Origin of the sequence: Streptomyces sp. AK02-01A, assembly GCF_033795305.1 — a bacterium.
Lineage (GTDB): Bacteria > Actinomycetota > Actinomycetes > Streptomycetales > Streptomycetaceae > Streptomyces.
In genome coordinates, this window is record NZ_JARBAE010000027.1 from 1 (window position 1) to 56,141 (window position 56,141).

Genomic DNA, 56,141 nt, shown 5'->3' on the forward strand with positions numbered 1-56,141 from the left:
AGCGGGCCCACGCCTTCTTCACCGCCGCGGGAATCACCGTCCAGCGCGTCCTGACCGACAACGGCGCCCGCTACAAATCCCACCACTGGCGCGACACCCGTGCCGCACACGGCATTTCACACAAGCGCACCCGGCCCTACCGGCCCCAGACCAACGGGAAAGTCGAACGCTCAACCGGACCCTGCTGGACGAGTGGGCCTACGCCAAGACCTACCGCACCGAGACCGAACGACGCGACGCCTACCCCGCATGGCTCCACACCTACAATCACCACCGCGGACACACCGCGCTCAAAGGCCAACCACCCGCCAGCCGCGTCCCCAACCTCACGGGTCAATACAGCTAGTGACAGATTGAACGACCAAATGGTGACAACCACAGAGACCAGAACCGCTCAAAGCCCCAGCTCGACTACCGCTTCGAGTGACAACTATCTCGATCAATCACACCGCTTCAGGCCGGCTCAGGGCCTTCAGGGCGCGACCGGCGCCAGGTCCTCAGCCGGTGTCACGTCGTCACCGGATATCGAATCGCCGTCGCGTGCTCCGACGCCCTCGGATGCCGGAGCGCCGGCGCCGGCCGGCCGGCTGTCCCTGCGGACCAGGGCGGCATAGCGGCCGTCCTGCCGGAGCAGCTCGTCATGGGTGCCCCGCTCGGCGATCCGCCCCGCGTCAAGGACCACGATCTGGTCCGCGTCCCTGACGGTGGAGAGCCGGTGCGCGATGGTGATCGTGGTGCGCCCCTGCGAGAGCGCGTCGATGGCCTGTTGCACGGCATGCTCGGTACGGGTGTCCAGCGCGCTGGTCGCCTCGTCGAGGATCAGGACGGGCGGGTCACGCAGGATGGTCCTGGCGATGGCCAGCCGCTGCTTCTCGCCTCCGGAGAACCGGTATCCGCGCTCGCCGACCAGCGTGTCGTAGCCGTCGGGAAGTGAGGCTATGTGGTCGTGGATCTGGGCGGCGCGGGCCGCCGTCCGGATCTCCTCGTCGGTGGCTTCCGGCTTGGCGAAGCGCAGATTCTCCGCCACGGACGCATGGAAGAGATAGGTCTCCTGCGACACGACACCGACGGCGCGGGCGAGGGTGTCGAACTCCAGCTCCCGCACGTCGACGCCGTCGAGCAGGACCCGGCCGCCGGTCACGTCGTACAGCCGGGGCACGAGATAGCTGAGGGTCGACTTGCCGGAGCCGGTGGGCCCCACGACGGCGAGGCTGCCGCCTGCCGGGACGGTCAGATCGATGCCCTTGAGCGTCTGCGCGTCCTTGTCGTCGTAGCTGAAGTCGACACCTTCGAACCGCACTTCACCGCGGACCTTGCCGAGCTTGACCGGCCGCCGGGACTCGGTGATCGTGACGGGAAGATCGAGGTACTCGAAGATGCGCTGGAAGAGCGCGAGCGAGGTCTGCATCTGCACTCCGGTGGAGAGCAGGCTCACGGCGGGCCGGAAGAGGCCCTGCTGGAGCGAGACGAACGCGACGAGCGTACCGATGGAGACAGCGCTGCCACTGGCGTGCAGCGCGATGCCCGCGGCCCAGTAGATGACGGCGGGCATGGCGGCCATGACGATCCCGATCGTCGACATCCGCCACCGCCCCGCCATGTTGGAGCGCACCTCCAGGTCGACGAGCCGCTCGGACTCGTTCGAGAAGGATGTGGTGAGTGAGTCGGCCCGTCCCATCGTGCGGCCGAGGAGGATGCCGCTCACCGAGAGCGATTCCGTGACGGTGGCGGCCATCGTGGCCATCTGCCGCTGCCGGTCCGTGGTGATCTTCTTACGCTCCCGGCCGACCCTGCGGCTGATCCAGACGAACAGCGGAAGCAGGATCATCGAGACGGCGGTGAGCCGCCAGTCCAGCGCGAGCATCGCGACGACCGAGGCGACGACGGCCGTGAAGTTGGAGACCAGGGAGGTCGCGGTGGAGGTCACGGTCGCCTGCATGCCGCCGATGTCGTTGGCTATGCGGGACTGGACCTCTCCCGTCCTGGTACGGGTGAAGAAGGCGAGCGGCATGCGCTGGAGCTGGGTGTATACGCCGGTGCGCAGATCGTGCATGACCCGCTGGCCGACTGTCGTCGAGATCAGTGTCTGCAGTACGCCGAAGACACTGTTGACGACCGCGGTGAGGATCATGCCGAGGGCGAGCAGACTGAGCAGTCCGGTACGGCCCTGCGGTATCGCGGTGTCGAGGACCTCGCGCAGCATGAACGGCGAGGCGACCGAGACCAGCGACGAAGCGCCCACGAGCAGTCCGACGACGGCGAGCCGGCCGCGGTAAGGGCGGAAGAGACCGAAGATGCGCCGCAACTGGGCGGGCGGCTCCGGTTGCCCCGGACCGTCCGGCCGGGGCGACGGTGTCCAGGTGGATGGTTCGCGTTTCATGGGCTCCTTCGAGAGGTTCGAGAGGTTCGACGGATTCGGCACCGTCAACGGGTTCGACGGATGCGATGGACTCGACTGAGCGATGAACTCGGCGGAGAGAACGCATTCGGCGGAGGCGGCGGACGAGTGCCCTGGGCTGAGGTGCGGAAGGGCTGACACCCCGGAGACCTCAGAGAGCCTAGCCCATTGTTACCTATGTTCACAATGACCCTTGTCCTGATATTATTCCGGCATGGACACCCCCGACGCCGACGGTCTGCTGGCGGAGCAACTGCTCAGGCTGACCCGCAGGCTCCACCGCATCCAGAAGCGGCAGATGGAGCCGATCGGCATCACCCCGGCGCAGGCCCGGCTGCTGCGTACCGTCGCGTTCTACGACCGGCCGCCGCGCATGGCCGATCTGGCGGAGCGTCTCGAAGTGGTGCCCCGCGCCGTGACCAGCCTGGTCGACGGGCTGGAGGGAAGCGGCGCGGTGCGGCGCGTCCCCGATCCCACCAATCGCAGGGTCGTGCGGATCGAACTCACCGACACCGGCCGGGCGACTCTGCGAGCGCTGCGCGGTGCGCGCAGGTCAGCCGCTGAGGACATCCTGGCTCCCTTGACCACGGAACAGCGCGAGGTGCTGGGCGGACTACTTTCGACTCTGGTCGACGGAGGTCATGAACGCCACTGCGCACCGGGCCGGCGCCAAGAGGAGCGAGAAGGCCAGGAGGAGCGAGAGGACCGGGCCGGCCACGAGGACGCCGACGGCGACAGCGGTGCCGAGGGACGTGCCACGCCGCCGCCGGGGCCGGCGCGCGCGGCTCTCCCCGGCGACTGATCATCCACCGGCACCGAGCGGTCCGGCGCCCGCTCCACGGTCGGCGAGGTGAGGTCCGGAGTGAGGCCGTACGCGAGGCGCACGCGCCGCGCACCGTGTGAATCCTCTCTGCCGTCCGGATCATTCCGGCTGGCTCGATCTGGATCCTCGCGGAGAAAATCGATTGCCCCTGGCGGTCCGTGAAGGTGAACCTTGCACGGTTTGGGCCACTCCACGAGTCATGGGACATCATGCAGATTCGCGACCTTCCCTATCCCGATCCAGGGATCCCCGACGCTCGGTCAGGCCCACGGTTCCTGCTGTGGCTCGGACGCAACCAGCTCGGCGGCCAGCTCAAGGCACTCGCCTGGGGCCTGCTGCACTTCACCGGCATCGCGGGACTCTCGGTGGGCGCCGGGCTCGCCGTCCAGGCGGTCGTCGACCGCTCCGGCGGCCGGCTCGCGCTCTCCGGCGGCCTCATCGCGCTGTTCGGCGCCGCCATCTCCGTAGGCGACACCATGCTGCACCGCTCCGCCGTCACCAACTGGATCACCGCCGCCGCGCGTGTCCAGCAACTGCTGGCCCGCAAGACCGCCGAGCTGGGCTCGGCGCTGACCCGCCGGGTGGCCGCCGGCGAGGTCGTCGCCGTCTCCACCGGCGACGTCGAGAAGATCGGCTGGTTCGTGGAGGCGCTCTCGCGTTTCCTCGCCGCCGCCATCGCCATCGTGATGATCTGCGTCGGCCTGGTCATCTATCTGCCCGAGCTCGGGCGGCTGGTCGCTCTTGGTGTGCCGGTGCTCGCGCTCGCCGTACTGCCGCTGCTCCCGCGCGCCACCCAGCGGGCCGACATCCAGCGCGAGAAGGCCGGCAAGGCCACCGAACTCGCCTCCGACACCGTCGCCGGACTGCGGGTCCTGCGCGGCATCGGCGGCGAGGAGCTGTTCCTCGGCCGCTACCGCGCCGCCTCGCAGGAGGTACGCGAGGCCGCCGTCCGCAGCGCCCGGATGTGGTCGCTGATCTCCGCGATCCAGGTCCTGCTGCCGGGCGTCCTGCTGATCACGGTCGTCTGGTACGGCGCCACTCTGGCCCTGGACGGACGTATCGAGGTCGGCGGGCTGGTGACCGTGTACAGCGCGGTGACCCTGCTGCTCTTCCCGCTGCGGCACTTCGAGGAGATCGCCATGGCGTACTCCTTCTCACGGCCGTCGGCCAAGCGCGCCGCCCGGGTGCTGTCGCTGGAGCGGACCTCGTACGAGAGCGAGCGCGGCGGCCTCGACGACGCCCGGCCGACCGGGGATCTGTACGACCCCGCCACCGGACTGCTCGCGCCGTCCGGCCTGCTGACCGCCGTGGTGTGCGGCGATCCGGACGCGGCGGGACGGCTCGCCGAGCGTCTGGGAGGCCATGCGGCCGAGGAGGAGAAGTCTCCGTCCGTGCTGCTCGGCGGGGTCGCGCTGGACGATCTGCCACTGGACGCGGCCCGCGCGAGCGTGCTCGTCCAGGACAAGGACCCGGTGCTGCTGTCGGGCACGCTGGCGGAGCTGCTGGATGTGCCGGCCTCCGGCGCGGTCGACGCGCCGAAGGCGCTGGCCGCCGCCCAGTGCGGGGATGTCCTCGACGCGCTCGCGCAGGCGTCGGTGGACGGCACCGGTGACCCGATGCGGTCCCGGATCACGGAACGCGGCCGCTCGCTGTCCGGCGGACAGCGGCAGCGGCTGGCGCTGGCCCGTTCGCTGGTCACCGACCCGGAGGTGCTGGTCCTCGACGAGCCGACGTCCGCCGTCGACTCGCACACGGAGGCCCGGATCGCGGAGAGCGTGAAGGCGCTGCGGACCGGACGTACGACGGTGGTGTTCGCCTCCTCGCCGCTGCTGCTGGACCGCGCGGACCGCGTGGTGTTCGTGCACGAGGGCCAGGTCTCGGCGGTCGGTTCGCACCGTGAGCTGGTGCGGAGCGACGCCGGCTACCGGGCGGTCGTGACACGTGAGACCGAGCCGGAACAGACGGTGAGACAAGAGGAATTGATGGCGCCGGCCGCGGTGCGGGCACGGGAAGAGATCGAGGAATCAGCATGATCGGCGTCGCGCCACCGGCCTACGACCCGGCGGCTCCGGTGTCGGCCACGACCCTGCCCGTCGGTACTCCCGCGACCGTACGGGCCTATGTGGGCGGACTGCTGCGCCGGCACCGCAAGGCGTTCGCGCTGCTCGTCACCGTCAACGCCGTCTCGGTCGTCGCCTCGATGGCCGGCCCGTATCTGCTCGGCGGCATCGTCGAGGACCTCTCCGACGGAGCGCGCGAGCTGCATCTGGAACGCATCGCCGCGGTGTTCGCGGTCGCGCTCGTCATCCAGACGGTGTTCACACGGCTGGTACGGCTGCGCGGTGCGATGCTCGGCGAGGAGATGCTCGCGGATCTGCGCGAGGACTTCCTCGTCAGGGCCGTCGGGCTGCCGCCCGGCGTGCTGGAGCGGGCCGGCACCGGCGATCTGCTGTCCCGGATCACCACCGACATCGACCGGCTGGCGAACGCCATGCGCGAGGCGGTACCACAGCTCGCGATCGGCCTCGTATGGGCGCTGTTGCTGCTCGGCGCGCTGACCGTCACCGCGCCGCCGCTGGCGCTCGCGGTGCTGCTGGCGCTGCCGGTCCTGATCATCGGATGCCGCTGGTACTTCAAGCGGGCGTCGTCGGCGTACCGCTCGGAGGCCGCCGGATACGCGGCGGTCGCGGCCATGCTCGCCGAGACGGTCGACGCCGGACGGACCGTGGAGGCGCACCGTCTCGGCGGGCGCCGGGTCGCGCTGTCGGAGCAGCGTGTCAAGGAGTGGACCGCGTGGGAGCGGTACACGCTGTGGCTCCGTTCGGTGTTGTTCCCGACCGTCAACCTCACCCATACGACGATCTTCCTGGCCGTGCTGGTGATGGGCGGCTCCTTCGCCCTCCAGGGCTGGATCACGGTCGGTCAGCTCACCACGGGCGCGCTGTTCGCCCAGATGCTGGTGGATCCGGTCGGTCTCATCCTGCGCTGGTACGACGAGCTCCAGGTGGCCCAGGTGTCCATCGCGCGGCTGGTCGGAGTACGGGACATCGAGCCCGCCGCGGGCGACGAGTCGGTCGTCCCGGACGGCCGGGACGTCAGCGCGGACCGGGTGCGTTTCGGCTATCGCGAGGGCGTCGACGTGCTGCACCGGGTGACGCTGGACGTGAGTCCCGGTACCCGGCTCGCGCTGGTCGGTCCTTCGGGTGCCGGAAAGTCGACACTGGGCCGGCTGCTCGCGGGCATCTACGGCCCGCGACAGGGCCATGTCACTCTCGGCCGCGCGGAGCTGTCCCGGATGCCGGCGGAGCGAGTGCGGGAGCATGTCGCTCTGGTCAATCAGGAGCACCATGTGTTCGTGGGCTCGCTGCGTGACAATCTGCTGCTGGCCCGCGCGGGCGCGGCGGACGCCGAGCTGTGGGCGGCGCTGGGCGCCGTCGACGCGGAAGGCTGGGCGCGGGCCATGGACAAGGGGCTGGACACCGAGGTCGGCTCCGGCGGTGCGGCGCTGACTCCGGCGCAGGCTCAGCAGATCGCGCTGGCCCGGCTGGTTCTCGCGGATCCGCACACCCTGGTGCTGGACGAGGCGACCTCCCTGCTGGACCCGCGCGCGGCCCGGCATCTGGAGCGCTCGCTGGCCCGGGTGCTGGACGGCCGTACGGTGGTGGCGATCGCGCACCGGCTGCACACCGCGCATGACGCGGATGTGATCGCGGTGGTCGAGGACGGCAGGATCAGCGAGCTGGGCAGCCACGACGAACTGGTGGCGGCGGACGGCGCGTACGCGGCGCTGTGGCGGTCCTGGCACGACTGAGCACGACTGAGCACGACGGGGCACGGACAGAGCCCGGACGGGTACGGGGGTCTCGTCCGGGCTCATGGGGGCCGGGGCCGGTGACGCGGAAACCGTCACCGGCCCCGGCCCGTCAGGCGGCGCGGCGCCGCGTTCAGATGAAGCCGAGAGCGGCCGCTCCGCCCACTCCGCCGAGCAGCATGAACGCCGGCATCAGCACCTTCAGCTCCACCCAGGCACCGGCCCGGAAGCGCATCGCCTTCGGCGGGCCGAGCGGGTACCAGCGCTTGCGGCCCAGCGGTATGGGCCACAGGATCGGGCAGCCGGAGACGGTCAGGGCGTCGCCGATGTCATGGACCAGAGCGCCCAGGACGATCGGCAGGCCCAGCCAGAGGTACTCCTGGCCGGGGCCGGTGAACAGCCAGGCCGCGCCGTTGCCCGGCTCGTCCAGGACGCCGGCCAGGATCCAGGCGCTGGTCGCTCCGAGCAGCCAGACAAGAACATCGCTGGAGACTCGCGCGGCCCGCCACAGCAGTCCCTCCACCGCGAGCACGAGATGCACGAAGAGAATGCCGAGCACCGCCCAGCGCCCGCCGGTGATCGCCAGCAGCGACGCGCCGCCGCCGACCGCGACCGCCCAGAGCCAGGTGTGCGTCAGTGTGCGGTGGCCGCCGCTCCGGCGTGGGTCGCCGGGCTTTCTGGTCGCCTTGTAGACGGCGTACGACAGTTTGTCGACGATCTCGCACATCCGCTTCGACACCGGGCCGAACGCCCGCGAGATCGTCGCCGCCTTGTGATCGAGGTCGGGAGCGAGTGCGGCGCCCGCACAGATCAGGGCCCCGACGACCAGGACCGGCCATGGCATGGCGTGGTCGGCGGCGGCCGCCGCGGCGCCCACCCCCAGCCAGGCCGCTGCCCCAGACAGAGAGTGTGCCGGTCCCATCATGGTCGTACCCGCCCCATTGCAGTTGTGGTGAAGCCCAGTTGACGAGGCAGCGTATCGTCCGTGATCTTCGGCCGGTCGTCCGGTTCCCGGATCCATGGGGAAGACAGGCAAGATGGGGGCGTGACCCTTATCGATCAGCTGCCGCCGGACGCCGACCCCGATGCCCTCTTCGAGGCTTTCTCCTCCTGGACCGAGGGCCAGGGCATCACGCTCTATCCGGCTCAGGAGGAGGCGCTGATCGAGGTGGTCTCCGGGGCCAATGTGATTCTGTCCACGCCCACCGGCTCGGGAAAGAGCCTGGTCGCGGCGGGTGCGCACTTTACGGCGCTGGCACAGGACAAGGTCACCTTCTACACCGCTCCGATCAAGGCACTGGTCTCGGAGAAGTTCTTCGACCTGTGCAAGCTCTTCGGCACGGAGAACGTCGGCATGCTGACCGGCGACGCCTCCGTCAACGCCGACGCACCGGTGATCTGCTGCACCGCGGAGGTGCTGGCGTCCATCGCGCTGCGTGACGGCAAGTACGCCGATATCGGCCAGGTCGTGATGGACGAGTTCCATTTCTACGCGGAGCCGGACCGCGGCTGGGCCTGGCAGATCCCCATCCTGGAGCTGCCGCAGGCCCAGTTCGTGCTGATGTCGGCGACCCTCGGTGATGTCTCCCGCTTCGAAGAGGACCTGACCCGCCGCACGGGCCGGCCGACGTCCGTCGTACGGTCCGCGACGCGTCCTGTCCCGCTGTCGTACGAGTACCGCCTCACGCCGATCACCGAGACGCTGACCGAGTTGCTGGAGACGAAACAGGCGCCGGTCTACATCGTGCACTTCACTCAGGCCGCGGCCGTCGAGCGGGCGCAGTCCCTGATGAGCATCAACATGTGCACGCGCGAGGAGAAGGACCGGATCGCCGATCTGATCGGCAGCTTCCGTTTCACCACCAAGTTCGGCCGCAATCTCTCCCGTTATGTACGGCACGGTATCGGTGTGCATCACGCGGGCATGCTGCCCAAGTACCGCCGGCTGGTGGAGAAGCTCGCACAGGCCGGTCTGCTGAAGGTCATCTGCGGCACGGACACACTCGGCGTCGGCGTCAACGTGCCTATCCGTACCGTGCTGTTCACCGCGCTCACCAAGTACGACGGCAACCGGGTACGCACCCTGCGCGCGCGGGAGTTCCACCAGATCGCGGGCCGCGCGGGACGTGCCGGATTCGACACGGCCGGTCTGGTCGTCGCACAGGCGCCGGAACATGTCGTCGAGAACGAGAAGGCGCTCGCGAAGGCCGGCGACGATCCCAAGAAGCGCCGCAAGGTGGTGCGCAAGAAGGCGCCCGAAGGTTTTGTCGCCTGGTCGGACACGACCTTCGAGAAGCTCATCGCCTCCGATCCCGAGCCGCTGACCTCCCGCTTCCGGGTCACCCACACCATGCTGCTGTCGGTCATCGCGCGGCCGGGCAACGCCTTCGAGGCGATGCGCCATCTGCTGGAGGACAATCACGAGCCGCGCAGGCAGCAGCTACGGCACATCCGGCGGGCCATCGCGATCTACCGTTCGCTGCTGGACGGCGGAGTGGTGGAGCGCCTGGAGACCCCTGACGCGGAGGGCCGTATCGTCCGGCTCACCGTCGATCTCCAGCAGGACTTCGCGCTGAACCAGCCGCTGTCCACCTTCGCCCTGGCCTCCTTCGAGCTGCTGGACCCCGAATCGCCGTCGTACGCGCTGGACATGGTCTCGGTCGTGGAATCCACACTGGACGATCCACGGCAGATTCTCGCCGCGCAGCAGAACAAGGCGCGCGGCGAGGCCGTCGCGGCGATGAAGGCGGACGGTGTCGAGTACGAGGAGCGGATGGAGCGGCTCCAGGACGTCTCGTATCCGAAGCCTCTCGAAGAGCTGCTGGTGCACGCCTACAACACGTACCGCACCAGCCATCCATGGGTCGGTGACCATCCGGTCTCTCCCAAGTCGGTGATCCGCGACATGTACGAACGGGCGCTGTCCTTCACCGAGTTCACGTCCTTCTACGAGCTGGCTCGTACCGAGGGCATTGTGCTGCGCTATCTGGCGGGCGCCTACAAGGCGCTGGAACACACCATTCCGGACGACCTCAAATCCGAGGACCTGGAGGATCTCACCGCCTGGCTCGGTGAGATGGTCCGTCAGGTCGACTCCAGTCTGCTCGACGAGTGGGAGCAGCTCGCCAATCCGGAGGTGGAGACCGCCGAGCAGGCTCAGGAGAAGGCCGACCAGGTCAGGCCGGTCACGGCCAATGCCCGCGCCTTCCGGGTGCTGGTCCGCAACGCGATGTTCCGCCGGGTCGAGCTGGCCGCACTGGACAAGGTCGGCGAACTGGGCGAGATGGACGCCGAGTCGGGCTGGGACGCGGACGCCTGGGGCGAGGCGATGGACGCGTACTGGGACGAGTACGAGGACCTGGGCACCGGTCCCGATGCCCGTGGCCCGAAGCTGCTCGCCATCGAGGAGGACCCGGAGCACGGCCTGTGGCGGGTCCGGCAGACCTTCGCCGATCCTCATGGCGACCACGACTGGGGCATCGGCGCGGAGGTCGATCTCGCGGCCTCCGACGAGGAGGGCCGCGCCGTCGTGCGGGTCACGGCCGTCGGCCAGCTCTGACATCCGCCAGGACGTTCCGAGACAGGAGGACACCGAACCATGACCAACCCCGCCGAGCGGCTGGTCGATCTGCTCGACCTGGAGCGGATCGAGGTCGACATCTTCCGCGGCCGCAGTCCCGACGAGTCACTGCAACGGGTCTTCGGCGGTCAGGTGGCGGGCCAGGCCCTGGTCGCGGCCGGCCGCACCACCGACGGCGACCGCCCGGTCAACTCGCTGCACGCGTACTTCCTGCGGCCAGGACGGCCGGGTGTCCCGATCGTCTATCAGGTGGAGCGGGTCAGGGACGGACGGTCGTTCACCACTCGCCGGGTCAGCGCCGTCCAGCAGGGCCGCACGATCTTCAATCTGACGGCCTCCTTCCACCGTCCGGAGGGCGGCGGCATAGAACACCAGCTCCCGCCGCGGCTCGACTTCCCGGACCCCGAGACGCTGCCCACGGTCGCCGACGAGGTACGTGAGCATCTCGGTCTGCTGCCGCAGTCCCTGGAGCGAATGGCCAGACGCCAGCCCTTCGACATCAGATACGTGGACCGGCTGCGCTGGACCCAGGAGGAGATCAAGGACGCGGACGCGCGCAGCGCGGTGTGGATGCGCGCGGTGGGCCCGCTGGGCGACGATCCGCTGGTGCACACCTGCGCGCTGACGTACGCGAGCGACATGACGCTGCTGGACGCGGTCCGTATCCCGGTCGAACCGCTGTGGGGACCGCGGGGCTTCGACATGGCGTCGCTCGACCACGCCATGTGGTTCCACCGCCCGTTCCGTACGGACGAGTGGTTCCTGTACGACCAGGAGTCGCCGATCGCGACCGGCGGCCGTGGTCTGGCGCGTGGCCGGATCTACGACCGGGAGGGCCGGCTGCTGGTCTCGGTGGTGCAGGAGGGACTCTTCCGGCGGCACGGCGACCGGACATAGGACCTCCGACCACCTGTCGGCCGGCCGGGCCCACGGGTCCACAATGGGCCTGAGAGCGTCGTCACCGAGGAGACCTTGATGAGCCTGTACGACATTCCGCTGCGCACCCTCACCGGTGAGCCCGCCTCCCTGGCCGCGTACCGGGGCAAGGCCGTGCTACTGGTCAACGTCGCGTCCAAGTGCGGCCTCACTCCGCAGTACGCCGCTCTGGAGCGGCTTCAGCAGAAGTACGGCGACCGGGGCTTCACCGTTCTCGGCGTGCCCTGCAATCAGTTCGCGGGCCAGGAGCCCGGCAGCGCGGAAGAGATCCAGACATTCTGCTCGGCGACCTACGGCGTCAGCTTCCCGCTGCTGGAGAAGACGGATGTGAACGGGGAGAGCCGGCATCCGCTGTACACGGAGCTCGTCAAGACCGCCGACGCCGGAGGCACGGCCGGTGACGTGGAGTGGAACTTCGAGAAGTTCCTGCTCTCCCCGGAAGGCGAGGTGGTCGCCCGGATCCGGCCGCGTACGGAGCCGGAGGCGCCCGAGGTCGTCGCGGCGATCGAGGCACAGCTTCCCGGCTGACCGGGAAGCGCCAGGACCGGTACGGAGCGCGCCCGCCCCTCGACAGGGCGGGCGCGTCGATTTTCGTGGCCGGGCCCGGGTCACCCGTCGAACGTCTGAGTCTCTGTCAGTGCCGCGCCGCCGAGTGCCGCTATCGAATGGGCATGCCCGACAGGGTGCGGGCGATCACCAGCCGCTGGATCTCGCTGGTGCCCTCGAAGATCGTGTAGATCGCGGCATCCCTGTGCATGCGTTCGACCGGGTATTCACGGGTGAAGCCGTTGCCGCCGAGTATCTGCACCGCCTGAGCGGTGACCTTCTTCGCGGTCTCACTGGCGTACAGCTTGGACATGGAGCCCTCCGCCGAGGTGAACGGCTTGCCCGTCGCCGCCATCCAGGAGGCCCGCCACACCAGCAGCCGGGCCGCGTCGATCCGCGTACGCATGTCGGCGAGCTGGAAGGCGATGCCCTGGTTGTCGATGATCGGCCGGCCGAACTGGCTACGGGTCCTGGCGTAGTCGAGCGCGACCTCGTACGCCGCGCGGGCGGTGCCGACCGCCATCGCGCCGACCGCCGGCCGGGACGCCTCGAAGGTGGCCATGGCCGCGTTCTTCACTCGCTCGCCGCCGGGAGCCGCCGCGCGCTCGCGGGCGCGGGCGAGGCGTTCGTCGAGCTTCTCCTTGCCGCCGAGCAGGCAGTGGCCGGGAACACGGACGTCCTCCAGGACGACCTCGGCCGTGTGCGAGGCGCGGATGCCGTGCTTCTTGAACTTCTGGCCCTGCGCGAGACCGGGAGTGGACGGCGGGACGATGAAGGAGGCGTGGCCCTTCGAGCCCAGCGCGGCGTCGACGACGGCGACCACGACATGGACATTGGCGATACCGCCGTTGGTCGCCCAGGTCTTGGTGCCGTTGAGCACCCACTCGTCCTTCGCCTCGTCGTACACCGCGCGGGTACGCATGGCCGCCACGTCGGAGCCCGCGTCGGGTTCGGAGGAGCAGAAGGCCGCGACCAGCACATTGTCGTCGTCGCCGTACATCTGCGGTATCCAGGTGCCGATCTGCTCGTCGGTGCCGTTGGCGAGGACGCCGACGGCCGCGAGGCCCGTACCGACGATCGACAGGGCGATGCCCGCGTCACCCCAGAACAGTTCCTCCATCGCCATCGGGATTCCGAGGCCCGTCGGGTCGAAGAACTGCTGGGCGTAGAAGTCGAGGGAGTAGATGCCGACCTTCGCGGCCTCCTGGATGACCGGCCACGGGGTCTCCTCGCGCTCGTCCCATTCGGCGGCGGCCGGGCGGATGACGTCGGCGGCAAAACCGTGGAGCCAGTCACGGATCTGCTTCTGGTCGTCGTTGAGATCGAGCGTGAACTCGGTCATGTTCCCCTCCAGCACTACGTCACATACATGTGTTACTTACGGTAACGGCAGTCTGTTACTCGCAAGTAGGAGATGTCAACCGGCCACGGGCTGATCAGCATTGGCAGCGGGCAGGGTGTTACGTTGCCCAGGCGTCACGCAATCGCACGGGCGGGGAGACACTCCATGGAGACGACACAGCAGGCCGAGCAGCAGAGATCGGCGCGGCAGCGGCGGCGCCAGCTCCTGGAAGCCGCGGACCGGGTGGTCCTGCGGGACGGCCCGCACGCCTCCATGAACGCCATCGCCGCCGAGGCGGGCATCACCAAGCCGATTCTCTACCGTCACTTCGGCGACAAGGGCGGGCTGTACCGGGCGCTCGCCAAGCGCCACACCGACGCGCTGCTCGACGCGCTGCGGGCCGCGCTCGACGCGCCGGCCGAGCGGCGCGAGCGGGTCGAGGCGACGCTCGACACCTATCTCGCCGCGATCGAGGCGAGCCCACAGGTCTACCGGTTTCTGATGCATCCGGCCGAAGACACCCAACTGCCTGAACAGGGCTTCGATGTGGGCCGCCATTCGGCCCCGCTGCTGCGCCGTCTCGGAGAGGAACTCGCCAAAGTCATCGAGGAGCGGGTCGACCTCGGCCCGGGCAGTGAGCAGCTCGCCCGGGTCTGGGGCCACGGCATTGTCGGCATGATGCACGCCGCCGGTGACTGGTGGCTCGGTGAACGTCCCTGCCCACGTGAGCAGTTGGTGCGCAGCCTGGCGGATCTGCTGTGGGGCCGGCTGGCCGGAGTCAGCGACCGGGCCGGCGGGCCGGGATTCTGAACGGCCCGCCGCCGCGCCAGGGGCCGGGACGGCCCGCGCACCGGCGGTCCCGGTCCGGTCTACGGCACGGCCGCGGACCAGGGCGCCCGGCGCGCGGCCCGCAGCGCTCTGGACCGGCGCCATCCGGTCAGTCGGTCGGGATAGACCAGGCCCTCCAGGTGGTCGCACTCGTGCTGGAGGCAGCGCGCGAAGAAGCCCGAGCCGTCGACCCGTACCGGCTCTCCGTCCGCCGTGAGGCCCTCCACCGCGGCACGGTCGAACCGCTCGGTCCCGGCCTCGATGCCCGGCAGCGAGAGACAGCCCTCGGGGCCACGCAGCGTGATGCCGTCCGCCTCGGTCAGCCGCGCGTTGACGAGGTGTCCGAGATGACGGACGTCCTCGTCGTCGGGACAGTCGTATACGAAGACCCGCAGCGGCACGCCGATCTGGTTCGCGGCGAGACCCACACCCCGATTGGCGTACATGGTCGCGAACAGATCTTCGACCAGTGCGGCGAGCTCGGGACCGAAGTCCGTGACGGGCTCGGCCGGGGCGTGGAGCACCGGATCACCAAGCATTCTCATGGCTCGTACTCGCCCGGTACTGCCGGGGATCGGACGGTTTCGCATGACGGTCAGGGTACGGTCCGAGGTGACCTCCGCCTTCTGCCCGGTGCCGCGGTTCGGGCCGCTGGCCGGATCTCGATAGGCTGACCCCGGACCGATGCGAGGAGGACCAAGGACGATGTCAGGCAACACGGAGCCGCTGTCGCCGCGAGCGAAGCTGGCCGTGACGGCGGGCAAGGCCGCGGCGGCGGTGTCCCGCGCCGCCGGGCGCGGCAGCGGATCGGTGATCGGCGGCAAGGTGGCGCTCAGACTCGACCCCGATCTGCTGGGGCGGCTGGCGCAGCATCTTGACGTCATCCTGGTCTCGGCGACAAACGGCAAAACGACCACGACGCGGCTGATCGCCGAGGCCCTGCGGGCCGCCGGCCCCGTGGTGTCCAACGCTCTCGGCGCCAATATGCCGGCCGGCATCACCTCGGCCCTCGCGGGCGGTTCCGACGCCAAGTACGGCGTCATCGAGGTGGACGAGAAGTACCTCGCCGGTGTGGCACGCGACACGACACCCAAGGCGATCGCGCTCCTCAATCTCTCCCGCGACCAGCTCGACCGCGCCGCGGAGACCCGCATGCTCGCGGAGAAGTGGCGCGAGGGTCTGGCCGGCACGAAGGCCGTCGTCATCGCCAACGCCGACGACCCGCTGATCGTCTGGGCCGCCTCCTCCTCGCCCAATGTGGTCTGGGTGGCGGCGGGCCAGGAGTGGAAGGACGACGCCTGGTCCTGCCCCTCCTGCGGCGGTGTGATGCAGCGCCCCGGCGACGACTGGTTCTGCGGCGAGTGCGGCTTCCGCAGACCCGCACCGAGCTGGGCCCTGCACGGCGACCATGTCCTCGACCCGCACGGCTCGGCCTGGCCGATCCATCTCCAGCTTCCCGGCCGCGCCAACAAGGCGAACGCGGCCACCTCCGCCGCCGTCGCGGCGACCTTCGGGGTGCCACCGCAGGTGGCGCTGGAGCGGATGTACCAGGTGCAGGCCGTGGCCGGCCGGTACGACGTGGTGTCCTTCCTCGGCCGTGATCTGCGGCTGCTGCTCGCCAAGAACCCGGCGGGCTGGCTGGAGACGTTCTCGCTCATCGATCCGCCGCCGACCCCGGTCATCCTCGCGGTCAACGCCCGAGGCGCGGACGGCACGGACACCTCATGGCTGTGGGACGTCGACTACACCCGGCTGGCCGGCCATCCGATCTTCGTCATCGGCGACCGCAAGCTGGACCTCGCCGTGCGTCTCGAAGTCGCCGGGCTGGACTTCCGGGTCTGCGAGACGCCCGACGAAGCGGTTCAGATGGCGCCGCCCGGACGGATCGAGGCGATCGCCAACTACACGTCATTCCAGGACCTGCGCCGTCGCGTGGGCAACTGAGAGCGCACGGACCCATGACGAACACCTCTGAAAGACGAGCGAGCATGAGCGACAACGGTCTGCGTCTGGTGTGGATCTATCCGGACCTGCTGAGCACTTACGGAGACCAGGGCAACGCTCTGGTGGTGGAGCGCCGGGCCCGGCAGCGCGGCCTGAACGTCACCCGGGTGGATGTGCGCAGCGACCAGCCGGTGCCGACCTCCGGCGACATCTATCTGATCGGCGGCGGCGAGGACCGGCCGCAGCGGCTGGCCGCGGAGCGGCTGCGCCGTGACGGCGGGCTCAGCCGGGCCGTCTCCAACGGCGCGATCGTGTTCTCGGTCTGCGCCGGATACCAGATCCTCGGCCACGAGTTCATCAATGACCTGGGCGAGCGCGAGGCGGGCCTCGGACTGCTCGATGTGGTCTCCACGCGCGGCGAGGGCGAGCGGTGCGTCGGTGACGTACTGGCCGACATCGACCCGCGGCTGAACCTGCCGCAGCTCACCGGCTTCGAGAACCACCAGGGCATCACTCATCTCGGCCCGACGGCGCGGCCGTTCGCCAAGGTCAAGCTGGGCCGCGGCAACGGCACGGGCGACGGCACGGAGGGCGCGTACAACGACACCGTCTTCGGTACGTACATGCACGGCCCGGTGATGGCCCGCAATCCACAGATCGCGGACCTGCTGCTGAAGCTGGCCCTCGATGTGAACGCGCTGCCGCCGACGGACGACCGCTGGTACGAGGCGCTGCGCGCCGAGCGGGTCGCCGCGGCGGTCCAGCCCGCCTGACGCCCTCCGGGGCGTGTCCAGCAGTCGGACGCCGGGTTCGGTCCCGCCGCCACACGCCGGTAGGGTGGCGGCGATCTGGCCGGACGACGGTGTCCGGCCGTCGGCCCACTTTGCAAAGGTATTCCGGGCAATGCGAATTGGTGTGCTCACCTCAGGCGGCGACTGCCCCGGCCTCAACGCCGTGATCAGGTCCGTCGTACACCGCGCCGTCGTCGACCACGGCGACGAGGTGATCGGCTTCCACGACGGCTGGAAGGGCCTCCTGGAGTGCGACTACCGCAAGCTCGACCTGGACGCGGTCGCCGGCATCCTCGCCCGCGGCGGCACCATTCTCGGCTCGTCCCGGGTGCAGCCCGCGCATCTGCGGGACGGCGTGGAGCGTGCCAGAGGTCATGTGGCCGATCTGGGTCTTGACGCGATCATCCCGATCGGCGGCGAGGGCACGCTCAAGGCCGCTCATCTCCTCTCCGAGGCCGGCCTGCCGATCGTCGGCGTACCGAAGACCATCGACAACGACATCCCGTCGACCGACGTGACGTTCGGATTCGACACGGCCGTCGGTGTCGCGACCGACGCGCTCGACCGGCTGAAGACGACCGCCGAGTCCCATCAGCGGGTGCTGATCGTCGAGGTCATGGGCCGGCACACCGGCTGGATCGCGCTGCACTCCGGCATGGCCGCCGGCGCCCACGCCATCGTCGTGCCGGAGCGGCCCTTCGACATCGGTGAGCTGGCGACGCTGGTCGGCAAGCGCTTCTCCGCCGGCAAGCGGTTCGCGATCGTGGTGGTGGCGGAGGGCGCCAAGCCGCGCGAGGGCTCGATGGACTTCGACGAGGGCGGCAAGGACATGTACGGCCACGAGCGCTTCGCGGGCGTGGCCCGGCAGCTCTCGGTCGAGCTGGAGGAGCGGCTCGGCAAGGAGGCCAGGCCGGTGATACTCGGCCATGTCCAGCGCGGCGGCACTCCGACGGCGTACGACCGGGTCCTCGCCACCCGCTTCGGCTGGCACGCCGTCGAGGCGGCGCACCGCGGCGAGTTCGGCATGCTGACGGCGCTGCGCGGCACGGACATCGTGATGGTTCCGCTGGCCGAGGCCGTGGAGACGCTCAAGACGGTGCCCGCCGAGCGTTACGCCGAGGCGGAGTGCGTGCTCTGATCCTCACGGGTCTCCGGCCCCCGGACGCTGCCGCGACCGGCGAACCGCCCCCGGTCGCGGCAGCGTCCGGGGGCGGTTCTAGTCTGGTGCGGACAACACGGCATGAATCATGCCGGTACACCTCAGGACGTCCCCGGGAGCGCACGGATGGATCACAGCGGGCACGGCATGACGATGGATCTGCCGCCGTTCACGCTGGGACGGGCGCTGGAATACTCTCCGGACGCCTTCTTCCTGTTCGGCTCTCTGCTCGGGCTCGCCCTCTACGGCTGGGGTGTGGTGCGGCTGCGCAGACGCGGTGACGGCTGGCCGGCCGGCCGCACCGTCGCGTTCACGCTCGGTGTGCTGACCGTGGCCCTGGTGATGTGCACCGGGCTGAACGACTACGGCATGGTCATGTTCAGCGTGCACATGGTCCAGCACATGGTGATCAGCATGGTCTCTCCCATCCTGCTGCTGCTCGGCGCGCCGGTAACGCTGGCCCTGCGTGCGCTGCCGGTCGCCGGCCGTGGCCGCAAGGGCCCGCGTGAACTGCTGCTCGCGCTGCTGCACAGCCGGTACGTACGGATCGTCACGCATCCCGCCTTCACCATTCCGCTGTTCATCGCGAGTCTGTACGGGCTGTACTTCTCGCCGCTCTTCGACTTCCTCATGGGGTCGAAGACCGGGCATGTCGCGATGATGGTGCACTTCCTCGCGGTCGGCCTGATCTTCTTCTGGCCGATCATGGGCGTCGACCCGGGACCGCACCGGCCCGGCTATGTGATGCGGATGCTGGAGCTCTTCGCCGGAATGCCGTTCCACGCCTTCTTCGGCATCGCGCTGATGATGGCGAGCGAGCCGATGGTCGACACGTACCGGAATCCTCCGGCCTCGCTCGGTATCGACGCCCTGACGGACCAGAACGCGGCCGGCGGCATCGCCTGGGCGTTCAGTGAGATCCCGTCCGTGCTGGTCCTGATCGCCCTGGTCTATCAGTGGTACCGCTCGGAGCAGCGGCAGGCGAAGCGCTCGGACCGGGCGGCCGACCGGGACGGTGACAAGGAGCTGGCGGCGTACAACGACTATCTCGCCTCGCTCCAGGCCCGGAGCCGGTAGCGCGAACCGGCCGTCACGGGCGAGTATGGCCTTCACGGGCGACGACGGCCTTCACCGCCCCGGCCGGGAGGAGGACAGTCATGTCCGGATCCACGAAGACCATGGGTGTGGTGACCGTCGGTGCGCTGGTGTTGGTGACGGCCTACACGGCGGCGCTCGGCAGCAACGGCTGGCTCTGGTTCGGATGGGTGGTGCTGAGCCTGATCACCATCGGGATGATCGCCTCGCGCGGCAACTGACCGGAGCGCCGTCGGCGCGGTGACGCCGCGGCGTCCCTGTCCTGGGACCGGCGGGCGTGCGGTCACGTGGACTCGGTGACGCGGAGCGCCGCCTTTCCGTTCACGTTCGGGGGCGTACCGGCCGCGCCCGTCCCGTGTTTGAGCGAATCGAGTATGGCCATGCCCTGGCCCACCAGACCCGCCGCCACGTCGTTCACGCCGTCGGTGCCGTTGAGGACCGTCAGATTCGCACCGGACATGCCCCGGGCCGCCGCCTCCGCCAGCGCCGGCAGGTTCTCCACGATGCGGTTGGCCGCGATGAGTTCCTGGTTGCCGTCCTTCAGGGACGCGGCACGGGCGGTGTTCGCGTCGGCCTGTGCCTGGGCGATGGCACGCTCCTTGTACGCGCCGCCGTCCGCCTCGAACTTCGCCCGGTCACGGGCCGCTTCCGCCAGCGTGCGCTGCCGGTACGCCTCGGCGTCCGCCGGACGCCTGACCTCGGCCTCCAGCCGCTGCGCGGCGAGCAGTGCCTGACGCCGCGCCAGCGCGGTCCGCTCCTCGATGGTCTCCTGCGAGGCCCTGGCCTCGGCCAGCGGTCCCGCCTGCGCGGCGCGCGCGTTGACCTGCTCCGTCTCGGCGTGGAAGCCGGCCCGCTTGATCGAGGTGTCCCGCTCGTATTCCGCCTTGAGCGCGGCTGCCTGCTGCTCGCGCTCGGCGGCTTCCTGGTCCGCCTTGGCCTGCGCGATGCGCGCCTGGCTCGCGACCGCGGCCGCGTGCGGCGCCGCCAGATTGTCGATGTAGCCGGTCGCGTCGTCGATCTCCTGGATCTGCAGCGCGTCCACGACGATGCCGAGCTTCTCCATCTCGCTGTGGCTGCCCTGTTTCACTTCCTGGGCGACCCGGTCGCGCTCGCGGATGATCTGTTCGACGGTCAGACCGCCGATGATGGAACGGAGGTGACCGGCGAAGATGCGGCCCACCAGCTCTTCCATGTGTTCTTGCTCCGCGAGGAATCGCCGGGCGGCGTTGGCGATCGACACGGCGTCGTCGCCGACCTTGAACACGGATACCGCACGGACCCTGAGCCGGATGCCCTGCTGTGTGACGCAGTCCTCGACGATCTCCGCCTCCCGCAGAGCCAGGGACAGCATGCGGGCCTTCTGCTTCACGGGAAGGACAAAGCTTCCGTGTCCGGTGACGATCCGGAACTGGGTGTCCTGGGCCTGACGTTTGGAGCCGGATATGAGCATTGCCTCGTTGGGCGCGGGAACATGCCAGAACAGCATGACGGACTCCTGTCGTACTACGTGGTTCTCGTGGTTCAGGCGGGAAACGGCTCCACGATCACCGAACGCGCCGAAATCGATTCGACGACGATCACGCGGAGATTCCTGCCGATCGGGCGGTCCGCCCAGGCCGCGTACGCCTCGGACCCGCCCCGTACGGACACCAGGACCTCACCGGGCCCGTCGGCCGGGATCGGAACGGTGACTCTGCCGATTGCTCCGACCGGGGTCTGCGAGGACTCATCTGCCACGGACATACGTCGTTGCTCCACCCGTTTCCCTCGTGACGACGCTCCTGGCCCGGGGCCGACGCTCCACGGACTCACCGGCGCGAGCCGCGCGGGACAATGCCGCCGAGGCCGCGCATGCGTGGGTCTGGGTCCGTACTGCCGGTTCATCAGCCGCGATCATGTGTGATCACGCCTCCCAGAAGGCCGTGACGACGACCTCGTCAGCCGTCGAGGTGACCCCCGGGCAGAGCAGCCGACGGCGGCATGCCCGCATTACTTTCACAGTACTCCGCGAGGCGCCGGGAGAGCGTGACCGCCGGACCCGACCGGGCACTCACTCACCGGAGTGGCGCGATGACGCCTCGCGCCTATATTTCTCTCTGTCGGGACTTTTCCCCCGGCCGGCGGGCGCCGTTCCAGCGGCTGCCGGCCATGAACGGTGCGACCGCCGGCGGCCGGGCCACGGCACGCGCGTACAGACAGGTCACCGGGCTCCTTCCGAGAGGGAAACCATGACTGAGGAAAGACGCCTGGCCCAGGACGAAGAGTGGAGCGGCGGCGGGTGTCCGGCGGGCTCCCTCGGCCGCCGGTCTTTTCTGCACGGCACGGCGGCCGGAGTCGCCGGAGCGGTCGGCGGCAGCGTCCTGGGCGGCGAGGCGTCCCGGGCGGAAGCCGCGGGCGCGCGCCGGGCGGGCACCAACACGATCCCGTTCTTCGGCCACCACCAGGCCGGAATCGCCACGCCTCCGCAGCAGGACGCGATCTTCGTGTCCTGTGACGTGACCGTCTCGAACCGGGCCGAACTCACCAAGCTCTTCGTCACGCTGACCGAGCGAGCCCGCTTCCTCACCTCGGGAGGAACGCCACCGGCCGTGTCCGCCAACGCGGCGCCTTCCGACAGCGGCATCCTCGGGCCCAGGATCCAGGCCAACCATCTGACCGTGACGGTCGGAGCCGGGGCCTCTCTCTTCGACGGGCGCTACGGACTGAGCGGGCGCAAGCCGGTCCAGCTCATCACCATGCGGCCCTTCCGTCACGATGATCTCGACCCCGCTCTGAGCAACGGCGATCTGCTCATCCAGTTGTGCGCCGACCACCGAGACAACACCGTGCACGCGCTGATCGACCTGCTGACCCACACCAAAGGCGCGATGAAGCTGCGCTGGCGTATCGACGGCCAGCGCAATCCGCCGCGCCCGGACGGCGTCCGGCGCGACTGGTTCGGCTTCAAGGACGGCATCGCCAACCCGGACCTCAATGACACCGCCCAGGTGAACCAAGTGGTCTGGACCCAGCCGGGCACCGATGAGCCCGCCTGGGCGGCCGGCGGCACCTATCACGTCGTCCGTATCGTCCACTTCCAGGTCGAGGCCTGGCAGAAGGTGCCCGTCGCCCAGCAGGAGCGGATCTTCGGCCGCCGCAAGGCGAGCGGCGCACCGATGTACGCGGTGTCCGCGAACGCGTCGGATCTCCTCGACCCCGTCTACACCAATGACCCGCAAGGCCTGATCACCCCGCTGAACTCCCATATCCGGCTCGCCAATCCTCAGACTCCGGAGACCGCGTCGACCAGCAGCATCCTGCGTCGCAGCTACGACTACGACCGCAGTCCCAATGTGCCGGAGCTCGACATGGGGCACGCGTTCGTCTGCTTCCAGCGCGAGCTCGACACGTATATCGCCATGCAGACCCGGCTGGAGACGGAGGCTCTGGTGCCGTACATCAGCCCTCGGGGCGGTGGTTACTTCTTCGCCCTGCCCGGCGTACGGGACAAGAACGACTACTACGCGCGCGGCCTCCTCGCCTGATGTCCGTCCGCCGGTGATCGACAGCGGGCGGCCCGCCCGGCACAGCGACCGAACCATCGCGATGTACGCAGGAGGCGAGATGCGTCACCCTCTGGAGAGCCGGGCCGGTGCCGGCCGAAGGCGACGGCCCAGGCGGCTGCGGCCGGTACTCGCGGTCGGCGCGGCGGTCCTGCTGGCGTCGTGTACGAGGTCGGCCCCGGCGCCGTCGGCGGCGGCCGGTCCTGCCGACACCGGCCGTGTGTATGTCACCAACCAGCTCGACAACACGCTCTCGGTCATCAACGCCCGCAGTAACAAGGTCATCGCGACCGTGCCGGCGGGCACCGCGCCCGAGGGCGTCGCCGTCGCCCGCGACGGCAAGCGCGTGTACATCGCCAATAACGGCTCCGCACGGGTCTCGGTGCTCGACACCCGGACCAACAAGATCGTCAAGACGGTGGCGGTCGGCAAGGAGCCCACCGGCGTCGCTCTGAGTCCTGACGGCAGACGTCTCTATGTCACCAACGGCGGCTCCAACAGCGTGTCGGTGATCGACACCGGAACCAACCGCGTGGCGGCGACCGTCAAGGTGGGCGTCTCTCCGGTGAGCGTGGCGGTCAGCCCGGACGGTGCCAGGGCGTACGTCGCGAACGCCGGGTCGGGCACGCTGTCCGTCATCGACACCCGCGAGCCCCGGGTCACCCGCGAACTCGCCGCCGGCCGCACCCCGGTGAGCGTCGCCATCAGCCCGGACGGCAGAACGGCGTATGTCGCCAACGAGGCGGCGGCGAGTGTCTCCGTCGTCGGAACCGGCAATGGCAAGGTACGGACCGTACGGGTCGGCGAAGGCCCGTTCGACGTGGCGGTCAGCCCCGACGGCGGGACCGCCTACGTCGCCGTTCTCGGGCCCGGAAAGCTGTCCGTGATCGACAGCGGTGCCTCCCGGGTCTCGGCGAACATCTCCATCGGCTCGACGGGCACCGACCCGTTCAACGTCGAGGTCACCAGGAACGCCGTTTATGTGACGGACCAGGGCGTGGACGCGCTCACGGTCATCGACCCCAGGACCCGCGAGATCGTCGCGACCGTCACCGTCGGCGACAGCCCGTACGGCATCGCGGTGAGCCCGTGACCGCGCACCGGGACAAGCGGATCCGACGCCGGCCGGGCCTTTCGTTCGCCGGGCTGCGAGGGTCCAGCCCCGGTGGGAAACTTGCAGGTGAGGGCGCCCGTACCGACACTCGGCCGTGGCGGAGAAGAGGATAAGGAAATGCTCATGTCAGACGTCCGGTCGGACCTGGTTCTTTCCCAGTCCGCCTACGCTCACGTGATCAACGCGCCCGTGGGAAAGGTGGACATCGCGCGGTGGCTGTTCAGCCTTCCCGAAGCCGAATATCAGCGCTGCGCGCCGCCGGACCACATCGCCGCCGGCGCCACCTCGACCGACGACGGCCGTCCGATGTCGATCAACGTCGAGATGATCGGCACCGCTCTGATGATCCAGCACTACGTGGGCGAGATCACCGGGCGGGACCACTGCCGGATGGTGTCCCTGTCCGATGTCTTCTCTCCGGCAGGTCGTACCAAGGTGCAGGTGATCTGGGACCTGAGCGTGCGGTCCGTGGACGACGCTCGCTGTATGTACCTCAACTCGGTGACCGCGCATCCCACGGAGGAGTTCCTCGCCTTCATCAAGGAGCACGACATCCCGTTCGAGCAGGCCGCGCACGACCGGCAGACGGCGTCGAGCGATCACAACAGTCGTGAGACCCCGCTCTACGCGGCGAGCATCGAGCGCGCGGCGCTCGCGAGCGACTGAGAGCATCGGACCTCAGTCGCCGGTGTGCGAGTCCTCGGTCAGAGGCGTGGACAGTTCGAGCCAGACGGTCTTGCCCCGGCCGTTGGGCACGGTCCCGAACGCGGAGGCGAGCGCGTCGACGATGACAAGGCCGCGACCGTGCTCGGCCTGCCGGCTCTCCTCTTCGGAGGTGACCACGAAGGAAGGGACCGGCGGCGCCGTGTCGTAGTCCTTCACCTCCAGCCTGATGCGGTCCGCGAATTCACGCAGCCGCAGTTCGACATCGCTGTCGGCATGAATCAGAGCATTGGTGGTCAGCTCGGACACGATGAGCTCCAGATTCTCCGCCGCTTCTTCCTGATCCCAGCTTCTGAGCTGCGACCGTACGAATCTACGGGCGGCCGCCACGCCACGGAGGTCTCGCTGCTGGATTCCCAGGCGGCAGATCCGCCGCTGCCGGCCGAGCAGTGCTCCTTCGTAGCACGCGAGGAGCACCACGGCGTCGTCATGCCGCGCGTCGGCCCTCGGAGCGGTGGTGATGATCCGGTCCGCTTTCTCCTCAAGATCCTGATCGACATCACGGGCCAGGGAGGAGAGTTGCTTCTGCGCGTAGGTGACAGGATCGGAAAGCTGCCCACTGGCGAGTCCGTCCGTGTACAGGAGCAGCAGGGAGCCGGGTTCGATCGCGGTCTCATAGCTCTGATAGGGAGGCACCGGGTGCATTCCCAGCGGGAAGCCGGGGATCGCGTCCAGCGCGTAGATGTGCCCGTTCGGTCCGCGTGACACGGGAGGCGGATGTCCGGCCAGACAGCAGGTGGCGGCGCCGGTCGTGGCGTCCAGGGAAACGACACAGCAGGTCGCGAGGAGTTCGGTGTCCAGCTCGTTGAGGAGTCTGCTGGCGCGCTCCATTATCGCCGAGGGCTCGTGGCCTTCATAGGCGTAGGCGAGGATCGCGGTGCGCACCTGGCCCATGACCACCGCGCTTTCGATGCTGTGGCCTTCCACATCGCCCACGATGAACGCGATCCGGTCGTCGGCCAGCTTGATGACGTCGTACCAGTCGCCTCCCGCCCTGCTGGAGGAATCCGCGGGCAAGTACCGGGCGGCCACGGTGACTTCCGGCAGTTCCGACACCGTGCGCGGAAGCAGCCGTTTCTGCAGGCTTTGTGCGAGCGCGTGTTCGTTCTCGTTCATGCGGACACGTTCGAGAGCCGACCCGAGCATGTCGGCCATCATCATCATCACGGATGTCTCATCAGCCGTGAGGCGGCGTGTTTCGCCGAAACTCAGACCGCAGACACCGATGCACCGTTTGCTCCCTCTGAGAGGGAGATACACCCAGGATGCCCAGCCGTCATCAGGCATATCGGGGTAGAGGGCGCGTTTACTGGTGCTGTCCTGAAGGAACATGGGCCGCGCGCAGAGCGTGTCCGCCGTCGGACTCTTCTCGTTCACACTGGAGCCGTGCAAGCGCCGCACGGGCTCGGACAGTCGGCCGCCGTGGCCGACGACCCAGAGACGGCCGTCGTTCACGACGGTGAGTGTCATCTCCTCGGCCTCGAAGGGCTCCATGATGTGCGTTCTGGCGGCGCTGGTGACGTCTTCGGTGGTCAGTGCCCGGTTCAGTACCATGGCGAGCTTGCGTACCTGGTACATGAGGGTCAGGCCGGCCGATCCGGGTGCGTCGGTCAGACCCCACTCCGACTTCCGGGAAGCGGATGCCGGCGGATTCTTCCCGTACAACGGCACGAGCGTGGGCCGCAGGTCGGCGACAAGCGGAACGCCGCGCTCGGCGAACGGCACCAAGTCGCGTGCGAGCCCGTCGGCCTGGTCCTTCAGCCAGGTCCTCTCGGTGGCCCTGGGCAGTATGCCTTCGCGTGACGGTCTGCTGAGGACGGTCAGCACACCGAACTGGTCACCTTCGCTCGTGATCGGCATGGCCGCCACGGAGTAGGAGAAGAGTCCGACCGCCTGTTCGTCGGCGAGGCTGAGCCGCGGCTGGTCGTTCACCGCCAGGTTCTGGTTCTGGAAGGCATGGGACGTGGCATAGCAAGAGCCGGCCGGGATCCGTTCCGGCATCGAGAAAATCGCCGGTGGAGTGCCGACGATCATCATCGCGCCGAGCCCCTGGAGGTCCTCTTCCGGGAAGTACACGATGCCCATCACGGCGTCGAGGTGTGTCACCGTCTCGCGCACAGTGCGATGCAACAGCCGCTGCAGCGCCGCTCGGCCGCCCGGCCCGTCGGTGTCGGACCTCCCACTCCGCGAGCCGTGCTGATCGGCGTCTCTCATCGCGTCGCGACCTCACCTCGAATTTTCCGCGGCGCAGTCCGGCCTTCCGCTGGATGGCTCAGGTAACTGGCCTGTAGTGCGGATTTCCGAATTCCACGGTACCCCGTTCATCTCCTCGACGCGTAGTGGGCGCAGACTGCGGACGCCCCCGAGAGCGGGGCCGCGGCGACTGCTGCGTACGATCGCGAAGCGGCGGATCGTCCTCGTACGAGCCACTCGTCACACCCGGATTCCTTGTGCCAGGGATCACCGGAACGGCTCGAAGTGGCCGGACAGTCCATGACGTGAGAAGCGTTCCGTCGGCTCTGGAGAGACTCCTTGAAGACCCCGTCCCATGGCCAGTTGGTGGAGGCACCGCCTCTCACCGGCGTACACACTCCGCCGCGCGACGCAAGCGTCACAAAACATCCGGTGCGACTCGACATCCAGGGGCTGCGCGCTCTGGCGGTCACACTGGTCATCCTCTCGCACGCCGGGGTCAAACGGTTCAGCGGTGGTTATGTCGGTGTCGATGTCTTCTTCGTGATCTCGGGCTTTCTCATCACCTCGCTGTTGATGCGCGAGCTCTCGACCACGGGCGGCATATCGATCCGGAAGTTCTACGCCCGCAGGGCGTTGCGCCTGCTTCCCGCCTCGACACTCGTCGTCGTCACCACTCTCGGCGGCGCCTGGCTGTTCCTGTCGAAGGTTCGGTTCACCGAGTATGTGGGCGACGCGCTCAGCAGCTCTCTCTACGCGGTGAACTTCCGGCTGGCGCTCAGTGGTACGGACTATCTCGCGCAGGGCAGTCCGCCGTCGCCGTTCCAGCATTTCTGGTCGCTGGCCGTCGAGGAACAGTTCTATCTGCTGTGGCCGCTCCTCCTTCTTCTCAGTTGGCGGCCGGGCCGGCGACGCCGGCTGGTGGCGGTGCCGCTTGTCGTGCTCTGCCTGGTCTCGTTCGGACTGAGCGTATTCACGACGGAGAGCTCGGCCTCCTGGGCGTACTTCGGATCGCACACCCGTATCTGGGAACTGGGCGTCGGATCCCTGCTGGCGCTGTCCGTCACACGGCTGCAGCGGCTTTCCACCACGGTCGCGGCGCCGGCCACCTGGATCGGCCTGGCCTGCGTGCTGCTGTCGGCGGTCTGGTTCAACGACGACACACCGTTTCCCGGGTACTACGCGGCCCTGCCCGTCCTCGGAGCCGCGCTCGTCCTGGCCGGCGGCTGTTCTCCTTCTCGGCTCGGTGCCCAGTGGCTGCTCGCGAGACGGCCGGTGGCGTGGCTCGGCGGGTTGTCCTACGGCTGGTACCTGTGGCACTGGCCGCTTCTGGTCATCGGCCCGATGACGCTGGGCAGACCCGCCACCGTGCCGCTCGCGCTCGCACTCTGTGCGATCGGCCTGCTGCTGGCATGGGCGACTCTCCATCTCGTCGAGAATCCGGTGCGCTTTCACAGCGCGTTCCGCGGGAGGCCCAACCGGGCACTGGGACTTGGCCTCGGCCTGTCGGCGGGCGCCGCGGTGGCGGCCCTGGTCGCGGCGGCTTTCCCGCCGCCGATCAGCTCCGGTGTGCCCGCGCCCTCGCTGAAGAACACTCTCGCGACAGCGCCGGATCCGGAGGCGCGTCTGACGCGTCTGCTGGAATCGCCCGGTACGAGCCTGCCGAGCAACCTCACACCGGCACTCACCAAGACGAAGGACACCAAGTCCGCCGTCTACAGGGACGGATGTCATGTGAATTACGCGAGCACGGAGACACCTCCGTGCGTGTACGGAGACCGCTCCTCGGACAAAGTCGTTGTGCTTTTCGGTGATTCCCACGCGGCCCAGTGGTTTCCGGCGCTTGACCGGCTCGCACAGGAGAACCGATGGAAACTGATTTCACTGACGAAGGCATCGTGCAAAGTAGCGGCGGTGACCATCGTCAGCAGCGGCAAGCCCTACGAGTCCTGTGACACCTGGCGCAGCAAGGCGGTCGCCAGGATCAATGAGCTCCACCCCTCCCTGGTGATCGTCTCCTCTTCGGACGCGGGCACCCCGGTGCGCGCCATGGATGATCCGCTGCAAGGGTGGACCGATGGATTCCGGGAAACCTTTCAGGCACTCGCGAAAAGCGGTGCCCGAGTGACGGCCATCCTGGACACTCCATGGCCGAAGGTCGATGCCGTCGACTGCGCGGCTTCGCATCCGCTGCGACTGGAACGCTGCGCGAATCATGCGCCCGACGCGATTCAGGACCAGACCCGGAGAAACGCGACCAGGGACGCGGCGAAGTCCGCCGGCACCTCGGTGATCGACCCGGAACCCTGGCTGTGCACTCCTGCCGGAGAATGTCCCGTGGTCGTGGGAAATACCATCGCCTATCGCGACGACAGCCATATGACGGAAGCCTATTCCGAGGCCATGGCTCCTGTTCTCGGCAATCGGCTGACCGCTCTCTTCGGCACGGACCTGAACCACGGAACCGCCCGCCGGACGGAATAGGAAAACATCTGGTCAAGAGGCTGTCCCGTAGACTCGACCTCGGTGTCCGATTGGAAGCTGGTGACTGACCCGGCGCGGCTGGCGGCCGTGAACCGGGTCCTTCCGATGGCCCACTCCGTACGGGAGTCCCTGGACCGGCTGGCGGAGCTGGCGGCGACGGTGCTGGACTCCGCGGCGGGCGCCGTGATCATGGTCGGCGACAGACGTGAATATGTGGTCGGCCGTTTCGGAGCGGTGGAGTGGCTCGCCTCGGAACGGGCTCAGTCGTTCGAGGCCGGATTCTTCTTGGAGTCATTCACGGCCGGAGTGCCTCTCTACATCGATGACACGGCGAGCAATCCCGCGTTCGCGGCGCGTTTCGCCTACCGGGCGTACGCCGAGTGCCCGCTGCGTGATCCCGAAGGGCAACTGCTCGGAACATTGAGTGTGGCCGACACCCGGCCGCACCAGTGGCGGCCGATGGACCGGCGGGCCCTCGAAGCCCTCGCGGAGTCCGTGATCAGCGAGATCGTCCTGTACCTGGACATCGACCGGCGCCAGCAGTTGCTCACCGCTCTGGACGCCGCGCCCGCGGCGATCGCACTGGCCCGCGGTCCGAAACACATCATCGAGTACTTCAACGCCGGCTTCCGGAACATCTTCGGTGACCTTCCGCTGGGAGTGCCCTGGGCCGAGGCACTGGCCGAACTGCCGGAAGAAGTGAACGCCCGGTTGGACATGGTGCTCAAGACCGGCGAGGTGATCCAAAAATACGATGACCCAATGACCCTGCGCTGGCCCGGTGAGCTACAGGCCCGGAAGCGGTACTTCGACTTCTCCTACGCCCCCATCCACCGCGACCTGGGGAGCTGGGGCGTGCTGATGGCCGGTGTGGAAGTCACCGACCGGGTGCAGGTCCGGGTGGAGAGCGAGCGCCGCGCCCAGCGGCGTGAGCTGCTGGCGCAGGCCGGCGCCGCGCTGTACCGAAGTCTGGATCCGGCCGCCGAACTTCAAGAACTGGCCCGCGTCGCCGTCCCCGGCCTCGCGGACTTCTCGACGGTGCACCTGCTGAGTCAGCCGCTCCCGCCGGGCCGGACGCCGCCGCTGCCGCTGATCACCGAGCGGGTCGCTGTCGCCGCCGATGCCGGGTTGAGCCGGTTGCCCGTCCCCGCCGCGCGTGTGCGCTGGAGCCGCGCGGACGATCCGCTCGTGCAGGCGATCAGCCGCGGCGAGATGTTCTGTGCGTACATAGACGCGTCGTCGCCTCCCGACTGGTCGTACCGGTCCGACATGGTCAAGGCGTTCGCGGACGGGCTCTGTCAGTTGGCCCTCGCCCCGGTCGTCGTCGAACACCAGGTGGTCGCGATGGTGGCGTTCGGCACCTACTACCGGCGGCCGCGGTGGGACGAGGACGATTTCGCCGCGCTGAACGAGATCACCCGGTACGCCGGCTTCGCGCTGGACAGGAGCATGTCCTACCAGCGCACCCGCCACTCCGCGCTGGTCCTGCAACGCAGCCTGCTCACCGCGCCGCCGACGGTGCCGGGGCTGCGGATCTGCGCCCGCTACCAGCCGGCCGGCCACGACGAGGTCGGCGGCGACTGGTACGACGTGTTCGACCACAAGGACAGGGACGGACTGTCCGTGGTCATCGGCGATGTCATGGGCCACGACATCAACGCCGCCGCCTCGATGGGACAGATGAGGGCCACCTTGCGCGCGCTCGCGCTGGACCGGCCCGACGGCCCGGCCGCCACTCTGCGGCGTCTGGCCGCGGTCAATACCCAGTTGGCGATCACCGCGTTCACCACGCTCGTCTACGGGCAGCTCACTCGCGGCCCCGACGGCTGGCGGCTGCGCTGGGCCAGCGCCGGGCACGTACCGCCGCTGCTCCTCGACCCCGTCAACGGTGCCCGAGTACTGCCCCAGATCGCCGGAACAGCGATCATCGAATCGATGGACGGGCTCTACTACGCCGAGGGCCAGGCCGAGCTGCCGGCCGGCTCCACGCTCCTCCTCTATACCGACGGCCTTGTCGAACGGCCCGGGACGGACATCGGCGACAACATCGACGCTCTCGCGCGCAGCGCCGCCACCGGCGCCCGGCACTCCGTCGAACTTCTCTGCGACGAGATCCTGAGCGGTTCGCCGACCGACGACGACATCGCGCTGCTGGCCCTCCGTATCCCGTTCTGAGCGTGCCGTCCGGCCGTGCGCGTGCCCGTCGCGCGGACCCTCGCGGGCAACCGCCCACGCACCAAAGGCATGGCACGCCGAACCGGAGGCATGATCCTTGACGGGCAGCCAATACGACCGCCGGGGGGAGCGCCGTGACTGCGGGGACATGGGTAACGGTGGCAGCCGTCGCGGTGGCGGTGGTGACACTCGCGCTGAACGGGATCTGGGCCCGCAAGCATCATGTGAAGCAGACGGAACAGTTCTATCTCGCCCGCTACTGGAACATCATCGACCGGTTTCCCAAGGAAGCGATGGTCAACGGACCTTCGGGCGAGCTCAACGACGCACAGCAGCACGCCGTCCTGCTCTACCTCCGGCTCTGTGAGGACGAGGCCGATCTCCGGTCGATGTGCATGGTCTCGGACGCGGTCTGGCAGGCGTGGGAGAAGGGCATCCGCTCCCAGCTCTGCCACTGGCCGGTCGCCGGCCAGTGGCAGCGGATCAGCGGCGGCGACCTCGCCGTAAGGAACAAGGGCCAGTTCAAGCATCTGCGCGCGCTTATGGCGACGGACGCCTATGACCCCTGTCAGCGAAACCGGCCGGGAAGATGGCGCCGTGGCCTCTGAATCCGGGATCCCGCCACGAGGACCTCGGCCGGGCGGCGCCGAGGCGCGTGGCGCTTTCAGCCGCCGGCGACCGGCTGCTCCTGTATGCGCGCGGCGGCCTCGGCGGCACGTGCGGTGACCTCGGCGGCGGCACGGGCCGCGCGACCGGAGACGCGCCAGGCGAGCATGCGCGCGACGGTGGCGGGAGCCGGAGGGAAGACGCCGAGCTGGCCGAGCATGGTGATGTCGTCCCGCAGCGCCTCATGACCGGCCACTTGACCATTCCGGATATTCAGCATATGCACCTGTTCGAAATCAATGTCCCGGCCGGTGGGCGGAATGGCCTGGTCGAGCTTTCCTTCCCGGAATCGGACGAATGGCCCCGTGTGCCGCCCCTGCATACGCAGCCGTACCCATACCTGGTCCGTCCCTTCCGCGATTCCGAGAATGGGAAAACGCAAATCGCTGAAGGCGTAGCGCATCCACGCGCTCGACGCGAGGGTGCCCGCCGGACCCGGTATCCGGCAAGCCGCCGGCGATACAGTCGCTTCTCGATTGTGATTGCTTTCCGACACGACCTCGGCCGCCAGCGCGGGATCGCCTGTCTCAAGAATCCGGAAGAGCCCGGAGGCCAGTGCACTCGCGTCCATAGGTACTCCTGTGTCGATGCGTCGCGCGGAAGTCGCGCGGAAAATGGGAAGTCGGAGGCTTTCCACCGTAGCCGCCCGCGACGGCCGGGGCCCGGTCCGGGCCGTCGCGTCCTACGCACCGCGGAGGAGCACCACGCGTCATGGACACACGGCAAGGCACCGGCGGCGGTATCCGGATCGAATCGGTGGGTGGGCCCACCGCCATCCTGGAGATCGGCGGTGTCCGTCTGATCACGGACCCCACTTTCGACGAACCGCGGGAGTACGACCTCGGGCCGGGCCGGGTGCTCGCCAAGACCGCGCCGTCCGCGCTCGGACCGGACGAGGTCGGCCCGGTCGACGCTGTGCGGCGACAACGCCTCACTCGACGTGGTGCGCGCCGTGTCGGAGCGCTTCCGCCGGATCGATGTCGCGGTGCTGTTCGCCGGCGCGGGCCGGACGGGACTGATCGACGGCTACCTCACTCTGACCGGCCGCCAGACCGCGCGGGCCGCGCTGATTCTCGACGCGGCGCATGTCGTGCCGGTGCATTTCGACATGTGGCGGCATTTCACCGAGGGTGCGCCGGAGTTGGCCGAGGCGTTCGCCGAGGCCGGGCTCCATGACCGGCTGACCCTGCTGGCTCCCGGCGAGAGCGTCGTCGCCGCCACGCCGGTTGGCTGACCCGGCCGATTCCCGGGGATTACGGGACAGCCCTTGGATTCGCAACACCCATTGTGCTGTTCGACAACGAGCGCGCGGAACGGGTCGTTGTCGATAACACGCTGACCGCCGTAGCGGCCGCCTGACTTACGGACCGCCGTAAAGCCCACGACCCGACCGACCCGACCGAAGCGACGCCACATCAGCAACTCGGCATTGGGCCGGCGTCGGCCTGCCCGGAGACGGTTACAGCGGACGACACCTGCACATACACTTGCGTCCACCGGAGCCCCGGTTGACCTGGGACAACGCCGCCCTGGAGCCGGTCGGGCCAGTGAGGAGCGCTCCCCCGTGTTCTATTACGTCCTCAAATACGTCCTGCTGGGACCTCTGTTGCGACTGCTGTTCCGGCCTCGGATCGAGGGCCTGGAGCATATTCCGGCGGACGGCGCGGCCATCGTCGCGGGGAATCATCTGTCCTTCTCGGACCACTTTCTGATGCCGGCGATCCTCAAGCGGCGCATCACCTTTCTCGCGAAGGCCGAGTACTTCACCGGGCCCGGTGTCAAGGGCCGGCTGACCGCCTTCTTCTTCCGCGGTGCCGGACAGATCCCGGTGGACCGGTCGGGCAAGGAGGCCGGACGGACGGCGATCCGGGAGGGGCTGGGCGTGCTGGCCAAGGACGAGCTCCTGGGCATCTATCCGGAGGGCACCCGCTCGCACGACGGCCGGCTCTACAAGGGCAAGGTCGGAGTCGCGGTGATGGCGATCAGGGCCCAGGTGCCGGTGGTGCCGTGCGCCATGGTCGGCACCTTCGAGATCCAGCCTCCCGGGCAGGTCGTCCCGCGTATCAAGCGAGTGACGATCCGCTTCGGTGAGCCGCTGGAGTTCTCGCGCTACGCCGGCCTGGAGAACGAGAAGGCGGCCGTCCGCGCGGTCACCGACGAGATCATGTACGCGATCCTCGGACTGTCCGGGCAGGAGTATGTGGACCGCTACGCGGCCGAGGTCAAGGCCGAGCAGGCGAAGAAGTTCCCTCGGCGCCACCGCTGAGAGCGGATCCGCCATCGGCGAAAGGCCCTGGGCGCGGCGCTCTGCCCGGCCCCGGGGCGTGTTTCGAAAGTCCCGCCTGGCACGCGACGCCTGGCACGCGCGCTCGCGGCGTTGTCGGAGTCGTCGGAGTCGTCGGAGTACGTCCAGTACGACGCCGATCCTCCGCCTTGCGCCCGCACGCACCAGACGCCGCGGGCCCCGCCCTCCGGGCGGACGGCGCTACTTCCGAAACACGCCCTAGCATCACTCCTATGAGCAGGGGAAACGCCGTAGTGATCGGCGCGACAGGACAGACAGGGCGGGTCGCGGTACGGGCTCTCGCCGAGGACGGCTGGGAGGTGCGCGCCGCCTCGCGCGGCGGCGGCAGGGACGAGCGCTGGCCCGAGGAGGTGCGGGCGCTGCGGCTGGACCGGGAGGACGACAAGGCGCTGGCCGCGGTGGTGGGCGACGGCTGCGATGTGATCGTGGACCTGGTGGCCTACGGACGGCCGCACGCACGGCAGTTGACCGGGCTCGCGGACCGGATCGGTTCGGCGGTCGTCATGTCCAGCGGCGCGGTGTACGAGGACGATCAGGGCCGCAATTTCGACACCCAGGGTGCACCGGACGGCTTTCCGCGCTATCCGGTGCCGATCCCGGAGACCCAGCACACGGTGGCGCCGGGCGAGGCGACGTACGGTACGAGAAAGGTGCGGCTGGAGCGTGACCTCCTGGCGGCGGGCGACACACTGCCCGTGACGCTGCTGCGGGCCGGCGCGATCCATGGGCCGTACAGCCGTACGCCGCGCGAGCTGTACTTCGTCAAGCGGGCACTGGACGGCCGCCGCCGGCGGGTGCTGGCGTACGGCGGCCGGAGCGTCTTTCATCCGGTCCATGTGGCCAACCTCGCCGAGCTGATCAGACTGGCGGCGGCCCGGCCCGGCTCCCGGGTGCTCAACGCGGCCGACCCGGAGGCGCCTGCCGTCGCCGCGATCGGCGAGGCCATCGACGCGGTGATGGGAGTGGAGAGCGAGACCGTGCTGGTGGACGGTCCGCCTCCGGACGGGATCATCGGCGGCACTCCCTGGGGGACCGGTCATCCTGTCGTCTACGACATGACGGCCGCCGAACGGGAGCTGGGCTACCGGGCCGTCACCGGCTATACCGAGTCTCTGCCCGAGACCGTCGCATGGCTCACCGGACGGCTGCGCGGCCGCCGGTGGGAGGACGCCTTCCCGGAGATGGCCCGGAACTACGGCGCGCACGGCGACCTCTTCGGCTACGCGGCGGAGGACGACTGGCTGGAGCGGCACGGCCATTGAGCGAGGTGATGTCGCGGCCGGCCGGACCGGCATGCCGAAGGGAGGGGCCGACCGGTCCGACCGGTCGGCCCCTCCCCTTGTCCGGCTCCTACCGCTTCAGCCTCACGGCTTGGGTGTGGCGTGCGGGCCGCAGGTCACATCGCGGCTGTCCAGCGCGCCGGTCAGCAGGTACGACTTCACCCGGTCGTTGATGCACGGGTTCGTCAGATTGGTGATGCCGTGCGATCCCGCGTCCTGCTCGGTGATCAGACGCGAGCCCTTGAAGCGCTTGTGCAGCTCGACAGCGCCCGCGTACGGCGTGGCGGCGTCACGCGTGGACTGCGTGATCAGCACCGGCGGCAGGCCCTTGCCGGTCTTGACCTCGACCGGGGTCTGCTGCTTGACGCCCCAGGTGGCGCACGGCAGGTTCAGCCAGGCGTTGCCCCAGGTGAGGAAGGGATAGTCCCGGTTGAGGCGGGTGTTGTCCCGGTCCCACTTCTGCCAGCTCGTGGGCCACTGCGCGTCGGTGCACTCCACGGCGGTGTAGACCGCGTTGCCGTTCTCCGAGGCGATGTTGCCCTGGATGTCGGACAGGTCCGGCGCCGCCGCGTCGACGAGCGCCTGGGTGTCACCGGCGAGGTACTTGCTCCAGGTGCTGGCGACCGGCACCCAGCTTGAGTCGTAGTACGCGGCGCTCTGGAACAGCCCGTCGAGCTCGGCCGGGCCCACGAGGCCGCCGAACGGCGCCTTCTTGGCGGCGGCGCGGAGCTTGTCGTAATTCCGCTGGACCTTGTCGGCCGTGGTGCCGATGTGGAAGGTCGCGTCGTTCTGCGCCACCCACTTCTTCCAGTCCAGGAAGCGGCCTTCGAAGGCGATGTCCTGGTCGAGGTTGGCCTCGTACCAGATCTTCTCCTTCGACGGGTTGACCACGCTGTCCACGATCATGCGCCGTACGTGCGACGGGAAGAGGGTGCCGTAGACGGCGCCGAGGTAGGTGCCGTAGGAGACGCCCAGGTAGTTGAGCTTCTTCTCACCGAGCGCGGCCCGGATGACATCCAGGTCCCGTGCGGTGTTGGGCGTCGTCATCTGCGGCAGCATCCAGCCGCTGCGCTCCTTGCAGCCGTCCGCGTACTCGGCCGCCAGCTTGCGCTGGGCGCGCTTGTCGGCCTCGCTGTGCGGGACCGGGTCGAGCTTCGGCGCCTTGACGAACTCCTGAGGATCGACGCAGGAGATGGGGGACGAGTGGCCGACTCCACGCGGGTCGAAGCCGACGAAGTCGTATGCCTTCGCCGCGTCGGCCCAGATCGCGTTCTTGGTGACGACCCGGCGCGGGAACGCCATGCCGGAGCCGCCGGGGCCGCCCGGGTTGTAGATCAGCGCGCCCTGGCGTTCGCTCGTGCTGCCGGTGTTGCCGATACGGTCGACGGCTATCTTGATCTGCCGGCCGTTGGGCTTCGCGTAGTCGAGCGGGACGCTCACCCAGCCGCACTGGATGGGCTTCTCCAATGCCCAGTCGGCCGGGCAGTCCTGCCAGTCGATGCCCTTCTTGGCGGCCCGTTCGGCGGCCACCGTGGCGCCGTACGCCGCGGAGTCGCCGTGGTGACGGCCTTCGGCGGTGGCCGCCGGAGCGGCGATCGCGCCCGCTATGAGCGCGCCGGCGAGCAGAGTACCGGCCGAGCCGAGCACTGCTGTGCGTCTCAAGTGGAACCTCCCCCAATGTGGTGCGCTGCGCTGGGCAACGCTGTTCGGTGGTGCTTCCCGGGATCCTCCCGCCCGAGAGGTTCCTGAGAACAGATCACTTCGGTGTTTCTTTACCCGATCGATAACCGGAACCCGTGGTCCCGTTCAGCGGTACGCGGCTACTCCGGCCATGACGGCCCGTCAGCGGCCCTCGGTGAGCAGCGCCTCGTCCAGTACGCGCCGCAGGCCCAGGGCGTCCGGCGCGACCGCGGTGACGAGTACGCCGGGTCCGGCGAGCGGAGTGAGCACCGCGGTGTCGCTCAGCACCCGGGGCAAGGCCGGTTTCTCCTCGAACTCCGGTCCCGCGATCAGAAGCTGGCCGACCGCGCGGTGTCCGCCGAGGACCGCTCCGCCGTCCCAGCCGCCCGGTGCGCCGGGGCCGTAGGCAAGTTCCTGGTCGAACAGCGGGCGTCCGGCGCGGCGGACGGTGAGCCGGGTGAGAAGGGTGCCGGGCGGCTCGCCGTGGCGGCCGAGGATCTGCTCCTCACGGAGCACCAGGCGGCCGGTGGCGGCGAGTTCGACGCTGGTACGCATCCGCAGGTCGCTGCCGTACGCCGAGATGAGCTGCTCCGGGAGCCAGCGCAGCTCGGCTCCCTCACCGACCGACAACCGCACGTCGTAGCGGGCGTGACCGGGCGCGTCACCGGCCCGGGCCGGGCGACCGGGCAGCGCGACGGTCGCCGCGGCGGCGTCCACGGTCAGCCGGGCCCCGTCGCGTACCTCGGCCTCGATCGCGAGCCGGTCGCCGCCCAGCGGCGCGCTCATCGCGCCCACGACGGTCACCCGGGCGCCGGGTCCGGCGGCCCGGGTGCGGCGCAGCGCGAGAGGTCCGTCGCCGGTCAGTACGGGCAGCCCGGCCGGGGTCGCGACGATACGTGCGGTGGCGCGGACGCTCATGCGGTCCAGGCGGCGAGCCGCGCCAGCACCCAGTCCATGACCGGCGCCACTCCCGGCTCGCCGGATCCGTTCCGCAACGAGGTGAAGACGACCGGGAGATCACCGCGCTGCTCCTTGGCGTCGCGGGCCATCCGGCCGAGGTCGGAGCCCACATGAGGAGCGAGGTCAGTTTTGTTGATCACCAGCAGATCGGCGGTGGTGACGCCGGGACCGCCCTTGCGCGGGATGTCGTCACCGCCCGCCACGTCGATCACGAAGATCTGGGCGTCCACCAGCCCTCGGGAGAAGGTGGCGGTGAGATTGTCGCCGCCGGACTCGACGAGGATCAGATCGAGCGGTCCGACGGCGTCCTCCAGATCCTCGACGGCTTCGAGGTTGGCGGAGATGTCGTCGCGGATCGCGGTGTGCGGGCATGCTCCGGTCTCGACGGCCTGGATGCGCTCGGGCGGCAGAACGGCGTGCCGGAGGAGGAATTCGGCGTCCTCACGGGTGTAGATGTCGTTGGTGACGACGGCGAGGGACAGCCGGTCGCGCAGGGCGCCGCAGAGCGCGGCGACGGTCGCGGTCTTGCCGGAGCCGACGGGCCCGCCCAGGCCGATGCGCAGGGCGCGCCGCCTGCCGTCGGGACGTACGGCGTCGGCGCTGACGGCCGCCGGGCCGGCGGGTGTGTGGTCGAGGTGCATGGTGCGGCTCCTGTCTGGGCGGTACGAGTCGGTGGCGGATGTCGGATCAGGAGGCGAACAGCCGTACGGGCCAGGCCGCATGTGTCTCGGCCATGATGTCGAGCAACGGAGCGGAGGCGGCGGGCAGCGCGTCGATTCCTTCCCTGGCCGCGAGCGCGGCCCGCTCGGCGACCTGGTCGAGTTCCGGGGCGAGCCGGGCGAGGACGGCGGTGGCGTCGAAGGGGTCGAGGCTGAGGAGCCGTACGGCCGCGGTGGCCGGTCCGCTGACCGTCTCGTAGGCCGCGCAGTGCGCCGCGTCCTCGGGTGCGAGTCCGGCGGAGCGTGCGGTGAGGCCGAGCACGACCGGCTGGTGCGCACCGCGTGGACGGGCCGCGGCGAGCGCGTCCAGTTCCTGGCCCGGCCAGGTGGCGCGGGCGGCGCGCATGAGCTGCCGGCCGAGTCTGCGGGCGGTCGCCCGCAGCGCGGCGGACGGTGTGCGGGCGTCCGCCGCCTCGTCGAGTTCGAGTGGGTCCAGGCCCGCGGCCGCCGCGGCGGCGAGCGCCGCGGCGGTGAGCCCGGTGGTGTGCAGCCGGCCCCGGCAGAAGGCCGCCAGGTCCTGGACATCACGGATCCGCGCCGCTCTGACGGCCGCTTCGGCGCCGCCCGAGTGGGCGTGACCGCCGGCCGGGAACCGGCCGTCGGCGAGGACGAGCAGCGCCGCACGGCTCATCGGTGACCTCTGGAAATCGGGCGCATCAGAAGAGGAAGTACCGCTGGGCCAGCGGGAGTTCGGCGGCGGGCTCCGGCTCGACCGGTTCGCCGTCGATGGTCACGGTGAAGGTGTCGGCGTCGACCTGGACACGGGGCCGCGCGTCGTTCTCCCGCATATCGGCCTTGGTGATCCGGCGGGTGTTCCCGATCGGCTCGAATCTCTTGGCCAGGCCCAGGCGTTCGGGCAGCCCGTCCTCGATCGCGGCTTCCGCGACGAAGTTGACCGAGCCGGCCGCCGCGGCCCTGCCGAGCGCGCCGAACATCGGGCGTGGCAGCACCGGTTGCGGGGTCGGGATGGACGCGTTGGCGTCACCCATCTGCGCGTACGCGATCTGTCCGCCCTTGATGACAAGCTGCGGCTTGACACCGAAGAAGGCCGGATCCCAGAGGACCAGATCGGCGAGCTTGCCGGTCTCGACCGAGCCGATCTCCCGGTCGAGTCCCTGGGCGACGGCCGGATTGATGGTGTATTTGGCGACGTAGCGGCGGGCGCGGTGGTTGTCGGCGCGGCCGTCGCCGGGCAGTGCGCCGCGGCGTTTCTTCATGACGTGCGCGGTCTGCCAGGTACGCATGATCACCTCGCCGACACGTCCCATGGCCTGGGCGTCGGACGAGATGATCGAGATGGCGCCGAGGTCGTGCAGGATGTCCTCGGCCGCGATGGTGGAGGGCCGGATCCGGGACTCCGCGAAGGCGAGATCCTCCGGCACCGCCGGGTTGAGGTGGTGGCAGACCATCAGCATGTCGAGATGTTCCTCGATGGTGTTGACGGTGTACGGCCGGGTCGGGTTGGTGGAGCTGGGCAGGACATGGGGCTCGGAGACCACGGTGATGATGTCAGGAGCGTGCCCGCCGCCCGCGCCTTCGGTGTGGTAGGCGTGGATGGTGCGCCCGGCGACGGCCGCGAGGGTGTCGCCCACAAAGCCCGCCTCGTTCAAGGTGTCCGTGTGGATGGCGAGCTGGACACCGGTCTCCTCGCAGACGCTCAGACAGGCGTCGATCACGGCGGGTGTGGCGCCCCAGTCCTCGTGGATCTTGAATCCGAGTGCGCCGCCGCGCAGTTGGGCGCGCATCGCGTCGCGCGACATCGTGTTGCCCTTGCCGAGCAGGCCGATATTGACCGGGAACGTCTCCAGCGCCTCGAACATCCTGGCGAGATGCCAGGAGCCCGGTGTGACGGTGGTGGCCTTGGTGCCCTCCGCGGGTCCGGTGCCTCCGCCGACGAGCGTGGTCACTCCGGTGGCGAGTGCCTGCTCGACGACGGTCGGCGAGATGAAGTGGACATGCGCGTCGATCGCGCCCGCGGTGACGATCTTCCCGTTGCCCGCGACGACTTCGGTCTCGGGGCCGATGACCAGGTCCGGGTGGACGCCGTCCATGGTGTCGGGGTTGCCGGCCTTGCCGATTCCGGTGATCCGGCCGTCCCGTACACCGATGTCGGCCTTGACGATCCCCCAGTGGTCGATGATCAGCGCGCCGGTGATCACGGTGTCGGGCGCGCCTTCGGCCCGGGTCGTACGGGACTGGCCCATCGACTCCCGGATCACCTTGCCGCCGCCGAAGACCGCCTCGTCGCCGGCGAGTCCGGGTCCGCCCGAGCGGTCTTCCTCGATCTCGACGAACAGATCGGTGTCGGCGAGGCGGATCCGGTCGCCGGTGGTGGGGCCGAAGAGGTCGGCGTAGGCGGCGCGGGAGAGCTCAGTCATCGAGAGGTCCTCCGGTCTCTCCCCGCAGGCCCGGCACGGTGCGGAGACCGGCGAGGGGAACGAGTGCGATGTCGACGGGGATTCCGGGTTCGAACCGCACGGCGGTGCCGGCGGCGATGTGCAGGCGTTTGCCGCGGGCCGCCGCCCGGTCGAATTCGAGTCCGGGGTTGGCCTCGGCGAAGTGGTAGTGCGAGCCGACCTGGACGGGCCGGTCGGCTGTATTGAGGACGGTGAGCCGCGTGACCTCGCGGCCCTCGTTGAGGGCGATCGCACCCTCGGCGTAGACGATCTCTCCGGGAATCATCGGGGTCGCTCTCCCGTCAGACGATCGGGTCATGGACGGTGACGAGTTTGGTGCCGTCCGGGAAGGTGGCCTCCACCTGCACGTCGTGGATCATCTCGGGGATGCCTTCCATGACTTCCTCGCGGCCGAGCACCTGACGTCCCGATGCCATGAGTTCGGCGACGGTACGGCCGTCCCTGGCGCCTTCGAGGATGTGCGAGGTGATCAGGGCGACCGCCTCGGGATGGTTGAGCCGCAGTCCACGCGCCCGGCGCCTGGCCGCCACGTCCGCGGCCACATGGATGAGCAGCCGTTCCTGTTCGTGCGGGGTCAGTTGCACGCTTCCACCTCATCGTCTCCGGCCCGGTGGCGGCCGGGCACAGCGGTAGTCGAGCCGGCTTCGACACTCCGTCGGGCCGCGAGCGGGCAGCTTACGGCCGGACGTCGCACGTTAGGGCGGAAGTTTTTCCGGCGCGTTAACTGATCTCGCGCTCACCTGCGGCGGCACTGGGTCGTATACGGAGCGGAAGGACGCGTCCGTACGGCGTCACCGTCCGTGGCCGGCGGGACGCTCACCGTTCTCGGGGCCGTGGCGTTCCGAGCGGTGATCCGGTCCCCGGTGTTCCTCGCGCCGCTCCGAACGGTGCTCGGCCGCGATACCGAAGCGGCGGCGTTCGCCGGGAGCGGACGGCATGGAGCGGATCGCCGAGACGGAACTGATCACCTGCTCCTCGGCCGCTTCCTGTTCCTTTTCGAGTCGTTCCAGGTCAGCGGCGGAGACCAGCGCGACGAGCGGCTTGCCGTGCCGGGTCACAACCACTCGCTCACCGCCGTAGACCACGCGGTTGATCAGATCGGCGAGCTCTGCCCGGGCTTGCGTCACCGGAATCTCGTAGGCCATGCTCCCCATCATAACGGCCTGTACGTCCTGTACATTTTTTACAGAGACCGCGCATGAGGAGAGGTACGCCATGAACGGCCCTTCGGCCCGCTACGTCCTGCCCGAGTTCACGGAGCGCACAAGCCACGGCACCCGCACCCTCGATCCGTACTCCAAGCTGCTGGCGGAGCGGATCATCTTTCTCGGCACCGCCGTCGACGACACCGCGGCCAATGATGTGATCGCGCAGTTCCTGCATCTGGAGTACGCCGCGCCGGACCAGGACATCTGCCTGTACATCAACTCTCCGGGCGGTTCGGTCAGCGCCATGTCCGCGATCTACGACACGATGCGGCTCGTCACCTGCGACGTGGAGACGACCTGCCTCGGCCAGGCCACCTCGACCGCCGCCGCGCTGCTGGCCGCCGGCACTCCGGGAAAGCGGATGGCGCTGCCCGGCGCCCGTGTCGTCCTCCAGCAGCCCGCCGTCGAGGAGCCGGTCATGGGCCAGCCGTCCGATCTGATGATCCAGGCCGAGGAGATCCTGCGGCAGCGCTCGCTGCTCGGATCGCTGCTGGTACGCCACACCGGCCGGAGCGCGGAGCGGATCAGCGAGGACATCGAGCGGGACAAGATCTTCGACGCGGTGGACGCCAAGGCGTACGGCCTGGTCGATCATGTGGTGCGGAACCGGAAGACGTCCGCGGCCTTCCCCGGTCCCGCCGGCTCTCCAGGCGGGCGGTAATCGCCGATGCCGCCACCGGAACTGCCGCCGCTGCCCGCGCTGACCCGCGCCGAGGGCGACGTCGTGGACAGCTATCTCCAGGTCGTCGACCTGCTGGGACGGATCAATCCGGCCCGTGGCTCGGACACCTACAGTGCGCTGCGCGCGGCGCAGGCGCTGCCCGCACGGGTGGCCGAGCTGCGGGACGCACTGACGGCGATGCACGCCAGAGGCGAGACCGAGCTGCACACGGCGACTCTGGCCCGCGCGCTGCGCGTACTGGACGGAGAGCGGCGGGCCGGGAGGGTCACCATGCCTCCCGGACACGCGACTTGACGGCGTGTCCCTCCCATACGGACGCGCCCGTACGGGAACGGCTCCCTCATTCGGCGTATCACGGCGCGGGCCGAGATCGGGCGCTCAAGTTGCGCGAAGCGGCCGGACGCGCGAGGCGGCGCCGGTTTCCTTGCAGCTACAGGCCCTGACGAACCCCGACACTCCGTCATCAACCGTTGACTGACCACCCGTATGGGTCAGACGTGATGAGACTCACATATCGTCGTTTCGTCACCGAAACGCACCGGTTCCGCGTCAAGATCCCTGAGACGACAAGCCCCCGCCACCACGGCGAGGCGGTCCGGGCGGACGCTGAGTCCTGCCGCCGTACCGGATGACTGGTCGACAGGAGTGGATCGGCAGGAGTGGAGGACCCAAGCGTGACGGGACGACCGGGTTGTGGCCGTTCCTCGGGGTGAAGCCGCTTGCGCGGCCGGGCATCTTCGCCTGTCCGAACCCGACAGGTCATCCTTCACAAGCGGCTGACGAAGGGTTGAGCATGACCGCGCAGACGCATGTCCCGTCTTTGCTCTCACGGACCCGTGCCGTATCGGTCCTTACACTCGCCGCCGTCGGCGGCACCATGCTGGTGCCGAGCGCCGCCGACGAGGCCAACGCGGTCCCCGGCCACGCGACCAAGGCACTGCGGATCGCCGCCTCCAAACAGGGGTCGCCGTATCAGTACGGCGCCACCGGGCCGTATCGCTTCGACTGTTCGGGGCTGACGCTCTACTCCTACAAGAGAGTAGGGAAGAGACTCCCGCGCACGGCGCAGCAGCAGTACAACCGGACCCGCCACATCTCACCCTCCCACCGGCGCAAGGGTGATCTGGTGTTCTTCCACTACGGAAGCAACATCTACCACGTCGGCATCTACGCGGGCCGGGGCAAGATCTGGCATTCGCCCAAGACCGGCGCCGTGGTGCGGCTGGAACGGATCTGGTCCCGAAGCGTCTGGTACGGCCGGGTGAACTGAGGGCGCGGGGGAGCCCCCCGCAGCCGAGCGCCCGCTGACGACGCGTCGGATCCACGCGCCGCCTCCACGGGCGCTCCCTCCCGTCCTGGCGGCTCCGGGCCGGTCCTCGGATCAGCTCTGGGCTGGGGCCGCCGTCCACGGCAGGGTGATCCAGATCGTCTTGCCGCCTTCCGCGGTCGGGGTCACGACCAGCCGGCCGCCGTACTCGGCGGTCAGCGAACGGATGATGGCCATGCCTCGGCCGTTGTCCTGCTGCACCGGCGCGGGAAGCCGCTGCGGCCAGCCCGGATGGCTGTCGGTGACGCCGAGGCGCAGCTCCTCATGACGGTCGAGCCGGATTTCCACCGTGAAGGTGGGCGACTGGCCGAACGTGTGCTGAACGGCGTTGGTCGCCAGCTCCGAGACGATCAGCCGGACCGTGTCGGCGGTCTCCGCGTCAGCGGGCAGTCCCCACTCGGTGAGCAGGTCCGCGACATATCTTCGCGCCGCCGGTACGGCCGCGGGGTCGCTCGGAAGGGTGATGGATGCTTCTTGCCGGTCTGCCATGAAGTCGCCGTCCCTTTCCCGCCGGGCCGGTCTCCGGCACAGAGCGGATGACTGCGCGGACGGCCTCGGACTGTGCTCCGCGTCAGACTGCCACTTGTCGGGCCGTTCGCAGAGCCGATCCACCGAGATCTGCATATATCTGTCGCTCGTAGCGGTGAACTCTGCTACGCGAGACCGTATTTGAGCCCCGAAAAGATAGCTTCTCCGCCGCGTCTCCGAATGGCGCGAGCGAGGACAGGCGGCACGGGGAAGAGGAAGTGATTCGGTCATGCGGCATATTCCGGCGGTGCGCCGACGCAGGCTCGGAGACGAATTGCGCAGGCTGCGCCGGAGCGCGGGGCTGACGAGCGGGGAGACGGCGCGGCTGCTCGGCTGGCACCAGTCGAAGGTGAGCCGTATCGAGACGGGTGTCAGCGGGCTGAAGGAGACGGACCTGACCGGCCTGCTCGACGCGCTGCGGATCGCCGATCCGCGACTGCGGACGCTGCTGGGTGCTCTGGCGGGCATACCGGGCAGCGGGCCGGGATGGTGGAAGGCCTACGACGGTGTGATCCCGCCCGGTTACCGGGACTTCCTCAGCCTGGAGTCCCAGGCCCGCGCCGTGCGCACACTGGAGACCTCTGTGGTGCCCGGCCTGCTGCAGACGCCCGGCTATGCCCGTGCCATGACACTGGCCGCGCTGGAAGGTCTGCCGGCCGCGACGGTCGACTCCCTGGTGGAGGTACGGCTCGCCCGCCAGGAGGCGCTGCGCGCCGCGAGACCGCTGGAGCTGAACGCCGTGCTCGACGAGGCCGTACTGCTGCGCGAGGTGGGCGGCCGCGAGGTGATGCGGGAGCAGCTACGGCGGCTGGTGGAGCTGGCCCGTCTCCCTCATGTGCGCCTGCAGGTACTGCCGTTCACCGCCGGCGGCTACATCGGACTCACCGGACCTTTCGTTATCTTCTCCTTTCCGGGCATTACTGATCTGGATTTGGTCGTTCTCGACCACTTGACGAATAGCATCTATCTGGAGCGGAAAGAAGAACTGGAGGCGTACGACGCGGCATTCCGCACGATGCAGGCGCGTGCCCTCTCGCCCGAGGACTCTTTGGATCTCATCGCCGGGATCGGTGACGGCGCGTAGGGAGCATCATGACCGCTCGCCCCGATGGGCCTTCCGCCCAGAACTCAGACTCCATTCCTTCCACAACTCCCCCGGTCCTGACGACCAGTTGGCGGCGCAGTAGCCGCAGTACCGGGATGAACAACTGCGTGGAGACCGCCCGCACCGGCGCGGCCGGCCTCGCCGTACGTGACTCCAAGAACGTGAGCCGCGCCCCGCTGTCCTTCTCCGCGGGCGCCTGGACCTCTTTCCTGTCCGCACTGCGCGAGGAGGTGCTCGCCGATTAGCGCGTGTCCGTGAGACTCAGCCCGCGGGTGCGGACGCCACGACCGTCCGCACCGCCGCGTCGATCTGCTGGTCCGTCAGATCGGCGCGGGCGGTGAGCCTGATCCGGGAGATGCCGTCCGGCACCGACGGCGGACGGAAACATCCCACGGCCAGGCCCGCGGCGCGGCAGTCCGCGGCCCAGCGCACGGCCGCCTCCGGTGACGGGGCCTGTACGGAGACCACGGCGGCGTCCGGCCGTACGGCGGTGAGCCCTTCTCCGGTCAGCCGCGCGTGCAGGGTGCGGGCGACGGCGCGCACCCGGTCCGCCCGGGCGGGCTCGCGGCGCAGCAGCCGCAGGCTCTCCAGGGCGCCGCCCACGGCCGCCGGTGCCAGGCCCGTGTCGAAGATGAAGGTCCTGGCCGCGTTGACCAGGTGGCTGATGACCCTCGCCGGGCCGAGGACCGCGCCGCCCTGGCTGCCCAGGGACTTGGAGAGCGTGACGGTGGCCACCACACCGCCGGCTCCCGCGATGCCCGCCGCGTCCAGGGCGCCCCGGCCTCCCGTGCCGAGCACACCGAGGCCGTGCGCGTCGTCGACGAGCAGTGCGGCGCCCCGTGTACGGCAGACCTCGGCCAGTTCCCGCAGCGGCGCCGCGTCACCGTCCACCGAGAACACCGCGTCGCTCACCACCAGAGCCCGCCGCCCGGCGTGCGCGTCGAGCGTCTTGCGTACGACAACCGGCTCCGCGTGCGGCACGACCACGGTCTCGGCGCGCGAGAGCCGGCAGCCGTCCACGATCGAGGCGTGGTTTCCCGCGTCCGACACGATCAGAGAGCCCCGGGCCGTCAGCGCGGTGAGAGCGGCGAGATTGGCCGCGTATCCGGAGGAGAGGACGAGCGCTGCCTCGAATCCGCAGAAATCGGCCAGTTCACGCTCCAGTTCGGCGTGCAGCGCGGTACTTCCGGTGACCAGCCGGGAGCCGGTGGCGCCCGCGCCCCAGCGGCGGACGGCCGCCGCCGCGGCGCCGGTCACCGCCGGATGGCGGGCCAGTCCCAGATAGTCGTTGCTCGCCAGATCCAGCAGGACGGAGTCGGCCTCGCGCGGCCGGAGCGTACGGACCAGACCGGAACGCTCGCGGTGCCGCGCCTCGTCGTCGGTCCACGCGAACGGATCGTCGGTCCAGCCGGAGAAGTCCCGCTCCATGGGTCCCGTCCTTTTGTAGGCAGCGCACAGACCCTAACCGGGGCCGGACCGGGGCAGGGTGTGGTCATACACACACGTCGATCCGGCCGTGTTGTGGAGTTCCTCCTTTGCCGCGAGCTGTCAGGTAGGCGAGGATCAGCGCCATGGATCTGCTGAAGACGCTGGTGGAGAAGGGCCTGCGGCGCGAGCTGCCGACCCGCGAAGAAGCGCTCGCCGTGCTGGCGACCTCCGACGACGAGCTGCTCGACGTGGTGGCCGCGGCAGGGAAGGTGCGCCGCGAGTGGTTCGGGCGGCGGGTGAAGCTCAACTATCTGGTCAACCTCAAGTCCGGGCTGTGTCCCGAGGACTGCTCGTACTGCTCTCAGCGGCTCGGTTCCACGGCTGAGATCCTCAAGTACACCTGGCTGAAGCCCGACGAGGCGTCGAAGGCCGCGGCCGCCGGTGTGGCGGGCGGCGCGAAGCGGGTCTGTCTGGTCGCGAGCGGCCGCGGACCGACGGACCGGGACGTCGACCGGGTCTCGCGCACGATCGAAGCGATCAAGGAGCAGAACGAAGGCGTCGAGGTGTGCGCCTGCCTCGGACTGCTCTCGGACGGACAGGCGGAGCGGCTGCGGGCCGCGGGCGCCGACGCGTACAACCACAATCTCAATACGTCCGAAGGGACATACGGGGACATCACCACCACGCACACCTACGCCGACCGGGTCGAGACCGTGCGGCAGGCCCAGACGGCGGGCCTGTCCGCCTGCTCCGGACTCATCGCCGGGATGGGCGAGAGCGACGCGGATCTCGTCGATGTGGTCTTCTCCCTGCGCGAGCTGGACCCGGACTCGGTGCCGGTCAACTTCCTGATCCCGTTCGAGGGAACGCCGCTCGCCAAGGAGTGGAACCTCACTCCGCAGCGCTGCCTGCGCATCCTGGCGATGACGCGGTTCGTCTGTCCGGATGTGGAGGTCAGGCTCGCGGGCGGACGCGAGGTGCATCTGCGCTCGATGCAGCCGCTCGCACTCCACCTGGTCAACTCGATCTTCCTCGGTGACTATCTGACCAGCGAGGGCCAGGAGGGCAGGGCGGACCTGGAGATGATCGCGGACGCCGGCTTCGAGGTGGAGGGCGCGGACACGACGACCCTGCCGGAACACCGCGGCGGCTGCGCCCCGTGCGGCGGCGGCGAGACCGCTCCGGCGGCCGGCGCCGAGATCCCGCCGGCCCGTACGGATCTGGTGGCGGTACGCCGCCGGGGCGCCGGTACGGATCTGGCACCCAATGCCTGAGCTGCCGCCCGCCGAACTGCTGGCCCTGGACCGGGCCCATGTCTGGCATCCGTACGGGCCCATGCCCGGCCGTACGGCACCGCTGGTCGTGGAGTCCGCGTCCGGGGTACGGCTGCGGCTCGCCGAACCGGCCCACGGACAGCGCGAATTGGTCGACGGCATGTCGTCCTGGTGGTCGGCGATCCACGGCTACAACCACCCGGTGCTCAATGAGGCGGCGCGCGGCCAGCTCGACAGGATGAGCCATGTGATGTTCGGCGGGCTCACCCATGAGCCCGCCGTGCGGCTCGCGGCCACGCTCGTCGACATCACGCCGGAGCCGCTGCGCCATGTCTTCCTCGCCGACTCGGGCTCCGTGTCGGTCGAGGTCGCCGTGAAGATGTGTCTGCAGTACTGGCGCTCCGCCGGCCGGCCGGCCAAGCAGCGGCTGCTGACCTGGCGAGGCGGCTATCACGGCGACACCTGGCAGCCGATGTCGGTGTGCGACCCCGACGGCGGGATGCACGGACTGTGGCAGGGCGTGCTGCCGCGTCAGATCTTCGCGGAGGCACCGCCGACGGAGTACGAGGAGACCTACGCCGAGGGCCTGCGCGCGCTGATCGGCCGTCACGCGCGGGAACTGGCGGCGGTCGTCGTCGAGCCGGTGGTACAGGGCGCGGGCGGCATGCGCTTCCACTCCCCCGCGTATCTGCGGGTCCTGCGGGAAGCGTGCGACGAGCACGACGTGCTGCTGATCCTCGACGAGATCGCCACCGGCTTCGGCCGTACGGGCACGCTCTTCGCCGCCGGACAGGCCGGGATCTCGCCCGATGTGATGTGCGTGGGCAAGGCGCTGACAGGCGGTTATCTCACCATGGCGGCGACGCTGTGTACCTCACGGGTGGCCGAGGGCATCTCCCGCGGCGAGGTCCCGGTCCTGGCACACGGCCCCACCTTCATGGGCAATCCGCTGGCCTCGGCGGTCGCCAACGCCTCGATCGGACTGCTGCTCGGCCAGGACTGGGAGCGGGAGGTCAAGCGGATCGGTACGGGTCTGGACGAGGGGCTCGCGGAGGCGGCGGCCCTCCCCGGCGTACGGGACGTACGGGTGCTGGGCGCCATCGGTGTGGTCCAGCTCGACCACGAGGTGAACATGGCGGCCGCGACCCGGGCGGCGGTGCGTGAGGGTGTCTGGCTGCGGCCGTTCCGCGATCTGGTGTACACGATGCCGCCGTATGTGACGGACGACGACGATGTCGCACGGATCTGCCGCGCGGTGACCGCGGCGGCACGGGAGGGCTGACATGCCAGTAGTGATTGTGACAGGGACCGGGACGGAGATCGGCAAGACCGTCGTCACGGCCGCGGTCGCCGCCGCGGCGCTGGCGCGCGGACATACGGTCGCGGTGCTCAAGCCCGCCCAGACCGGAGTCGGTCCCACGGCGGCCGGCGACGCGGACGAGGTGGTCAGGCTGGCCGGTCCCGTCACCGCGGTCGAGCTGGCCCGCTATCCCGAGCCGTTGGCACCGGCGACCGCCGCGCGGCGGGCCGGAGCGCCGCCGGTGCGGCCGTCCGAGATCGCCGTCGCGGCCGAGAAGCTCGCCGCGGAGCACGATCTGGTGCTCGTCGAAGGCGCGGGCGGACTGCTCGTACGGTTCGACGAGACGGGCGCCACGCTCGCGGACGCCGCCAGGCTGCTGCGGGCACCGGTACTGGTGGTCGCGCCCGCCGGGCTCGGCACTCTGAACGCGACCGCGCTGACCGTGGAGGCGCTGCGCGCACGGGAACTCGATCCGCTCGGAGTGGTCGTCGGTAGCTGGCCGGCCGCGCCCGATCTCGCGGCCCGCTGCAATCTGGCGGATCTGCCGGAGGCGGCGGGAGCCCCGCTGCTGGGAGCCGTACCGGAGGGAGTGGGCGCGCTGGCGCCGAGGGAATTCCGGGCGAGCGCCGCGCGGTGGCTGGCGCCACGGCTGTACGGCGGATGGGACGCGGCGGCGTTCAGCGCGGAGTTCGGCCGGGAACCGGCCACCGCTCACCGGCCGGAGCGCGGAATCCGGCAGGGCCTACGCTGACCGGCCTACGCTGACCGGCATGCGCGCACGTGCCGGGGGCGGGACGGTCAGGACACATACGGACGGTTCCAGGTCCTGCGGGATCCGGAGGGCGATGAGGTCTGCTTCGGGGCGAGCGCGAACGCCTGAGTGACGGCCCGGCACGGAGTCCGGAGCGGCGCGGCGGCGCGCTCAGCGGCTCCAGACACGCAGTTCGTCGGCGATGGTGCGGACATCGGCCGTGCCGTCCTTGACCAGCTTGGCCAGATCCCGCACTCGCTCCGGCGAGGTGACGACCTTCAGCCCGCTCGCGACGAGATAGCCGTAGGCCACGGCGGAGGCGAACAGCGCGTTGGACCGCTCCAGGGCCGGGACGTGCAGCAGAAGCTGGAGCAGTGCGGCGGCGCGGGCGTGCGGGTCGCGGTAGACGGGGATGCCGAATATCTCCGCCTCATGGCGGCTGACGGCGGCGACCAGCGCGCCCCAGTCGGCGACCTGCGGGTCTCCGGGAGTGTTGTGCTCCGCGACCATGAGGAGCCAAGCCAGTTCGATCCGCAGGGTCACCGCGCGCCTTCACGCTCCGTGCCGAACTCCTCGGTGAAGACCGATTCGTACTGCTTCATGAAGTCGGCCGCCGCCTCGACGAACGCGCGGCCGGCCTCGCCCTCGTCATGTCTGACCAGCTCCTCGATATAGCGATTCACACTCATCCCACGCTGGGAGGCCCGTCGGCGTGCGGCCTCGGCGGTGGTCTCGTCCACGCGTACGTTGAGCTGGGTCTTCGCCATCCCACCAAGCTAGCGTGACGGCGCTAGCACCGGCAAGGGCGCACAAGGCCGGGCAGGCGTCCGAGCGGCGGACGGACGGTGCCGGACGGCAACCACCACCCGTGAAACGCGCCTCTACGATGGAGCGTCACGCGCCGTCGCGCCGGACATCGCGCGGCCCGCATCCCGCTGACGGATCATGGCACGGAGGTGAACCGATGACCGAAGTGCTCCTTCTCCTCGTCGCGGTGGTGCTGGCACTCGTCTGCGGCGTCTTCGTGGCGGCGGAATTCTCCCTCACCACCGTCGAGCGCGGTGATCTGGAGCGTGCCGCCGAGCGGGGAGAGCGCGGCGCGGCGGGAGCCCTGAAGGCCGTACGCAGCCTCACTTTCCAGCTCTCCGGCGCCCAGCTCGGCATCACCGTGACCAATCTGGTCGTCGGCATGCTCGCCGAGCCGTCCATCGGCGAACTGATCCGCGGACCGGTCGAGGCCATCGGCCTGTCACCCTCCGTGGCGTCCTCGGTCGCCCTGGTCATCGGCACGGCCCTGTCGACCATCGTCCTGATGGTCGTCGGCGAGCTGGTCCCGAAGAACTGGGCGATCTCGTCGCCACTGGCGGTCGCGAAGGTGGTGGCCACGCCTCAGCGGTACTTCACCATGGCCTTCCGCCCCTTCATCGCCCATCTCAACGCCACCGCGAACCGCATCGTGCGCCGGTTCGGCCTGGAGCCCACCGAGGAACTGGCCTCCGCCCGCAGTCCGCAGGAGCTGGTCGCGCTGGCCCGGCACTCCGCGAAGGAGGGAGCGCTGGAGGCGGACACCGCCGAGCTGTTCGTACGGACGCTGAGCCTGTCCGCGCTGACCGCCGAGAATGTGATGACTCCGCGTGTGCAGGTCGTGGCCCTCGATGTGCACGCCACCGCGGAGGACGTCGCCAACGCCACCCGCGCCACCGGCCTGTCTCGCTTCCCTGTTTACCGGGGCAACCTCGACGCGGTCGTCGGCATCGCGCACATCAAGGACGTACTGGCGGTCCCGGCCGCGCGGCGGCCCCGCCATCCGGTGGCCGAGTTGCTGCGTGAGCCGCTGCTGGTGCCGGAGACACTGACCGTGGACAAACTCCTCGACCGGCTGTCCGGCGGCAACACGATGGCCGTCGTCATCGACGAGTACGGCGGCACGGCGGGTGTGGTGACGCTGGAGGACATCGTCGAGGAGGTCGTCGGCGAGGTACGCGACGAACACGATCCGCAGGAGACCGCCGATCTGGCTCCGGAGGGCGAGGACACGGAGGGCAGAGCGCTCTGGTCGGCGGACGGAGCCGTACGCGCCGACCAGTTGGAGAACATCGGGCTGCGGATGCCCGAGGGCCCGTACGAGACGCTCGCCGGATTCGTCGCCACCGAGCTGGGCCGTATCCCCGCCGAAGGAGACCACATCGAGTGGGCCGGCTGGCGGATCGAGGTCGTGGACGCCACCGGCCGGCGCGCGGCCCGGCTGCGGCTGCGCGCGCCCCGCCGTGCGGCCGACACCACCGACACCTCCAGGGAGAGCGGATGATCACGGCGGTCCAGCTTCTCGTCGGCCTGCTGACGCTTGTCGTCAACGCCTTCTTCGTCGCGTCCGAGTTCGCTCTGATCTCCGTACGCCGCAGCCAGATCGAGCCGGAGGCGCAGGCCGGAAACCGGCGGGCGCGCAGTGTCATCTGGGGTCTGGAGCATGTGGCCGCGCTGCTGGCGGCGGCGCAGCTCGGTATCACGCTGTGCACGCTGGTGCTCGGTATCGTCGCCGAGCCCGCCATCGCGCATCTGCTGGAGCCCCTGTTCAACGTGGTCGGCGTGCCGCACGGTGTGGTGCATCCGATCTCGTTCGTGATCGCGCTCGTCCTGGCGACGTATCTGCACATGCTGCTGGGCGAGATGGTCCCGAAGAACGTCGCGCTGGCCGGACCGGCACGGGCCGCGCTGCTGCTCGGTCCGCCACTGGTGGCGCTGGCGCGGGCGCTGCGCCCGGTCATCTTCATGGTCAACGCGTTCGCGAACGCGTTGCTGAGGCTGGTCAGGGTGGAGACCAGGAACGAGGTCTCCGCGACCTTCTCCGACGACCAGCTCTCCCGGCTGGTCACCGACGCGGGCCACGCGGGGCTGCTGGACGACCGCGCGGCCGAGCGGCTGCACGACGCGCTGGAGCTGGGGCGCCGTCCGGTGCGCGATGTCGTGATGCCGCTGGAGCAGGTGGTCTCCGTGCGGCTCGGGGTCACTCCGGAGGAGCTGGAGGCGCTCTCGGCGCGGTCCGGCTTCTCCCGCTTCCCGGTCGTGGACTCCTCGCGGCGGATCCCCGGCTACCTCCATGTGAAGGACGCGCTGGATGTGACACCGCGCGATATGCCGTTCCCGGTCCCGGCGATGCGTGAGATCGCGCGGGTACGCGCGACGACGCCGCTGGACGACGTGCTGACCGCGATGCGGCGCGGTCGCACCCATCTGGCCGCGGTGCTGGACGAGGACGGGAAGCTGGAAGGTCTGGTGACGATGGAGGACGTACTGCGGGAGCTGGTGGGCCGGCACGCCTGACAGGACGTGTCCGGCCGGCCTTCGCCGGCCCTGGAACCACCGTCTGCCGAGCGGACCGTACCGCGCGGTACCATCGCTCCGCCATGGAGATGAATGCCAATTACACGAGTTTTGTCGCGGTCGGTGACTCCTTCACCGAGGGCATGTCCGATCTGCTGCCGGACGGCTCGTACCGGGGCTGGGCGGATCTGCTCGCCGCGCGTCTCGCCGCCCGCACACCCGGCTTCCGGTACGCGAACCTCGCTGTGCGCGGCAAGCTCATCGGCCAGATAGTCGACGAGCAGGTCGGCGTCGCCGCGGCGATGGCGCCGGATGTGGTGACGCTGGTCGGCGGCGGAAACGACGCTCTCCGGCCGAAGTGCGACATGGGGCGGGTGCGCGGTCTGCTGGAGGAGGCCGCGGAGCGACTGGCACCCTCCTGCAAGCAACTGGTCCTGATGCGCACTCCCGCGCGCAACGGTCCCGTGATGGAGCGCTTCCGGCCCCGGATGGAGGAGCTCTTCGCCTTTGTCGACGAGCTCGCGGTGCGGCACGACGCCCTGGTCGTCGATCTCTACGGGACGCGGGCGCTCGGCGATCAGCGGCTGTGGGACGTCGACCGGCTGCATCTGACCGCCGAGGGCCATCGCCGGGTCGCCGAGGCCGCCTGGCAGGCGCTGGGCCTGGACGCGGAGGACGACTGGCGCACCGAGCTGCCGGCGGCCACTCCCGTCCGGTGGCTGATGCGGCGCGCGAGCGACGCGCGTTTCGCGAGGCAGCATCTCGGGCCATGGGTCATGCGCCGGATCACCGGCCGTTCCTCCGGTGACGGCCGTCTGCCCAAGAGGCCGGAGCTGCTGGCTTACGAGGCACCCGGCCCGGCCGGCGCGGGCCCGTCGGAGCTCTCGTAGCAAGCCACAAACCCGGCCGCGGCGCCGACCTGCACAAACCGCCAGTAGAATCTGCACACGTGACTGCCGTGTCTGCGAAGCCTCGCATCCCCAATGTCCTTGCCGGCCGCTATGCCTCGGCGGAGCTGGCCGTGCTGTGGTCCCCCGAGCAGAAGGTGAGGCTGGAGCGCCAGCTCTGGCTGGCCGTGCTGCGGGCGCAGCGGGACCTCGGGATCGAGGTGCCCGAGGGCGCGATCGCCGACTACGAGCGCGTCCTCGACCAGGTCGACCTGGCGTCGATCGCCGAGCGCGAGAAGGTCACCCGACACGATGTGAAGGCGCGGATCGAGGAGTTCAACGCCCTCGCCGGCCATGAGCAGGTGCACAAGGGCATGACCTCCCGCGATCTCACGGAGAACGTCGAGCAGCTCCAGATCCGGCTCTCGCTGGAGCTGATGCGGGACCGTACGGTCGCGGTGCTCGTCCGCCTCGGAAAGCTCGCCGGTGAGCACGCGAAGCTGGTCATGGCCGGCCGCTCGCACAATGTCGCCGCGCAGGCCACCACCCTCGGCAAGCGTTTCGCGACGGCCGCCGACGAGCTGCTGGTGGCGTACGGACGGCTGGAGGACCTGCTGGACCGCTACCCGCTGCGCGGGATCAAGGGTCCGGTGGGCACCGCGCAGGACATGCTGGACCTGCTGGGCGGGGACACCGCGAAGCTGGCGGAGCTGGAGCGGCGCATCGCGGGGCATCTCGGCTTCGCTCAGGCGTTCATCTCGGTCGGCCAGGTGTATCCGCGCTCGCTCGACTACGACGTGGTGACCGCGCTGGTGCAGC

Annotated in this window: 52 protein-coding genes, 2 pseudogenes and 1 riboswitch (1 of these 55 running past the window's edge); of the genes and pseudogenes, 34 read left to right on the plus strand and 20 right to left on the minus strand. The window is 69.6% G+C overall.

Annotation, left to right across the window (positions count from 1 at the left end):
• A pseudogene (locus PV679_RS23150) lies at positions 1–346 on the plus strand (integrase core domain-containing protein); the annotation flags it as partial.
• A gap of 126 nt (positions 347–472) precedes the next feature.
• Here the strand turns inward: PV679_RS23150 and PV679_RS23155 are convergent.
• On the minus strand, positions 473–2,380 hold the full coding sequence (locus PV679_RS23155) for an ABC transporter ATP-binding protein (protein WP_319682281.1): 1,908 nt from the start codon (positions 2,378–2,380) through the stop codon (positions 473–475).
• Between the two features lie 232 nt (positions 2,381–2,612).
• Between PV679_RS23155 and PV679_RS23160 the strand changes: the two are divergent.
• The 3 genes and pseudogenes from PV679_RS23160 to PV679_RS23170 form a co-directional block, all read left to right on the plus strand.
• A pseudogene (locus PV679_RS23160) lies at positions 2,613–3,053 on the plus strand (MarR family winged helix-turn-helix transcriptional regulator); the annotation flags it as partial.
• A 377-nt stretch (positions 3,054–3,430) separates the two neighbouring features.
• Positions 3,431–5,254: an ABC transporter ATP-binding protein gene (locus PV679_RS23165; RefSeq protein WP_319682283.1), complete on the plus strand. Its 1,824-nt coding sequence runs from the start codon at positions 3,431–3,433 to the stop codon at positions 5,252–5,254.
• Positions 5,251–7,032, plus strand: coding sequence for an ABC transporter ATP-binding protein (locus PV679_RS23170; protein ID WP_319682284.1), 1,782 nt, complete (start codon positions 5,251–5,253; stop codon positions 7,030–7,032). The genes PV679_RS23165 and PV679_RS23170 overlap by 4 nt, the downstream gene beginning before the upstream one ends.
• 133 nt (positions 7,033–7,165) lie before the next feature.
• Here PV679_RS23170 and PV679_RS23175 read toward each other — a convergent pair whose 3' ends face one another.
• On the minus strand, positions 7,166–7,957 hold the full coding sequence (locus PV679_RS23175) for a metal-dependent hydrolase (protein ID WP_319682285.1): 792 nt from the start codon (positions 7,955–7,957) through the stop codon (positions 7,166–7,168).
• A 60-nt stretch (positions 7,958–8,017) separates the two neighbouring features.
• On the opposite strand from PV679_RS23175, the gene PV679_RS23180 reads away from it, so the two are divergent.
• The 3 genes from PV679_RS23180 to PV679_RS23190 all read left to right on the plus strand — a co-directional run bounded on the left by PV679_RS23180 (position 8,018) and on the right by PV679_RS23190 (position 12,076).
• Positions 8,018–10,591, plus strand: coding sequence for a DEAD/DEAH box helicase (locus tag PV679_RS23180; protein ID WP_319682286.1), 2,574 nt, complete (start codon positions 8,018–8,020; stop codon positions 10,589–10,591).
• Positions 10,592–10,630: 39 nt separating this feature from the next.
• Complete coding sequence (locus tag PV679_RS23185) at positions 10,631–11,509, plus strand: acyl-CoA thioesterase II (RefSeq protein WP_319682287.1); 879 nt, start codon at positions 10,631–10,633, stop codon at positions 11,507–11,509.
• A gap of 78 nt (positions 11,510–11,587) precedes the next feature.
• Positions 11,588–12,076 (plus strand): glutathione peroxidase, encoded by a 489-nt coding sequence (locus PV679_RS23190; RefSeq protein ID WP_319682288.1) that lies wholly within the window; start codon positions 11,588–11,590, stop codon positions 12,074–12,076.
• A 130-nt stretch (positions 12,077–12,206) separates the two neighbouring features.
• On the opposite strand, the gene PV679_RS23195 is transcribed toward PV679_RS23190, so the two are convergent.
• Positions 12,207–13,436: an acyl-CoA dehydrogenase family protein gene (locus PV679_RS23195; protein ID WP_319682289.1), complete on the minus strand. Its 1,230-nt coding sequence runs from the start codon at positions 13,434–13,436 to the stop codon at positions 12,207–12,209.
• Between the two features lie 165 nt (positions 13,437–13,601).
• Between PV679_RS23195 and PV679_RS23200 the strand changes: the two genes are divergently transcribed.
• Positions 13,602–14,246 (plus strand): TetR family transcriptional regulator, encoded by a 645-nt coding sequence (locus PV679_RS23200; RefSeq protein WP_319682290.1) that lies wholly within the window; start codon positions 13,602–13,604, stop codon positions 14,244–14,246.
• A gap of 59 nt (positions 14,247–14,305) precedes the next feature.
• Here the strand turns inward: PV679_RS23200 and def are convergent, their stop codons facing one another.
• Entirely contained in the window at positions 14,306–14,854 is a 549-nt protein-coding gene (gene def, locus PV679_RS23205; RefSeq protein ID WP_319682291.1) for a peptide deformylase, read from the minus strand.
• Between the two features lie 115 nt (positions 14,855–14,969).
• On the opposite strand from def, the gene PV679_RS23210 reads away from it, so the two are divergent.
• From PV679_RS23210 to PV679_RS23230, 5 genes are all read left to right on the plus strand, one after another.
• Positions 14,970–16,208, plus strand: a complete 1,239-nt coding sequence (locus PV679_RS23210; protein ID WP_319682292.1) for a Mur ligase family protein — start codon at positions 14,970–14,972, stop codon at positions 16,206–16,208.
• Between the two features lie 44 nt (positions 16,209–16,252).
• The gene (locus PV679_RS23215) at positions 16,253–16,981 is read left to right on the plus strand and encodes a type 1 glutamine amidotransferase (protein ID WP_319682293.1); all 729 of its coding nucleotides are present in this window, start codon (positions 16,253–16,255) and stop codon (positions 16,979–16,981) included.
• 130 nt (positions 16,982–17,111) lie between these two features.
• Positions 17,112–18,137 (plus strand): 6-phosphofructokinase, encoded by a 1,026-nt coding sequence (locus PV679_RS23220; protein WP_319682294.1) that lies wholly within the window; start codon positions 17,112–17,114, stop codon positions 18,135–18,137.
• 147 nt (positions 18,138–18,284) lie between these two features.
• Positions 18,285–19,235 (plus strand): cytochrome c oxidase assembly protein, encoded by a 951-nt coding sequence (locus PV679_RS23225; RefSeq protein WP_319682295.1) that lies wholly within the window; start codon positions 18,285–18,287, stop codon positions 19,233–19,235.
• An 80-nt stretch (positions 19,236–19,315) separates the two neighbouring features.
• On the plus strand, positions 19,316–19,474 hold the full coding sequence (locus PV679_RS23230) for a hypothetical protein (protein ID WP_319682296.1): 159 nt from the start codon (positions 19,316–19,318) through the stop codon (positions 19,472–19,474).
• A gap of 62 nt (positions 19,475–19,536) precedes the next feature.
• Here PV679_RS23230 and PV679_RS23235 read toward each other — a convergent pair whose 3' ends face one another.
• On the minus strand, positions 19,537–20,739 hold the full coding sequence (locus PV679_RS23235; protein WP_319682297.1) for an SPFH domain-containing protein: 1,203 nt from the start codon (positions 20,737–20,739) through the stop codon (positions 19,537–19,539).
• 35 nt (positions 20,740–20,774) lie between these two features.
• Positions 20,775–20,996: a hypothetical protein gene (locus tag PV679_RS23240; protein ID WP_319682298.1), complete on the minus strand. Its 222-nt coding sequence runs from the start codon at positions 20,994–20,996 to the stop codon at positions 20,775–20,777.
• Positions 20,997–21,481: 485 nt separating this feature from the next.
• Between PV679_RS23240 and PV679_RS23245 the strand changes: the two genes are divergently transcribed.
• The 3 genes from PV679_RS23245 to PV679_RS23255 all read left to right on the plus strand — a co-directional run bounded on the left by PV679_RS23245 (position 21,482) and on the right by PV679_RS23255 (position 24,575).
• Positions 21,482–22,777, plus strand: a complete 1,296-nt coding sequence (locus PV679_RS23245; protein WP_319682299.1) for a Dyp-type peroxidase — start codon at positions 21,482–21,484, stop codon at positions 22,775–22,777.
• A gap of 79 nt (positions 22,778–22,856) precedes the next feature.
• Positions 22,857–23,888, plus strand: a complete 1,032-nt coding sequence (locus tag PV679_RS23250; RefSeq protein ID WP_319682300.1) for a beta-propeller fold lactonase family protein — start codon at positions 22,857–22,859, stop codon at positions 23,886–23,888.
• Between the two features lie 144 nt (positions 23,889–24,032).
• Positions 24,033–24,575: a hypothetical protein gene (locus tag PV679_RS23255; RefSeq protein ID WP_319682301.1), complete on the plus strand. Its 543-nt coding sequence runs from the start codon at positions 24,033–24,035 to the stop codon at positions 24,573–24,575.
• Between the two features lie 12 nt (positions 24,576–24,587).
• Here PV679_RS23255 and PV679_RS23260 read toward each other — a convergent pair whose 3' ends face one another.
• Positions 24,588–26,846, minus strand: coding sequence for an ATP-binding SpoIIE family protein phosphatase (locus PV679_RS23260; RefSeq protein ID WP_416069779.1), 2,259 nt, complete (start codon positions 26,844–26,846; stop codon positions 24,588–24,590).
• Between the two features lie 411 nt (positions 26,847–27,257).
• On the opposite strand from PV679_RS23260, the gene PV679_RS23265 reads away from it, so the two are divergent.
• The 3 genes from PV679_RS23265 to PV679_RS23275 all read left to right on the plus strand — a co-directional run bounded on the left by PV679_RS23265 (position 27,258) and on the right by PV679_RS23275 (position 32,092).
• The gene (locus PV679_RS23265) at positions 27,258–29,309 is read left to right on the plus strand and encodes an acyltransferase family protein (protein WP_319682303.1); all 2,052 of its coding nucleotides are present in this window, start codon (positions 27,258–27,260) and stop codon (positions 29,307–29,309) included.
• Positions 29,310–29,351: 42 nt separating this feature from the next.
• On the plus strand, positions 29,352–31,484 hold the full coding sequence (locus tag PV679_RS23270; RefSeq protein ID WP_319682304.1) for a SpoIIE family protein phosphatase: 2,133 nt from the start codon (positions 29,352–29,354) through the stop codon (positions 31,482–31,484).
• Between the two features lie 134 nt (positions 31,485–31,618).
• A complete protein-coding gene (locus PV679_RS23275) occupies positions 31,619–32,092 on the plus strand; it encodes a hypothetical protein (RefSeq protein WP_319682305.1) in 474 nt (157 codons plus the stop codon).
• Positions 32,093–32,148: 56 nt separating this feature from the next.
• Here PV679_RS23275 and PV679_RS23280 read toward each other — a convergent pair whose 3' ends face one another.
• The gene (locus PV679_RS23280) at positions 32,149–32,721 is read right to left on the minus strand and encodes an ester cyclase (RefSeq protein ID WP_319682306.1); all 573 of its coding nucleotides are present in this window, start codon (positions 32,719–32,721) and stop codon (positions 32,149–32,151) included.
• Between the two features lie 381 nt (positions 32,722–33,102).
• Here PV679_RS23280 and PV679_RS36230 point away from each other — a divergent pair, with 381 nt between their 5' ends.
• The 3 genes from PV679_RS36230 (at position 33,103) to PV679_RS23295 (ending at position 35,717) form a co-directional block, all read left to right on the plus strand.
• Complete coding sequence (locus PV679_RS36230) at positions 33,103–33,384, plus strand: MBL fold metallo-hydrolase (RefSeq protein ID WP_416069780.1); 282 nt, start codon at positions 33,103–33,105, stop codon at positions 33,382–33,384.
• Between the two features lie 330 nt (positions 33,385–33,714).
• Entirely contained in the window at positions 33,715–34,416 is a 702-nt protein-coding gene (locus PV679_RS23290; protein ID WP_319682307.1) for a lysophospholipid acyltransferase family protein, read from the plus strand.
• A gap of 251 nt (positions 34,417–34,667) precedes the next feature.
• Positions 34,668–35,717 carry an NAD-dependent epimerase/dehydratase family protein gene (locus PV679_RS23295; RefSeq protein ID WP_319682308.1) on the plus strand — a complete coding sequence of 350 codons (1,050 nt, stop codon included), beginning with the start codon at positions 34,668–34,670 and terminating at the stop codon, positions 35,715–35,717.
• 102 nt (positions 35,718–35,819) lie between these two features.
• Here the strand turns inward: PV679_RS23295 and PV679_RS23300 are convergent, their stop codons facing one another.
• The 8 genes from PV679_RS23300 to PV679_RS23335 form a co-directional block, all read right to left on the minus strand.
• Positions 35,820–37,397 carry an alpha/beta hydrolase gene (locus tag PV679_RS23300; RefSeq protein WP_319682309.1) on the minus strand — a complete coding sequence of 526 codons (1,578 nt, stop codon included), beginning with the start codon at positions 37,395–37,397 and terminating at the stop codon, positions 35,820–35,822.
• A 180-nt stretch (positions 37,398–37,577) separates the two neighbouring features.
• Complete coding sequence (locus tag PV679_RS23305; protein ID WP_319682310.1) at positions 37,578–38,333, minus strand: urease accessory protein UreD; 756 nt, start codon at positions 38,331–38,333, stop codon at positions 37,578–37,580.
• Positions 38,330–39,016 carry an urease accessory protein UreG gene (gene ureG / locus PV679_RS23310; protein WP_319682311.1) on the minus strand — a complete coding sequence of 229 codons (687 nt, stop codon included), beginning with the start codon at positions 39,014–39,016 and terminating at the stop codon, positions 38,330–38,332. The genes PV679_RS23305 and ureG overlap by 4 nt, the downstream gene beginning before the upstream one ends.
• Positions 39,017–39,062: 46 nt before the next feature.
• On the minus strand, positions 39,063–39,725 hold the full coding sequence (locus PV679_RS23315) for an urease accessory protein UreF (protein WP_319682312.1): 663 nt from the start codon (positions 39,723–39,725) through the stop codon (positions 39,063–39,065).
• Positions 39,726–39,750: 25 nt separating this feature from the next.
• Positions 39,751–41,472: an urease subunit alpha gene (locus PV679_RS23320; RefSeq protein WP_319682313.1), complete on the minus strand. Its 1,722-nt coding sequence runs from the start codon at positions 41,470–41,472 to the stop codon at positions 39,751–39,753.
• Entirely contained in the window at positions 41,465–41,776 is a 312-nt protein-coding gene (locus PV679_RS23325) for an urease subunit beta (RefSeq protein ID WP_319682314.1), read from the minus strand. Before PV679_RS23325 ends, PV679_RS23320 begins: the two co-directional genes overlap by 8 nt.
• A gap of 16 nt (positions 41,777–41,792) precedes the next feature.
• The gene (locus tag PV679_RS23330) at positions 41,793–42,095 is read right to left on the minus strand and encodes an urease subunit gamma (protein WP_319682315.1); all 303 of its coding nucleotides are present in this window, start codon (positions 42,093–42,095) and stop codon (positions 41,793–41,795) included.
• Between the two features lie 207 nt (positions 42,096–42,302).
• On the minus strand, positions 42,303–42,656 hold the full coding sequence (locus PV679_RS23335) for a type II toxin-antitoxin system Phd/YefM family antitoxin (protein WP_319682316.1): 354 nt from the start codon (positions 42,654–42,656) through the stop codon (positions 42,303–42,305).
• Between the two features lie 70 nt (positions 42,657–42,726).
• Between PV679_RS23335 and PV679_RS23340 the strand changes: the two genes are divergently transcribed.
• The 3 genes from PV679_RS23340 (at position 42,727) to PV679_RS23350 (ending at position 44,671) form a co-directional block, all read left to right on the plus strand.
• Positions 42,727–43,380 (plus strand): ATP-dependent Clp protease proteolytic subunit, encoded by a 654-nt coding sequence (locus PV679_RS23340; RefSeq protein WP_319682317.1) that lies wholly within the window; start codon positions 42,727–42,729, stop codon positions 43,378–43,380.
• Between the two features lie 6 nt (positions 43,381–43,386).
• A complete protein-coding gene (locus PV679_RS23345) occupies positions 43,387–43,695 on the plus strand; it encodes a hypothetical protein (RefSeq protein ID WP_319682318.1) in 309 nt (102 codons plus the stop codon).
• A 310-nt stretch (positions 43,696–44,005) separates the two neighbouring features.
• Positions 44,006–44,192: riboswitch (cyclic di-AMP (ydaO/yuaA leader) on the plus strand.
• 2 nt (positions 44,193–44,194) lie between these two features.
• Complete coding sequence (locus PV679_RS23350; RefSeq protein WP_319682319.1) at positions 44,195–44,671, plus strand: C40 family peptidase; 477 nt, start codon at positions 44,195–44,197, stop codon at positions 44,669–44,671.
• 111 nt (positions 44,672–44,782) lie between these two features.
• On the opposite strand, the gene PV679_RS23355 is transcribed toward PV679_RS23350, so the two are convergent.
• Complete coding sequence (locus PV679_RS23355; RefSeq protein ID WP_319682320.1) at positions 44,783–45,217, minus strand: ATP-binding protein; 435 nt, start codon at positions 45,215–45,217, stop codon at positions 44,783–44,785.
• A gap of 268 nt (positions 45,218–45,485) precedes the next feature.
• Here PV679_RS23355 and PV679_RS23360 point away from each other — a divergent pair, with 268 nt between their 5' ends.
• Entirely contained in the window at positions 45,486–46,340 is an 855-nt protein-coding gene (locus PV679_RS23360; RefSeq protein ID WP_319682321.1) for a helix-turn-helix transcriptional regulator, read from the plus strand.
• An 8-nt stretch (positions 46,341–46,348) separates the two neighbouring features.
• A complete protein-coding gene (locus tag PV679_RS23365; protein WP_416069781.1) occupies positions 46,349–46,606 on the plus strand; it encodes a DUF397 domain-containing protein in 258 nt (85 codons plus the stop codon).
• Positions 46,607–46,622: 16 nt separating this feature from the next.
• Here PV679_RS23365 and PV679_RS23370 read toward each other — a convergent pair whose 3' ends face one another.
• Positions 46,623–47,789 carry an 8-amino-7-oxononanoate synthase gene (locus PV679_RS23370; protein ID WP_319682322.1) on the minus strand — a complete coding sequence of 389 codons (1,167 nt, stop codon included), beginning with the start codon at positions 47,787–47,789 and terminating at the stop codon, positions 46,623–46,625.
• A 143-nt stretch (positions 47,790–47,932) separates the two neighbouring features.
• On the opposite strand from PV679_RS23370, the gene bioB reads away from it, so the two are divergent.
• Genes bioB through bioD form a run of 3 tightly spaced genes read left to right on the plus strand, consistent with a single transcriptional unit; the run spans position 47,933 to position 51,114 of the window.
• Entirely contained in the window at positions 47,933–49,063 is a 1,131-nt protein-coding gene (bioB, locus tag PV679_RS23375; protein WP_319682323.1) for a biotin synthase BioB, read from the plus strand.
• A complete protein-coding gene (locus tag PV679_RS23380; RefSeq protein ID WP_319682324.1) occupies positions 49,056–50,345 on the plus strand; it encodes an adenosylmethionine--8-amino-7-oxononanoate transaminase in 1,290 nt (429 codons plus the stop codon). The genes bioB and PV679_RS23380 overlap by 8 nt, the downstream gene beginning before the upstream one ends.
• A 1-nt stretch (position 50,346) precedes the next feature.
• Positions 50,347–51,114 carry a dethiobiotin synthase gene (gene bioD / locus PV679_RS23385; RefSeq protein ID WP_319682325.1) on the plus strand — a complete coding sequence of 256 codons (768 nt, stop codon included), beginning with the start codon at positions 50,347–50,349 and terminating at the stop codon, positions 51,112–51,114.
• A 171-nt stretch (positions 51,115–51,285) separates the two neighbouring features.
• Here the strand turns inward: bioD and PV679_RS23390 are convergent, their stop codons facing one another.
• Entirely contained in the window at positions 51,286–51,657 is a 372-nt protein-coding gene (locus tag PV679_RS23390) for a fic family toxin-antitoxin system, toxin component (protein WP_319682326.1), read from the minus strand.
• A complete protein-coding gene (locus tag PV679_RS23395) occupies positions 51,654–51,881 on the minus strand; it encodes an antitoxin (RefSeq protein ID WP_319682327.1) in 228 nt (75 codons plus the stop codon). Before PV679_RS23395 ends, PV679_RS23390 begins: the two co-directional genes overlap by 4 nt.
• Before the next feature lie 197 nt (positions 51,882–52,078).
• Here PV679_RS23395 and PV679_RS23400 point away from each other — a divergent pair, with 197 nt between their 5' ends.
• From PV679_RS23400 to purB, 4 genes are all read left to right on the plus strand, one after another.
• The gene (locus PV679_RS23400; RefSeq protein WP_319682328.1) at positions 52,079–53,422 is read left to right on the plus strand and encodes a hemolysin family protein; all 1,344 of its coding nucleotides are present in this window, start codon (positions 52,079–52,081) and stop codon (positions 53,420–53,422) included.
• On the plus strand, positions 53,422–54,435 hold the full coding sequence (locus PV679_RS23405; protein ID WP_319682381.1) for a hemolysin family protein: 1,014 nt from the start codon (positions 53,422–53,424) through the stop codon (positions 54,433–54,435). The genes PV679_RS23400 and PV679_RS23405 overlap by 1 nt, the downstream gene beginning before the upstream one ends.
• A gap of 83 nt (positions 54,436–54,518) precedes the next feature.
• On the plus strand, positions 54,519–55,325 hold the full coding sequence (locus PV679_RS23410; protein ID WP_319682329.1) for an SGNH/GDSL hydrolase family protein: 807 nt from the start codon (positions 54,519–54,521) through the stop codon (positions 55,323–55,325).
• Between the two features lie 68 nt (positions 55,326–55,393).
• Positions 55,394–56,141 carry the 5' portion of an adenylosuccinate lyase gene (purB, locus tag PV679_RS23415; protein WP_319682382.1) on the plus strand. 686 nt of this gene lie beyond the right edge of the window, so the window shows 748 of its 1,434 coding nt (coding positions 1–748); the start codon lies at positions 55,394–55,396; its stop codon lies off the right edge, out of view.

What these genes read in the sequence shown, in the direction of transcription:
- PV679_RS23185 (WP_319682287.1), top strand. Translation starts at nt 10,631, where the DNA reads ATGACCAACCCCGCCGAGCGGCTGGTCGATCTGCTCGACCTGGAGCGG.
- PV679_RS23230 (WP_319682296.1), top strand. Translation starts at nt 19,316, where the DNA reads ATGTCCGGATCCACGAAGACCATGGGTGTGGTGACCGTCGGTGCGCTG.
- def (WP_319682291.1), bottom strand. Translation starts at nt 14,854, where the DNA reads ATGCGAAACCGTCCGATCCCCGGCAGTACCGGGCGAGTACGAGCCATG.
- PV679_RS23355 (WP_319682320.1), bottom strand. Translation starts at nt 45,217, where the DNA reads ATGGCAGACCGGCAAGAAGCATCCATCACCCTTCCGAGCGACCCCGCG.
- PV679_RS23245 (WP_319682299.1), top strand. Translation starts at nt 21,482, where the DNA reads ATGACTGAGGAAAGACGCCTGGCCCAGGACGAAGAGTGGAGCGGCGGC.
- bioB (WP_319682323.1), top strand. Translation starts at nt 47,933, where the DNA reads ATGGATCTGCTGAAGACGCTGGTGGAGAAGGGCCTGCGGCGCGAGCTG.
- PV679_RS23295 (WP_319682308.1), top strand. Translation starts at nt 34,668, where the DNA reads ATGAGCAGGGGAAACGCCGTAGTGATCGGCGCGACAGGACAGACAGGG.
- PV679_RS23380 (WP_319682324.1), top strand. Translation starts at nt 49,056, where the DNA reads ATGCCTGAGCTGCCGCCCGCCGAACTGCTGGCCCTGGACCGGGCCCAT.
- PV679_RS23335 (WP_319682316.1), bottom strand. Translation starts at nt 42,656, where the DNA reads ATGGCCTACGAGATTCCGGTGACGCAAGCCCGGGCAGAGCTCGCCGAT.
- bioD (WP_319682325.1), top strand. Translation starts at nt 50,347, where the DNA reads ATGCCAGTAGTGATTGTGACAGGGACCGGGACGGAGATCGGCAAGACC.
- PV679_RS23235 (WP_319682297.1), bottom strand. Translation starts at nt 20,739, where the DNA reads ATGCTGTTCTGGCATGTTCCCGCGCCCAACGAGGCAATGCTCATATCC.
- PV679_RS23240 (WP_319682298.1), bottom strand. Translation starts at nt 20,996, where the DNA reads ATGTCCGTGGCAGATGAGTCCTCGCAGACCCCGGTCGGAGCAATCGGC.
- PV679_RS23165 (WP_319682283.1), top strand. Translation starts at nt 3,431, where the DNA reads ATGCAGATTCGCGACCTTCCCTATCCCGATCCAGGGATCCCCGACGCT.
- PV679_RS23170 (WP_319682284.1), top strand. Translation starts at nt 5,251, where the DNA reads ATGATCGGCGTCGCGCCACCGGCCTACGACCCGGCGGCTCCGGTGTCG.
- PV679_RS23250 (WP_319682300.1), top strand. Translation starts at nt 22,857, where the DNA reads ATGCGTCACCCTCTGGAGAGCCGGGCCGGTGCCGGCCGAAGGCGACGG.
- ureG (WP_319682311.1), bottom strand. Translation starts at nt 39,016, where the DNA reads ATGCACCTCGACCACACACCCGCCGGCCCGGCGGCCGTCAGCGCCGAC.
- PV679_RS23225 (WP_319682295.1), top strand. Translation starts at nt 18,285, where the DNA reads ATGGATCACAGCGGGCACGGCATGACGATGGATCTGCCGCCGTTCACG.
- PV679_RS23220 (WP_319682294.1), top strand. Translation starts at nt 17,112, where the DNA reads ATGCGAATTGGTGTGCTCACCTCAGGCGGCGACTGCCCCGGCCTCAAC.
- PV679_RS23215 (WP_319682293.1), top strand. Translation starts at nt 16,253, where the DNA reads ATGAGCGACAACGGTCTGCGTCTGGTGTGGATCTATCCGGACCTGCTG.
- PV679_RS23315 (WP_319682312.1), bottom strand. Translation starts at nt 39,725, where the DNA reads ATGAGCCGTGCGGCGCTGCTCGTCCTCGCCGACGGCCGGTTCCCGGCC.
- PV679_RS23345 (WP_319682318.1), top strand. Translation starts at nt 43,387, where the DNA reads ATGCCGCCACCGGAACTGCCGCCGCTGCCCGCGCTGACCCGCGCCGAG.
- PV679_RS23195 (WP_319682289.1), bottom strand. Translation starts at nt 13,436, where the DNA reads ATGACCGAGTTCACGCTCGATCTCAACGACGACCAGAAGCAGATCCGT.
- PV679_RS23325 (WP_319682314.1), bottom strand. Translation starts at nt 41,776, where the DNA reads ATGATTCCCGGAGAGATCGTCTACGCCGAGGGTGCGATCGCCCTCAAC.
- PV679_RS23260 (WP_416069779.1), bottom strand. Translation starts at nt 26,846, where the DNA reads ATGAGAGACGCCGATCAGCACGGCTCGCGGAGTGGGAGGTCCGACACC.
- PV679_RS23320 (WP_319682313.1), bottom strand. Translation starts at nt 41,472, where the DNA reads ATGACTGAGCTCTCCCGCGCCGCCTACGCCGACCTCTTCGGCCCCACC.
- PV679_RS23340 (WP_319682317.1), top strand. Translation starts at nt 42,727, where the DNA reads ATGAACGGCCCTTCGGCCCGCTACGTCCTGCCCGAGTTCACGGAGCGC.
- PV679_RS23370 (WP_319682322.1), bottom strand. Translation starts at nt 47,789, where the DNA reads ATGGAGCGGGACTTCTCCGGCTGGACCGACGATCCGTTCGCGTGGACC.
- PV679_RS23200 (WP_319682290.1), top strand. Translation starts at nt 13,602, where the DNA reads ATGGAGACGACACAGCAGGCCGAGCAGCAGAGATCGGCGCGGCAGCGG.
- PV679_RS23395 (WP_319682327.1), bottom strand. Translation starts at nt 51,881, where the DNA reads ATGGCGAAGACCCAGCTCAACGTACGCGTGGACGAGACCACCGCCGAG.
- PV679_RS23410 (WP_319682329.1), top strand. Translation starts at nt 54,519, where the DNA reads ATGGAGATGAATGCCAATTACACGAGTTTTGTCGCGGTCGGTGACTCC.
- PV679_RS23280 (WP_319682306.1), bottom strand. Translation starts at nt 32,721, where the DNA reads ATGGACGCGAGTGCACTGGCCTCCGGGCTCTTCCGGATTCTTGAGACA.
- PV679_RS23365 (WP_416069781.1), top strand. Translation starts at nt 46,349, where the DNA reads ATGACCGCTCGCCCCGATGGGCCTTCCGCCCAGAACTCAGACTCCATT.
- PV679_RS23305 (WP_319682310.1), bottom strand. Translation starts at nt 38,333, where the DNA reads ATGAGCGTCCGCGCCACCGCACGTATCGTCGCGACCCCGGCCGGGCTG.
- PV679_RS23155 (WP_319682281.1), bottom strand. Translation starts at nt 2,380, where the DNA reads ATGAAACGCGAACCATCCACCTGGACACCGTCGCCCCGGCCGGACGGT.
- PV679_RS23350 (WP_319682319.1), top strand. Translation starts at nt 44,195, where the DNA reads ATGACCGCGCAGACGCATGTCCCGTCTTTGCTCTCACGGACCCGTGCC.
- PV679_RS23360 (WP_319682321.1), top strand. Translation starts at nt 45,486, where the DNA reads ATGCGGCATATTCCGGCGGTGCGCCGACGCAGGCTCGGAGACGAATTG.
- PV679_RS23175 (WP_319682285.1), bottom strand. Translation starts at nt 7,957, where the DNA reads ATGATGGGACCGGCACACTCTCTGTCTGGGGCAGCGGCCTGGCTGGGG.
- PV679_RS23190 (WP_319682288.1), top strand. Translation starts at nt 11,588, where the DNA reads ATGAGCCTGTACGACATTCCGCTGCGCACCCTCACCGGTGAGCCCGCC.
- PV679_RS23400 (WP_319682328.1), top strand. Translation starts at nt 52,079, where the DNA reads ATGACCGAAGTGCTCCTTCTCCTCGTCGCGGTGGTGCTGGCACTCGTC.
- PV679_RS23210 (WP_319682292.1), top strand. Translation starts at nt 14,970, where the DNA reads ATGTCAGGCAACACGGAGCCGCTGTCGCCGCGAGCGAAGCTGGCCGTG.
- PV679_RS23255 (WP_319682301.1), top strand. Translation starts at nt 24,033, where the DNA reads ATGTCAGACGTCCGGTCGGACCTGGTTCTTTCCCAGTCCGCCTACGCT.